61 protein-coding genes (2 of these 61 cut by a window edge) are annotated in these 57671 nt (G+C 39.9%); 44 read left to right on the top strand and 17 right to left on the bottom strand.

Going from position 1 to position 57671, the window contains the following annotated elements; translation table 11 throughout:
- Positions 1-1037, top strand: the 3' portion of a protein-coding gene (locus EHQ62_RS09820; protein ID WP_135642351.1) for a glycoside hydrolase family 57 protein. Its footprint begins 550 nt before the window's first position; only the last 1037 of its 1587 coding nucleotides appear in the window; the start codon falls outside the window, past its left edge; its stop codon occupies positions 1035-1037.
- A gap of 67 nt (positions 1038-1104) precedes the next feature.
- The gene (locus tag EHQ62_RS09815) at positions 1105-1311 is read left to right on the top strand and encodes a hypothetical protein (RefSeq protein WP_135642349.1); all 207 of its coding nucleotides are present in this window, start codon (positions 1105-1107) and stop codon (positions 1309-1311) included.
- 82 nt (positions 1312-1393) lie between these two features.
- On the opposite strand, the gene EHQ62_RS09810 is transcribed toward EHQ62_RS09815, so the two are convergent.
- Complete coding sequence (locus EHQ62_RS09810) at positions 1394-1831, bottom strand: SET domain-containing protein (protein ID WP_015678381.1); 438 nt, start codon at positions 1829-1831, stop codon at positions 1394-1396.
- Positions 1832-1936: 105 nt separating this feature from the next.
- Between EHQ62_RS09810 and EHQ62_RS18560 the strand changes: the two genes are divergently transcribed.
- The 11 genes from EHQ62_RS18560 (at position 1937) to EHQ62_RS09760 (ending at position 12706) form a co-directional block, all read left to right on the top strand.
- The gene (locus EHQ62_RS18560; RefSeq protein ID WP_167482865.1) at positions 1937-2089 is read left to right on the top strand and encodes a hypothetical protein; all 153 of its coding nucleotides are present in this window, start codon (positions 1937-1939) and stop codon (positions 2087-2089) included.
- A 23-nt stretch (positions 2090-2112) separates the two neighbouring features.
- Positions 2113-2580, top strand: a complete 468-nt coding sequence (gene ribH, locus EHQ62_RS09805) for a 6,7-dimethyl-8-ribityllumazine synthase (RefSeq protein WP_135642347.1) — start codon at positions 2113-2115, stop codon at positions 2578-2580.
- A complete protein-coding gene (gene nusB / locus EHQ62_RS09800; RefSeq protein WP_135642345.1) occupies positions 2577-2999 on the top strand; it encodes a transcription antitermination factor NusB in 423 nt (140 codons plus the stop codon). The genes ribH and nusB overlap by 4 nt, the downstream gene beginning before the upstream one ends.
- A gap of 8 nt (positions 3000-3007) precedes the next feature.
- Entirely contained in the window at positions 3008-5110 is a 2103-nt protein-coding gene (locus EHQ62_RS09795; RefSeq protein WP_135642343.1) for a tetratricopeptide repeat protein, read from the top strand.
- A complete protein-coding gene (locus EHQ62_RS09790; RefSeq protein WP_135642341.1) occupies positions 5107-5940 on the top strand; it encodes a class I SAM-dependent methyltransferase in 834 nt (277 codons plus the stop codon). The genes EHQ62_RS09795 and EHQ62_RS09790 overlap by 4 nt, the downstream gene beginning before the upstream one ends.
- 8 nt (positions 5941-5948) lie before the next feature.
- Entirely contained in the window at positions 5949-7553 is a 1605-nt protein-coding gene (locus tag EHQ62_RS09785; protein ID WP_135642339.1) for a DEAD/DEAH box helicase, read from the top strand.
- Positions 7554-7633: 80 nt separating this feature from the next.
- On the top strand, positions 7634-8629 hold the full coding sequence (locus EHQ62_RS09780; RefSeq protein WP_135642397.1) for an N-acetylmuramoyl-L-alanine amidase: 996 nt from the start codon (positions 7634-7636) through the stop codon (positions 8627-8629).
- The gene (locus EHQ62_RS09775; protein WP_135642337.1) at positions 8604-9431 is read left to right on the top strand and encodes an LIC_10740 family protein; all 828 of its coding nucleotides are present in this window, start codon (positions 8604-8606) and stop codon (positions 9429-9431) included. Before EHQ62_RS09780 ends, EHQ62_RS09775 begins: the two co-directional genes overlap by 26 nt.
- A 330-nt stretch (positions 9432-9761) precedes the next feature.
- A complete protein-coding gene (locus EHQ62_RS09770; protein WP_135621170.1) occupies positions 9762-10607 on the top strand; it encodes a flagellin N-terminal helical domain-containing protein in 846 nt (281 codons plus the stop codon).
- Positions 10608-10781: 174 nt separating this feature from the next.
- Positions 10782-11630: a flagellin N-terminal helical domain-containing protein gene (locus tag EHQ62_RS09765; RefSeq protein ID WP_135642335.1), complete on the top strand. Its 849-nt coding sequence runs from the start codon at positions 10782-10784 to the stop codon at positions 11628-11630.
- 200 nt (positions 11631-11830) lie between these two features.
- Positions 11831-12706 carry a hypothetical protein gene (locus tag EHQ62_RS09760; RefSeq protein ID WP_135642333.1) on the top strand — a complete coding sequence of 292 codons (876 nt, stop codon included), beginning with the start codon at positions 11831-11833 and terminating at the stop codon, positions 12704-12706.
- Between the two features lie 137 nt (positions 12707-12843).
- On the opposite strand, the gene EHQ62_RS09755 is transcribed toward EHQ62_RS09760, so the two are convergent.
- Positions 12844-13248: a hypothetical protein gene (locus EHQ62_RS09755; protein ID WP_244241725.1), complete on the bottom strand. Its 405-nt coding sequence runs from the start codon at positions 13246-13248 to the stop codon at positions 12844-12846.
- Between the two features lie 82 nt (positions 13249-13330).
- Here EHQ62_RS09755 and EHQ62_RS09750 point away from each other — a divergent pair, with 82 nt between their 5' ends.
- The 3 genes from EHQ62_RS09750 (at position 13331) to EHQ62_RS09740 (ending at position 15893) form a co-directional block, all read left to right on the top strand.
- The gene (locus tag EHQ62_RS09750; protein ID WP_135642331.1) at positions 13331-14605 is read left to right on the top strand and encodes an adenylate/guanylate cyclase domain-containing protein; all 1275 of its coding nucleotides are present in this window, start codon (positions 13331-13333) and stop codon (positions 14603-14605) included.
- Positions 14606-14781: 176 nt separating this feature from the next.
- Positions 14782-15495 (top strand): alpha/beta fold hydrolase, encoded by a 714-nt coding sequence (locus EHQ62_RS09745; protein WP_244241724.1) that lies wholly within the window; start codon positions 14782-14784, stop codon positions 15493-15495.
- Positions 15492-15893, top strand: a complete 402-nt coding sequence (locus EHQ62_RS09740) for a DoxX family protein (RefSeq protein WP_135642327.1) — start codon at positions 15492-15494, stop codon at positions 15891-15893. Before EHQ62_RS09745 ends, EHQ62_RS09740 begins: the two co-directional genes overlap by 4 nt.
- Here the strand turns inward: EHQ62_RS09740 and EHQ62_RS09735 are convergent.
- Positions 15874-17478: a DedA family protein gene (locus tag EHQ62_RS09735; RefSeq protein ID WP_135642325.1), complete on the bottom strand. Its 1605-nt coding sequence runs from the start codon at positions 17476-17478 to the stop codon at positions 15874-15876. The two genes, EHQ62_RS09740 and EHQ62_RS09735, sit on opposite strands and share 20 nt — an antisense overlap.
- A 93-nt stretch (positions 17479-17571) precedes the next feature.
- Here EHQ62_RS09735 and EHQ62_RS09730 point away from each other — a divergent pair, with 93 nt between their 5' ends.
- Positions 17572-18114 (top strand): NAD(P)H-dependent oxidoreductase, encoded by a 543-nt coding sequence (locus EHQ62_RS09730; RefSeq protein ID WP_135642323.1) that lies wholly within the window; start codon positions 17572-17574, stop codon positions 18112-18114.
- Complete coding sequence (locus EHQ62_RS09725; RefSeq protein WP_135642321.1) at positions 18107-19960, top strand: monovalent cation:proton antiporter-2 (CPA2) family protein; 1854 nt, start codon at positions 18107-18109, stop codon at positions 19958-19960. Before EHQ62_RS09730 ends, EHQ62_RS09725 begins: the two co-directional genes overlap by 8 nt.
- A gap of 288 nt (positions 19961-20248) precedes the next feature.
- Here the strand turns inward: EHQ62_RS09725 and EHQ62_RS09720 are convergent, their stop codons facing one another.
- Positions 20249-20761, bottom strand: coding sequence for a peptidylprolyl isomerase (locus tag EHQ62_RS09720; protein WP_135642319.1), 513 nt, complete (start codon positions 20759-20761; stop codon positions 20249-20251).
- A 108-nt stretch (positions 20762-20869) separates the two neighbouring features.
- Here EHQ62_RS09720 and EHQ62_RS09715 point away from each other — a divergent pair, with 108 nt between their 5' ends.
- The 3 genes from EHQ62_RS09715 to EHQ62_RS09705 are packed head-to-tail and all read left to right on the top strand — an operon-like array spanning position 20870 to position 23121.
- A complete protein-coding gene (locus tag EHQ62_RS09715) occupies positions 20870-21424 on the top strand; it encodes a rhodanese-like domain-containing protein (protein WP_135642317.1) in 555 nt (184 codons plus the stop codon).
- A gap of 51 nt (positions 21425-21475) precedes the next feature.
- Positions 21476-22756 (top strand): GAF domain-containing sensor histidine kinase, encoded by a 1281-nt coding sequence (locus EHQ62_RS09710; protein WP_135642315.1) that lies wholly within the window; start codon positions 21476-21478, stop codon positions 22754-22756.
- Positions 22753-23121 carry a response regulator gene (locus tag EHQ62_RS09705; RefSeq protein ID WP_244241723.1) on the top strand — a complete coding sequence of 123 codons (369 nt, stop codon included), beginning with the start codon at positions 22753-22755 and terminating at the stop codon, positions 23119-23121. Before EHQ62_RS09710 ends, EHQ62_RS09705 begins: the two co-directional genes overlap by 4 nt.
- An 8-nt stretch (positions 23122-23129) precedes the next feature.
- Here EHQ62_RS09705 and EHQ62_RS09700 read toward each other — a convergent pair whose 3' ends face one another.
- Positions 23130-24356, bottom strand: coding sequence for a lipoprotein LipL46 (locus EHQ62_RS09700; RefSeq protein WP_135642311.1), 1227 nt, complete (start codon positions 24354-24356; stop codon positions 23130-23132).
- Positions 24357-24407: 51 nt separating this feature from the next.
- Between EHQ62_RS09700 and EHQ62_RS09695 the strand changes: the two genes are divergently transcribed.
- Genes EHQ62_RS09695 through ychF form a run of 6 tightly spaced genes read left to right on the top strand, consistent with a single transcriptional unit; the run spans position 24408 to position 29466 of the window.
- Positions 24408-25652 carry an exo-beta-N-acetylmuramidase NamZ family protein gene (locus EHQ62_RS09695; protein WP_135642309.1) on the top strand — a complete coding sequence of 415 codons (1245 nt, stop codon included), beginning with the start codon at positions 24408-24410 and terminating at the stop codon, positions 25650-25652.
- A gap of 10 nt (positions 25653-25662) precedes the next feature.
- On the top strand, positions 25663-26259 hold the full coding sequence (locus EHQ62_RS09690) for an LIC_11883 family protein (RefSeq protein WP_135642307.1): 597 nt from the start codon (positions 25663-25665) through the stop codon (positions 26257-26259).
- Positions 26260-26262: 3 nt separating this feature from the next.
- Entirely contained in the window at positions 26263-27138 is an 876-nt protein-coding gene (locus EHQ62_RS09685) for a DUF2797 domain-containing protein (RefSeq protein ID WP_135642305.1), read from the top strand.
- The gene (locus tag EHQ62_RS09680; RefSeq protein ID WP_135642303.1) at positions 27122-27820 is read left to right on the top strand and encodes an RluA family pseudouridine synthase; all 699 of its coding nucleotides are present in this window, start codon (positions 27122-27124) and stop codon (positions 27818-27820) included. Before EHQ62_RS09685 ends, EHQ62_RS09680 begins: the two co-directional genes overlap by 17 nt.
- Positions 27821-27828: 8 nt before the next feature.
- Positions 27829-28320: a hypothetical protein gene (locus tag EHQ62_RS09675; protein ID WP_135642301.1), complete on the top strand. Its 492-nt coding sequence runs from the start codon at positions 27829-27831 to the stop codon at positions 28318-28320.
- Between the two features lie 48 nt (positions 28321-28368).
- Positions 28369-29466: a redox-regulated ATPase YchF gene (gene ychF, locus EHQ62_RS09670; RefSeq protein ID WP_135642299.1), complete on the top strand. Its 1098-nt coding sequence runs from the start codon at positions 28369-28371 to the stop codon at positions 29464-29466.
- A 140-nt stretch (positions 29467-29606) separates the two neighbouring features.
- Here ychF and EHQ62_RS09665 read toward each other — a convergent pair whose 3' ends face one another.
- From EHQ62_RS09665 to EHQ62_RS09640, 6 genes are all read right to left on the bottom strand, one after another.
- Complete coding sequence (locus tag EHQ62_RS09665; RefSeq protein ID WP_135642297.1) at positions 29607-30137, bottom strand: hypothetical protein; 531 nt, start codon at positions 30135-30137, stop codon at positions 29607-29609.
- Positions 30138-30154: 17 nt separating this feature from the next.
- Positions 30155-30724: an RNA polymerase sigma factor gene (locus EHQ62_RS09660; protein ID WP_135642295.1), complete on the bottom strand. Its 570-nt coding sequence runs from the start codon at positions 30722-30724 to the stop codon at positions 30155-30157.
- Positions 30721-31323, bottom strand: a complete 603-nt coding sequence (locus EHQ62_RS18715; RefSeq protein ID WP_244241722.1) for a hypothetical protein — start codon at positions 31321-31323, stop codon at positions 30721-30723. Before EHQ62_RS18715 ends, EHQ62_RS09660 begins: the two co-directional genes overlap by 4 nt.
- A 422-nt stretch (positions 31324-31745) precedes the next feature.
- A complete protein-coding gene (locus EHQ62_RS09650; protein ID WP_135642291.1) occupies positions 31746-33113 on the bottom strand; it encodes a CHAT domain-containing protein in 1368 nt (455 codons plus the stop codon).
- Positions 33114-33120: 7 nt separating this feature from the next.
- The gene (locus EHQ62_RS09645; RefSeq protein WP_135642289.1) at positions 33121-34251 is read right to left on the bottom strand and encodes a cysteine desulfurase family protein; all 1131 of its coding nucleotides are present in this window, start codon (positions 34249-34251) and stop codon (positions 33121-33123) included.
- Complete coding sequence (locus EHQ62_RS09640; RefSeq protein WP_135642287.1) at positions 34229-35485, bottom strand: hypothetical protein; 1257 nt, start codon at positions 35483-35485, stop codon at positions 34229-34231. The genes EHQ62_RS09645 and EHQ62_RS09640 overlap by 23 nt, the downstream gene beginning before the upstream one ends.
- 38 nt (positions 35486-35523) lie before the next feature.
- Here EHQ62_RS09640 and EHQ62_RS09635 point away from each other — a divergent pair, with 38 nt between their 5' ends.
- Genes EHQ62_RS09635 through EHQ62_RS09625 form a run of 3 tightly spaced genes read left to right on the top strand, consistent with a single transcriptional unit; the run spans position 35524 to position 39452 of the window.
- Positions 35524-37521: a tetratricopeptide repeat protein gene (locus tag EHQ62_RS09635; protein ID WP_135642285.1), complete on the top strand. Its 1998-nt coding sequence runs from the start codon at positions 35524-35526 to the stop codon at positions 37519-37521.
- Complete coding sequence (locus EHQ62_RS09630; protein WP_135642283.1) at positions 37518-38306, top strand: hypothetical protein; 789 nt, start codon at positions 37518-37520, stop codon at positions 38304-38306. The genes EHQ62_RS09635 and EHQ62_RS09630 overlap by 4 nt, the downstream gene beginning before the upstream one ends.
- A gap of 3 nt (positions 38307-38309) precedes the next feature.
- On the top strand, positions 38310-39452 hold the full coding sequence (locus EHQ62_RS09625) for a CapA family protein (RefSeq protein ID WP_135642281.1): 1143 nt from the start codon (positions 38310-38312) through the stop codon (positions 39450-39452).
- Here the strand turns inward: EHQ62_RS09625 and EHQ62_RS09620 are convergent.
- Positions 39407-40129, bottom strand: coding sequence for a hypothetical protein (locus EHQ62_RS09620; protein ID WP_135642279.1), 723 nt, complete (start codon positions 40127-40129; stop codon positions 39407-39409). The two genes, EHQ62_RS09625 and EHQ62_RS09620, sit on opposite strands and share 46 nt — an antisense overlap.
- Positions 40130-40281: 152 nt before the next feature.
- On the opposite strand from EHQ62_RS09620, the gene rpsF reads away from it, so the two are divergent.
- From rpsF to EHQ62_RS09550, 14 genes are all read left to right on the top strand, one after another.
- Positions 40282-40557, top strand: coding sequence for a 30S ribosomal protein S6 (gene rpsF, locus EHQ62_RS09615; protein WP_015678074.1), 276 nt, complete (start codon positions 40282-40284; stop codon positions 40555-40557).
- Positions 40550-40987, top strand: a complete 438-nt coding sequence (locus EHQ62_RS09610; protein WP_015678373.1) for a single-stranded DNA-binding protein — start codon at positions 40550-40552, stop codon at positions 40985-40987. The genes rpsF and EHQ62_RS09610 overlap by 8 nt, the downstream gene beginning before the upstream one ends.
- Before the next feature lie 72 nt (positions 40988-41059).
- The gene (rpsR, locus tag EHQ62_RS09605; protein WP_174705011.1) at positions 41060-41344 is read left to right on the top strand and encodes a 30S ribosomal protein S18; all 285 of its coding nucleotides are present in this window, start codon (positions 41060-41062) and stop codon (positions 41342-41344) included.
- 9 nt (positions 41345-41353) lie between these two features.
- Complete coding sequence (rplI, locus tag EHQ62_RS09600) at positions 41354-41800, top strand: 50S ribosomal protein L9 (protein WP_135642277.1); 447 nt, start codon at positions 41354-41356, stop codon at positions 41798-41800.
- Positions 41801-41821: 21 nt separating this feature from the next.
- Positions 41822-43165 (top strand): replicative DNA helicase, encoded by a 1344-nt coding sequence (dnaB, locus tag EHQ62_RS09595; protein WP_135642275.1) that lies wholly within the window; start codon positions 41822-41824, stop codon positions 43163-43165.
- Between the two features lie 11 nt (positions 43166-43176).
- Entirely contained in the window at positions 43177-44982 is a 1806-nt protein-coding gene (gene aspS / locus EHQ62_RS09590) for an aspartate--tRNA ligase (RefSeq protein ID WP_135642273.1), read from the top strand.
- Position 44983: 1 nt separating this feature from the next.
- Positions 44984-45991: a PhoH family protein gene (locus EHQ62_RS09585; protein ID WP_135642271.1), complete on the top strand. Its 1008-nt coding sequence runs from the start codon at positions 44984-44986 to the stop codon at positions 45989-45991.
- Complete coding sequence (locus EHQ62_RS09580) at positions 45988-48354, top strand: HD family phosphohydrolase (RefSeq protein ID WP_135642269.1); 2367 nt, start codon at positions 45988-45990, stop codon at positions 48352-48354. Before EHQ62_RS09585 ends, EHQ62_RS09580 begins: the two co-directional genes overlap by 4 nt.
- Positions 48351-48815: an rRNA maturation RNase YbeY gene (gene ybeY / locus EHQ62_RS09575; RefSeq protein ID WP_135642267.1), complete on the top strand. Its 465-nt coding sequence runs from the start codon at positions 48351-48353 to the stop codon at positions 48813-48815. Before EHQ62_RS09580 ends, ybeY begins: the two co-directional genes overlap by 4 nt.
- A complete protein-coding gene (gene recO / locus EHQ62_RS09570) occupies positions 48816-49565 on the top strand; it encodes a DNA repair protein RecO (protein WP_135642265.1) in 750 nt (249 codons plus the stop codon).
- Positions 49562-49822, top strand: coding sequence for a hypothetical protein (locus EHQ62_RS09565; RefSeq protein ID WP_135642263.1), 261 nt, complete (start codon positions 49562-49564; stop codon positions 49820-49822). The genes recO and EHQ62_RS09565 overlap by 4 nt, the downstream gene beginning before the upstream one ends.
- Positions 49819-51594, top strand: a complete 1776-nt coding sequence (gene argS / locus EHQ62_RS09560) for an arginine--tRNA ligase (protein ID WP_135642261.1) — start codon at positions 49819-49821, stop codon at positions 51592-51594. The genes EHQ62_RS09565 and argS overlap by 4 nt, the downstream gene beginning before the upstream one ends.
- 6 nt (positions 51595-51600) lie before the next feature.
- Positions 51601-52854 carry a nicotinamide-nucleotide amidohydrolase family protein gene (locus tag EHQ62_RS09555; RefSeq protein WP_135642258.1) on the top strand — a complete coding sequence of 418 codons (1254 nt, stop codon included), beginning with the start codon at positions 51601-51603 and terminating at the stop codon, positions 52852-52854.
- 3 nt (positions 52855-52857) lie between these two features.
- Positions 52858-53925: a hypothetical protein gene (locus EHQ62_RS09550; RefSeq protein ID WP_135642256.1), complete on the top strand. Its 1068-nt coding sequence runs from the start codon at positions 52858-52860 to the stop codon at positions 53923-53925.
- Between the two features lie 124 nt (positions 53926-54049).
- On the opposite strand, the gene EHQ62_RS09545 is transcribed toward EHQ62_RS09550, so the two are convergent.
- The 5 genes in view from EHQ62_RS09545 to tpiA are tightly spaced (at most 9 nt apart) and all read right to left on the bottom strand, a layout consistent with a single transcriptional unit that may run on beyond the window.
- Positions 54050-55063 carry a response regulator transcription factor gene (locus tag EHQ62_RS09545; RefSeq protein ID WP_135642254.1) on the bottom strand — a complete coding sequence of 338 codons (1014 nt, stop codon included), beginning with the start codon at positions 55061-55063 and terminating at the stop codon, positions 54050-54052.
- Positions 55060-56214 carry an LIC_12097 family sensor histidine kinase gene (locus EHQ62_RS09540; RefSeq protein WP_135642251.1) on the bottom strand — a complete coding sequence of 385 codons (1155 nt, stop codon included), beginning with the start codon at positions 56212-56214 and terminating at the stop codon, positions 55060-55062. The genes EHQ62_RS09545 and EHQ62_RS09540 overlap by 4 nt, the downstream gene beginning before the upstream one ends.
- A gap of 1 nt (position 56215) precedes the next feature.
- Positions 56216-56884 (bottom strand): LIC_12096 family protein, encoded by a 669-nt coding sequence (locus EHQ62_RS09535; protein WP_135642250.1) that lies wholly within the window; start codon positions 56882-56884, stop codon positions 56216-56218.
- Positions 56844-57176, bottom strand: coding sequence for a preprotein translocase subunit SecG (secG, locus tag EHQ62_RS09530; RefSeq protein ID WP_015678104.1), 333 nt, complete (start codon positions 57174-57176; stop codon positions 56844-56846). Before secG ends, EHQ62_RS09535 begins: the two co-directional genes overlap by 41 nt.
- Before the next feature lie 9 nt (positions 57177-57185).
- Positions 57186-57671, bottom strand: the 3' portion of a protein-coding gene (gene tpiA / locus EHQ62_RS09525) for a triose-phosphate isomerase (protein ID WP_135642248.1). It continues 264 nt past the right edge of the window; 486 of the gene's 750 nt are visible here — the last part of the coding sequence; its start codon lies beyond the right edge, outside the window; the stop codon is at positions 57186-57188.

Raw genomic sequence — 57671 nt, 5'->3', positions numbered from 1 at the left:
GGGACCCAAAAGGGATTTGGCTTTCGGAATGTGGGTATACGGAATCGCTCGAAACAGAACTCGACCGAGAAGGGTTTCGGTATTTCTTTGTGGACACACATGGGATCACACACGCAAGTCCAAGGCCAAAATTTGGAGTGTATGCCCCCGTGGAAGTGGGGAGTGGGGTCTTTGCCTTTGGACGAGACCCTGAAAGTAGCAAACAAGTATGGAGTTCGATCGACGGGTATCCTGGGGACTATCGTTACAGAGAGTACTACCGTGACATCGGGCATGACCTTCCTTGGGAAGAAATCGCACCTTACCTCCATTCCAATGGGATCCGCATCAATACAAGCATCAAGTACTACCGCATCACAGGGAAAACTTCGGAAAAAGATTATTACCACCCTGACTGGGCAATGGAAGCTGTGGGAAACCATGCAGAAGATTTTTTACAAAACCGAATCAAACAAGCGGAACACCTTTATGCTACCAACAAACAACCATCAGTTGTTGTTTCTCCGTATGATGCGGAGTTATACGGCCACTGGTGGTATGAAGGGCCACAGTTCATCGAATTTTTATTCAAAAAAATCCACTTCAACCAAAATACCATCAAACTCTCTCACCCCCTCGAAGCGGCTCGTGCACTCCCAAGGATCCAATCTGTGGAAATGAAGATGTCGAGTTGGGGAGAAAATGGGTATGGGGAAGTATGGCTTGGTGCAAGCAATGATTGGATTTACCCTATCATCCATGACTTAAGCATTCGGATGCACAAACGAGTGCACGAATTTGCCAATGGAACCGAAAACCAAATCCGGATCTTAAAACAAATGGGAAGGGAACTCTTATTATTGCAAAGTAGCGACTGGGCCTTTATCATGAAAACAGGGACCATGGTGGACTATGCCATCCGCCGTACCAATGTGCACACCAATTTGTTTTTGGCATTGGAAGCGATGCTTGACGGGCCTTTGGATTTGGCAGTTCTTGAGGCCGCGGAAGCAGAAAATAATGTTTTCCCTGACATCCGGCCCGAAGATTTTCGTTAGAATCATTCTAAAAGAATTTGCCACGATTGGGCAGGTTTTGGAAACTGGAGGAGATCGGAGGGTGTTTATGACGAATTTTTACCGTTTTCCCTTAGTTCTATCCGCGCTTTTCGTATTGGGCAACATTGTGTTTTGCCAATGGAACCACCGCGATTCCCAAGAAGGAGTGTTCCGTATGGATGATTCCGTCATTCGTTATGTGGAAACCCTGGAAGGGGCAGAAAAAAGCCAGGTCACAAAAAAACCATCTCCTTTTGGACAGGGCATTTTATAAACCAAACCCCAAATGGAATTCTACCCGCAAAATTAAATTGTTTTTTGCGGGTTTTGGTAAGGTGCAAAGGAAGGAAACCGGTTCACTTCGGTTTGAAGTCTACGTTGTCCCAATAGTCCTTTCCATAATCAAAAAAGATCTCTTCGCCTTCTTTAATTGTTTTTAAAACCTTAAAACGAGCAGTTTTCCATCTGACAGAAGTGATGAGTTCTGCATTGGGTTTTGAAGAATGGTTGATATAACGGGTGTAATTTGACTCTTTCCCTTCCCCGTAAATCCACCAATCTTTACAGATCCAAAGCAGGTATTTTGAATCCACATATTTGTTTGATTCTGCTTGTTCATCGGTAATGATTTTACCCATGTAATAACCAACAGTATCACCCTTGTATAATGTTTGTTTGGTGAAAAGTCCCATACCAATATTGGGAACAGAAGATGGTTTAACGATAAAATCCTTCTCAGTATACACTACCGGTTTTCTTTTTTTGGCCTTCTTTACAGATTTCTTTTTCTTCATTTTCTACCTATATGACATAAGAGGAAAACAATTCTCCCTTGTAAAGCCATTGGCATTTAAGATTCACCATGTCCCACTCCGAACTTTAAAGGGATAGGGGGGCCTATGAAACGGGAACCACAAAAACAATCGGAAGAAAAAACCAATGTTGTGAATTTGGCCATTTACCGAGCCAAAAAGGCTTTGGAACGTGATGGTTTTGAAGTCGTGGAAAACCCAGACGGGAAAATTACCCTTGTCATTCGTCTTGCGAAATAAGCCCTCTTTAGGAACTTGGATACATGACAGCACTATTGGAAGGAACACGAATCGGAAACGGACAAAAACATTGTGTCATCGTTTCCAAGTTCAATGAATTCATCACAGAGTCCCTATTGAAAGGGGCCAAAGACGCATACAGGCAACATGGAGTGGCGGACTCTGATGTCACTGTTATCTATGTGCCGGGAGCATTTGAACTCCCACAGACCGTGAAACGTGTTTTACAATCGAAAAAATTCCAATTCTCTGCCATCGTTTGCCTAGGGGCAGTGATCCGTGGGGCCACATCCCATTATGATTTGGTTTCCGGTGAAGCCGCAAAAGTAGGATCTGTTGCCGATGGAACGGTGCCTGTGATTTTTGGTGTGATCACAACAGAATCCATCGAACAAGCAATCGAACGGGCTGGAACCAAAGCGGGAAACAAAGGCTACGAAGCAGCCACCACAGCCATCGAAATGGCAAATCTTTTCAAAGAGATCGGATGAGTTCTAGACACCGTGGGCGTAGCCTTGCCCTGATGTGCCTCTACCAAATCGATTTGGTAGGAACAGACCCAGAGCGGGCCATGAAATTTGATTGGTACGATAAAAAAATCACCCGAGAAGAAAAGGAATATGCTGTCTTTCTTGTGAAAGGAGTGGTTGAAAATCGAAAAGCGATCGATACTCTAATCAAGAAGTATTCGGAGAACTGGGAACTTTCGCGTATTTCCGTGGTCAATCGTTGTATCTTACGTTTGTCGATCCTAAGTTTGCAAAAGGAACCTTTCCTTGCTGCACCCGTTGTCATCAATGAAGCGGTAGAACTGACTAAGGAATTCGAAACGGACGAATCAGCGCAATTCATCAACGGACTTCTCGATGCCTTCTATAAGAAGGAGATCTTACCTAAAGATTCCCACTAAAATAAAAAATGGATCCCATCCAAAAAAACCGCTTTCGCATTGAGGAACAAACCTCCAAGCCAAGTTATTACCAGGAAGATCCATACTTAAGGAACCTGGGAAAAGAAAAAGAAACGACGTATGAATCAGAAACAACGGTTAGACGCCCAGTTTTATCGTTTTTATTTTGGTCGTTCCTTGTCCTCCTCATCCTTGGGTTTTTGACCGCCGCTTACTGGTGGTACTTACAAAAAAAACAAAATCCAGAAGAAATTGCCAGGGTCCTTAAAGACTTACCCACAGACAAAAAAGCATTAAACCTCCTTGTCGATAAACCGTATCTCCCAGATGATTCGGTGAATCCGAAACTTGCGGCATGCCTCAATGCCTATCACAACCGTTATGTGAACCGTGTGGGAACTGTTTGCGAGGAATTTTTAAATTCACCAGGTAGCGACGAAGACAAGTCGATTGCCCTGACTGTGCTTGGGGTGATGTATGATGAAGCAGGCCGTTACATCAATGCCATAGAACGATTGGAAAAAGCAATCCAATATGATTCCAAAAACTATTTTGCATTTTATAATTTGTCTCTTGCTTTCAAACACGCAGGGAAATTTGAAGAAGCAAGGCGTGCCGCACAGCGTGCGAAAGAAATTGCACCAAATGATTACCGGGTGGCCCTCTTACAAGGGAATTTATTCCAAGAGATTGGAGATCCGACAAGTGCCATCGAAGCGTACAAAGAAGGGCAAGCCCTTGCGCCCACTGATGTCACGCTCACCTATAACCTTGCGATCAGCTATTTAAAACAAGGGAACATTGCCGAAGCCATTGCTGAATTCCAAAAGGTAGTCCAAACCGCACCCAATTCCCAAACAGCCGTTTTGTCCTATGGCCACTTAGGAACCATCTTCTACCAAAGAGAAGATTATGATAGAGCGGAATACTATTTCCGCGAAGTGATCCGATTGAAAACGGGGGATGCCAAGTCTTACTATAACTTAGGTTTGGTGTATTTAAAGAAAAAAGTTCCGGAAGAAGCAGCTAAGTACTTCCAAAAGGCCCTCGATTCAAATGCGAATGAACCTGAAGTATACCGTTACATTGCCGATGCCTTTTTGTCCATGGGGCAAACCAATATGGCAATCACCGCCTTAAAAAAAGCACTGCTCTTAAAACCGTCAGATGTGGATTCTCTTTTTGCACTCGCAGAACTCTATTATAAAAAAGGGGAACTTGTAGAAGCAGAAAGCCTATTCCGTCGGATCATCCGCCTAACACCTGGGGATACGTATTCGGAAACCGCTTATGTCAACCTGGGGATCATTTTGGATGAAATGGAACGGTATTCGGAAAGTATCGCCGCTTTCGAAGGGGCTTTGTCCTTAAATCCCAAAAACCAATCTGCTTATTATAATTTGGGCCTTTCCTATTTACATGCAGGGAAACCAACCATGGCAATAGAATCCTTACGTAAATCGCAGGCCCTTGATCCCAATCATGTTCCTTCGAGGCTTGCCATAGCGGATTATTACTTAGAAAACAGGTTTTTTTCTGAAGCCATTTCGGAATATGAAGAGGCGATTGCTTGGAAACCAGAACTCTATGAAGCAAGGCTGAAACTGGCAGATGTTTACATCCAAACGAAAAATTACCCAGCCGCAGAAAAGATGTTAGTGTATGTTTTGGAAAACGCGAAAGACCCAAAAGAAATCAAACTCGCTCACAGAAAACTTGCCTTAAGTTATGCAAGTAGTGGGAATACTGGTTTGTCCAAACGCGCAAAAGAAGAAGCATTTCGTGCCACACACATTGACCCTGAAGATATGGAATCAAGGCTTGTCCTTGCCAAAATTCTCATTGATTCCGGGTCTCTTGTGGACCGCGAAAAAGCGATTGAAGAGTTAACAGTCATCACACGTTCTGATGTTACACCTACCATTTCTTCCAAAGCCCATAACTATTTAGGTGTTTGTTATTTTAAAAATGGGGAATTCAAACGGGCACTTTCTAGTTTCCAAACGGCCATCGACTTAAATCCCAGTTTGTCGGAAGCCTACGAAAACAAACGTGCCGCAAGAGCCCAATACGAAAAATCTTTGGAAACCAAAAAGAGAACCTTTTATTGAGTTTGTTTGAATTCATCCCACATCCTAAATTCCCAGAATTTTACGAAATTTGCCGTCATACCGGAGTTTTGCGATATTTGCCCGCAAAACAAAGGGAGTATGGGGACAGTTACTTCATGGAAGAATACATGTCCCAATACAAAAAGTCTTATTATGAAGATGAAATAAACCTTCGTGCGATGGCAAAACGTCGCCTCGCTAATTTGACCAATTTGGTTCCATTCAGAGAAGGTCATCCCACCATGAAGGAAACGTTTCAAAACCATTCCCTTTTGGAAATTGGATCGGCTGCTGGTTTTTTTTTAGATGAAGCAAGGATTGCCGGATTCAAAACCAAGGGACTCGAACTCTCACCAAAAGAAGTGGAATACGCAAAAACCAAACTTGGACTTGATGTGGAAAGGCGCTCTGTGCTTTCTTTTGGGGAAGGGGATTGGAAAGATTCCTTCTCTGTGATCGCTGCCTTTTTTGTGATCGAACACCTTGCCGATATTGACGGTATTTGGAAACGGTTGAACCACTGGTTACAGCCTGGTGGGTTTTTGTACCTTGCGGTTCCTTCTAGTTTTGGGCCAAGTTTCCAAACAAATCCAAATGAATGGTTTCGCACCCACCCCTCCGACCACTTTTTTGACTACTCTGTCCACTCTCTGAAAAAACTCTTGTCAATCCTTGGCTTTGACGTGAACTATGTTAGACCTATGTCGTATCACTCCTACCGGGATTTAGGCCTACGAGGCAAACTCCCCGAATGGCTGTATCGACTGTATGCAAACCAATTTGCTTATGGTGATACCATCGAACTGATTGCCAGAAAAAGAAAATACTGAAATCCAATATGAAATTTAACGAATTACCTTTCCATGAGTCTCTAAAAAAAGCCCTCGATAAAATCGGTTATACTGAGCTCACTCCCATCCAAGCCAAATCCATTCCCTTCGCCATGGAAGGCAATGACCTCACAGGTCTTGCCCAAACGGGAACGGGGAAAACAATGGCATTTTTACTTCCCACTTTGCATAGACTTCTCTCGGCAGAGGAAGAGGAAGCACTTCCGTATGCACTTGTCCTTGCACCCACAAGAGAACTCACGATCCAAATTGCAGAAGAAGCAAAAAAACTCCTCGAGTTCACAGACTTTGGTGTGGCAACCATCATTGGTGGAACGGATTACAAGTCCCAAGAACAAGCACTTGGCAACAAAGCCTGTATCATTGTGGCAACACCCGGTCGGCTCATTGACTTTGTGAAAAACCACGGTCTCTCTTTGGAAAATATCAAAGTGGTGATCCTCGATGAAGCGGACAGAATGTTCGATATGGGTTTTGTCCAAGACCTCAAGTACATCTTCCACAAATGCAAAAACAGAAAACAATCCCTCCTCTTTAGTGCCACTCTCAGTTATGAAGTGGTGCGACTGGCAAGCCGATATTTGAATGAACCGATTGAGGTGCATATCAATCCAGAAAAAGTCATTACGGAAAGGATTGACCAAACCCTCTTACATTTGGGAAGAGAGGAAAAACTCCCTTACCTCGTCAATTCGTTATTAAACGATCAAATTGAGGGTCTTGGGATCATTTTTACGAACTATAAAATGAACATCCCAAAGATTGTTTCAGTTCTCCGCAAATACGGAATCACCGCAACGGGGCTTTCTTCGGAACTCGACCAAAAAAAACGAATCCGACTGCTTCGTGATTTTAAAGCAGGTAAATACAAATACCTCATCGCAACTGATGTTGCTTCTCGTGGGATCGACATAGAAAACATTGATGTGGTGTATAACTACGACCTTCCGCAAGATGCTGAAAATTACGTACACCGCATTGGTCGTACAGCTCGTGCTGGAAGGAAGGGGCAGTCGATTGGACTTTGTTCTGAAACCGATTATACGGAACTGGAACGCATCGAAAAATACCTCAATTCCAAAATCCCTGTGGGGGAAATCAGAGAAGAGTATTTGGAATTCCCAACCGGTGAATTCACTCCAGTATTTGCCGATGAAGTGATCCCTGGCGAAAAAAAATACCAAGACCGCGAACGAGGTGGTCGGGGTGGAAAACCAAGGCAAGGAGACCGCCAAGGCCGAGGGGAACGCAGTGGTGACCGTAACGAACATAGGTCAGGTGACAGGAACCGTCACAAAGGGAAATCGGGAGGACACCCTCCTGCGAAGATGAGCCATCCCGGAGGTCATTCCCATGGCCCTGCCAATGAAGGCCACAAACACCCAGCCAAGATGACCCACCATGAATTCAAACATGGCCACCCACCAAAAGATGGGAAAGGCAAACACCAAAACAAAAAGAAAGAACAAGGGAAGTCGTACCAAAAGAATGACCCAAGACGGAATCTCTTCGACATCAACGAAGTGAAACAATCTAAAAAACAGAAACAATCGATTTGGAAACGAATCCTTTCAATTTTCAAAAAAGATTAATCCTACTTTTTCTTTTCTGTATCCCTAGTCTCGTTAGAGGAGAAGTCGCCAAACTTCCGATCTACGGGAAAGGGAACTACATTGCCTTTTCCGATCTCAAATCCATTTTACCTGAACTTTCCACCAAACTAAAAAAATACACAGGTGTCGGTGGGATTTATACCCCACAAGGAAACTTACAATTTCGGATAGGGAGCAGTTTTTACACCTTGGATGGGAAAATTTACAAACTCCCCAAAGCCATTTTAAAAAAAGAGGACGAAGTGTACCTTCCATTGGATATGGTTGAGGCAGTTTTACTCAATTTGATTGCTTACGATGTTCGTTACCAATTCAAAGAATCGGAACTCCTTGTGCTCATTCCAAAAGAAACCGTTCCCAAACGAAGTTTGGGAGTGAAGGCCATCGTCATTGACGCAGGGCATGGGGGCAAAGACCCAGGGACTGCCGACCATACAGGTTATTACGAAAAAGAGGTAAGCCTTGGGGTAGCAAGGTATACTTATTTGTACCTCCGAAAGTACTACCCTGAGATCCGAGTGGAGATGGTAAGAAAGGATGACAGGTTTGTGGAATTAGAAGACCGTTCTAAGTTTGCCAACCGCGTCTTAGCTGATACAAGGGATGTGATTTTTATCAGCTTCCATTGCAATGCTTCGCTTTCTGACAAAGCAGCTGGTTTTGAAGTGTACTACCTTTCCCAAAGTCCTAGCACGGAAGCGGCGAGGGAAACTGCCCTTTTAGAAAACCGAACCATTGGAAAACACAAAAACCCAGTGGTCGCAGAAATCCAGTCCCAAATGCTATCCAGTGTGACCCAAAGGCGGTCCAAAAAATTAGCCGATGCAGTGGCTGAGCAATACGAAAAGGCCTTAAGCCCTGAAATTCCTTCCCGAGGAGTGAAAAAGGCAGATTTTTCCGTCTTGCGAGGAAGCCTTATGCCTGCTGTACTTGTGGAAATGGGGTATCTGACAAACCCCGAAGAAAGTAAAAAACTCCGAGATAAAACCTTCCAAAAGAAAATCGCTCGGAGTGTGATCAAAGGAATTCATGAATACGCATCTGCAAAAGATTAAAGAATTAATCAAAACCTATTGGCAATTTTTAAAAACGATATCCCTTCGGTTTTATAAAATTGGAACAGGGGAAACCAAACTCACTCGTGATTTTATTTTTTTATTTGGTTCATGGTTTAGTTTGCTTCTCTTTTTTAGTTTTTTCATTTTAGCAGAACAAAATCCATTCCGCTTACTGGTTCCCTTTCAGTTGTATTCCTATCCTTCTCTTGATCATAGAGAACCCATTGTGATTTATATTTCAAATGGAGAAGGGGAACAAATTCCCATCCATCGGAAGGTTTTAAAAAGGGAAGAAAACGGTGCCCTTGTGTACCAAATTGTAGGTGAAGTGGGTGCACCACCTTACTTTGATTCAGTGGAAGCGTTGGGAAAGGACGGGAAACTTTTTTCTCCGAAAAAACTTTTGGACATTCGTTTTGCATTGGTACAGTCCTGGTTCATAGACAAAAATCAAAAACTCGTGCTTGATTGGAATGTAAGTAAATTAGAATCCATTATGGAAAAATACAGACTTCCCCGCACCAAACAAGAAGGGGAAACCCTTGATTCGGAAGAAGAGAATCCAAATGCCCCTGTGGATACCATCACGTACTATACTGGGGGAACAGATACGGGCCCTAAGGAATCGGAAGAGGTTTTAAACAAACGTCGCATCCAGGCAATGGATCAAACCTTACGGGCGTTAAATGCAAGCATTTTTGAAAATTTTAAAGACATCAAAACCATTGAACATAAATTTTCCGGGAACCTAAATCCTGTGTACCAATGGAATTCCCTCTCCCCACTCACTACCCGCTAATTTAGGGGATTCCCCGCGATTTTTCTCCATTTTTCAAATTTTGCTTATGGAAAATGGAGAAATACCGATGTTCGTATTGGGAAAAATAGAATTTTTTTTAAAAAAAATAAAACGCTAAAGTCGATAAAAAACCCTAAAATTTGGTAAAAAATACCAAATTCTTACAAATAATACCCAATTTCTTCGAATTAATTTCCTATCTCCAATCACCGACATACTAAGGGAATAAATAGAGATTTTAGGCACCAATGGGGCCTGAAAGCCAGACACAAAAAAAAGCGAGGGAAGGGATTCTCTCGTTTGCCAGATCAAGTTTCAAGGAGGAAACCCATGATCATAAACCACAATTTAGCCGCGATCAACTCACATCGCGTACTCAAGTTCCAAAACGAGGAAGTCTCCAAAAATATGGAAAAACTCTCCTCAGGTATGCGCATCAACCGAGCAGGTGATGATGCATCTGGCCTTGCCGTTTCGGAAAAAATGAGAACGCAAGTGAATGGTCTTAGACAAGCAGAAAGAAATACCGAAGACGGTATGAGCCTTATCCAAACAACGGAAGGGTTTTTGCAAGAATCGAATGATATCATTCAAAGAATTCGAACTCTTGCAATCCAATCGTCTAACGGTATTTATACTGAAGAAGACAGACAAATGATCCAAGTCGAAGTATCACAACTTATCGATGAAGTGGACAGAATTGCTTCCCAAGCTGAATTCAATAAAATGAATTTGCTTCAAGGAGATTTTGCACGTGGATCAAGAGCAACCTCTATGTGGTTTCACTTGGGACCAAACATGCACCAAAGAGAAAGAGTGTTCATTGCAACAATGACTGCACGTGCACTTAATCTTAAAGGTCAAAGTGGAGAACTCTTGTCTTTATCAACTGCTGACAAGTCAAATGATGCGATCGGAACTTTGGATGCTGCGTTAACGCGTATTAGCAAACAAAGAGCAAACTTAGGTGCTTACTTTAACCGTCTTGAGCATACTGCAAAAGGGCTCATGAACGCTTATGAGAATACCCAAGCTTCCGAGTCTAGGATCCGTGATGCGGATATGGCAGAAGAAACTGTGGCTTTCACAAAGAACCAGATTTTAGTTCAATCTGGAACTGCTATGTTAGCTCAGGCGAATGTTCGTCCACAAGGAGTTCTTTCTCTCCTTCGTTAACAAAAGTTAATGAGGTGAGTGGTTAGTGTAACTGAAGAGTTGTAATTAGATAATCAGCCGGCTTTCCCCTGCCAGGTGGCAAAATGAAAGCTCATCCTTGACACCGGACAGGGATTGTCCGGCTAAGAACGAAATACATACCGTTCTTGGTAATACACAAAGGAGTGTAGGCCAATGATTATCAATCACAACATGAGTGCGATCCAATCACATCGTGCTCTCAAGTTTACACAATGGGATGTAGATAAGACCATGAGGAATCTCTCCACTGGGCAAAGGATTAACCTTGCCGGTGATGATGCTTCTGGTCTGGCTGTTTCGGAAAAACTACGAACACAAATTCGTGGTTTACGTCAGGCGGAAAGGAATACGGAAGATGGACTCAGTTTCATCCAGACTGCAGAGGGTTACCTTGACCAGTCGGCTGAAATCATCCAACGAATCCGGACCTTAGCGATCCAGACATCGAACGGAATCTACACACCTGAGGACAGGCAACTCGTGCAGGTAGAAGTATCTGCGCTGGTGGATGAGATCGATCGAATTGCTTCACAAGCAGAGTTCAATAAAATGAAACTGTTTGAAGGAGACTTCGCTCGAAAGTCAACGAAAGCATCGATGTGGTTTCACATGGGAGCAAACGCAAAGCAAAGAGAGCGTTTCTACATTGGAACGATGACTTCGAAAGCTTTGAAGATGTCAGAAGGGGCAATTAAAATTGCACTTTCCACACCTGGAAAAGCAGACGAAGCGATTGCCAAAGCGGACTTCGCCTTGAACAAGATCATGAAGCAGAGAGCAGATATGGGAGCTTATCAAAATAGGCTCGAAAGTACTGCAAAAGGCCTCATGGGTGCATACGAAAATATGCAAGCATCCGAATCAAGGATTAGGGACGCAGATATGGCTGAGGAAATGGTAGCGCTCACGACGAAACAAATTCTCGTGCAAAGCGGTACGGCAATGCTAGCGCAAGCCAGCCTCAGACCAAATTCTGTATTACGACTTTTGAATAACACTTAAGTCGTAAAAGGCAAGAGTTGCCTTAAGACGGTTGCCTCTTCTCGAAGGAAACTTTGGGGAGAGGCTTTTTTATTTATTGCAAAGTATTTGAATCCAGTAGTTTAGATAGATCGAATATTTTTATATAAATATGGAAATTGGGTTGGTTCACCTAACGAGAAATGTTTGACAGATTAACGCCCGAAAGACGAAGATAGTCTATGTTAAAAATTGTATTTTCTATTTTTGTTTTTCTGTTTTTTGCCAATTGCACCAATTTTTTTTCGCCTTTTGGAATTAGAGGGGAAGAAGCAAAAAAACAACTCCAAGAACATCGTAATAATTTAGGTTTTGTAAGTTTTCTAGGGATATTGTCTGGATCGATTTCATCAACTTCATACAGTTCCAATTCCAATTACACATGCCAAAGAGAATCTTCAGCCATCACAGCTTTTTCAACTCCTACCACTGGTGCAAATTTCAATTTGCCTTCCGCTACAGAGTATGTGGATTTAACTGTTATATCAGGTGGGACTCAATATTTCCGATCCAACCAAACAAGTGCTTCCCTTAGGTTCACTGGTAAAATCTTAAAAACACAGAATACTTCTTCTAACGCCATATGTTATTATACCGCAAGTGCAGGTGCATGTGGAACCACTGATTTATCTGGTTTGGGGATCAGTTCTACGATTGGATCGTTTATGACAGTCGATTCTGGTCAATGTTTGGCAATTCGTTGTACGGAAACTGCATACATTCGTTTGAAGCAATACAGCACAGAAACCGCAAGTATGGCAACTCTTGATTCAGTTTCCGGACTGATCAATGGCCCCTATATTTTTGAAGCCATCACTCGGATAGGAGACAGAGCTTATTATACGATGGAGTCTTTTGACAGATGCAAAAAAGAAATTACCAATTTTGCCTTAATCGAAATCCAATACGCCAGTTTTTTCTCAAGCCAATTGGTCGAAGTTGGGAATTGCAACAAACCCAATTCTGCATTACAGGGATTGAGTTTCAATCCAGCACTTACATCCTCTTTACAAGCCGATGCCTGTGATTTAGAGCCTGTGAATGCAGTTGGTTTTTAAGGATACATTTTGTGTATCCTCTCGATTGAGGAGAATGGATTCAGTTTGTTTTCGATGATTTGACCCAATTCACCCACTCATCTCTCCATGGATCACGACGTTTCGGGAATGCGATTCTTTTTAGTCACTCATTATCCTTATTTATAATGATAATAATGGTTTGGATCATCCCATTTTGCTTGTTCTTCTTGGTCCAATCGTTTGGTCAATGTTTCGATTTCTTTTGCTTCGTTTTGAAGTCCCATTAATTTTAAGATTTCTTTTTTGAGTTCTAAGGCCGGAAGATAGTCTTTCATCACCTCCAGTGCTTTGCTTGTGTGAACCAATGCTTCCTGCAATCGGTTGGATTTCAAAAATATTTCGGCCATGGATAGCCAAACCCTCTGGGTGAAGGAGGGATCAACCATTGATAGGTATTCGCTGTATAAAGATAAGGCAGTTTCATCCAAACCATTCGCCTTTGCATTGTTTGCCTTATCTAATACCTCTAAGGCTTTTTTTCCATCCACTTTCATGTCCCTCATTCTAATCGATGCCTCCAAAATGTCAATTCCTGAGGGCATTTGAAAACCTGGAAAAATACTTGAATCCTCCATGATTTGGGAAGGATAATCTTCGGTTATAATGAAATGGATTTATTTCTTTTTAGGTGATCCCAAAAAACATTCTCTTGAACATCGATTGTTCAATACTGTCTCACTTGTCAATGGCCTCCTCAATCTACTTGGCGTTTTTGGGGTATTTTATTTAGAAAACTATCTCATACTCGTCAGTTTGAATGTTGGATCTGGAATCCTTATGCTTGCCATGTACTATCTTAGCCGTGTGAAAAGTATTTATTTTATTTTGTACTGGCCTTTCAATTTAACCATTTTGTTTTATTTAGCATCTATGTGGTTTTTTAATGGAGGTTCCATTGGTGGGAATCATTATTACCTGATTCCTTCCCTTGTCATCGCACTCATCCTCATCAGAAATCATAATATTTTTTTGGTTTATTCAATTTACATAACCGTGTCGGCTTTGTTGTACATTGTGGAATACTACCACAGGGAATGGGTCACAGGTTATGCGACCGAGATGGATCGTTATTTGGACGCTGGTGGAAATTATTTATTTGTGCAAATCCTTACAGGAATTTTGATTTTTATCTTAAGTCGAAATTTAAATATTGAAAGGAAAAAATCGGAAGCATTGCTGCTTAATATTTTACCAGAACCCATAGCTGATGAGTTAAAAAAAGAAGCACGGGTGATCCCAAAGCGGTACGAAACCGCCTCAGTTCTGTTTTGTGATATGGTTGGGTTCACCAAAATTGCAGAAAAAATGAATGCGGAAGACTTAGTGCACGAGTTAGACCAAATCTTTCGTGCTTTTGATTCCATTTGCAAAGAATACCGAATGGAAAAAATCAAAACCATAGGGGATGCTTATATGGCGGTTGGTGGCATTCCGAATGAAAACGAATCAAATGCCATTGATTCTGTGTTATGTGGCCTAGGCTTTCAGGCTTATATGGCAGAACAAAAAGAAATCCATTCGATCCAAGGAAGAGAATTTTGGGAAATTCGTTTGGGTATCCATATCGGACCACTTGTTGCGGGGGTTGTTGGAACAGATAAGTTTGCTTATGACGTTTGGGGGGATACGGTGAACACTGCCAGCCGTTTGGAGAGTAGTGGCGTTGTTGGTGAAGTGAACATTTCTCGGGATGTATATGAGGAAGTGAAAAAGGTTTTTGAATGTGAGCCAAGAGGATTTGTTTCCATCAAAAATAAAGCCGATATTGAAATGTTTTTAGTAAAAGGATTTTTGCCTGAGTACATGCATGCAGTGGATCCAAAAAAACCAAATGAATTGTTCCAAAGAATGTACAAAACAGGTGCTTTGTTTTATTAGGATGCCCTGTGTTGATCTTGTTTCGGAAACTCAGTTTGAATCGAAATAAAACTTGGTATTTGATTTTTTTACTCTTCTGTTTTCTTTTTTCCACCACCTTCTTTTCGATAGTATGTTTTCCCAATGGAAAAAAAGAAAGCATTCAATCACATCTCGTTCCAACAAAGTTTGGAAACATGTATAGCTTAAGCAATCGATGCACGAAAAAATCAAAACTTTTGGTATTCATCCATGGATCACCGGGAGAAGGTTCGGACTTTACATTGTATCTCGAAGATGAGTCTTTACAAAAGAGGAATTGTATCGTTTCACCAGACCGATTAGGATTTGGAAAGTCCTTCCAAAAACCATTCCAAGCGAACCTAAAATTGCAATCAGCCAGTTTGGCTGAAATGATCCAAACATTTATCAAAAGGAACGATTTGGATTTCCAAGAGATCACGATCCTTGGACATTCGTATGGTGGTCCTGTCGCTTTTGGAGTTGGACTTATATTGCAAGGGCAATCCAAAGCCAATCTAAAAGTGGTTTTACTTTCTGCGCCCATGGATCCGAAATGGGAAAGACTCAAATTTTATAACCACTTGGCGAATCATTCCTTTGTACAATGGATGTTGCCAGATTCTTGGATTCGGAGTAATGAAGAAATGTTTCCTTTACAATCGGAATTAGAGGTTCTAAGGGATGATGTAAAGGTGGCAAATATCCCTGTGATCATCATCCATGGGGAATCTGATGGCATTGTCCCCATCGAACATAAAAATTATTTACCTGATCTTTCCTACCAGGGAAAATTGAAAACGTATACCATAAACGATGGAAGCCATTTTATCCCTTGGACTAGGTTTAAAGAAATTAAAACAATCATCTTAAATGAGGAAAGTTTATGAAATCAATTTTATTCCACCCTGCATTGTTCCACCTAATTCGAATTTTGGTGATCCTCATCATTGGGCAAACATTGTATTTTAAATATACAGGCTCAGAAGAGTCAGTGTACATTTTTACCACACTTGCGATGGAACCTTGGGGTAGAATTGGACTTGCCATTATGGAAACGATTTGTGTGATTTTGTTGCTGATTCCCCAGTTGGTTTGGCTTGGGGCATTGTTAGCATTTAATTTAATGTTAGGTGCCATTCTTTCCCATTTTGTTTTTTTGGGAATTGTTGTGATGGGAGATGGAGGACTTTTGTTTAGTTTGGCAGTCCTTGTTTTTGTGCTTTCTTTGTACCTTACATATTCAGAACGAAAGAAAATTCCCTATATCAAAGATTTTTTTCGGTAAGAGTAAATGTCCTTCTGTACTTTTTATGGTCACTGAGTAATTGGAACAAGGTACGATAGGGTGTTAAATTCTGTCCGTTTCGAAAATTGGCAACACCGATTTCATAAATGAGTTTCCATTGTTTGTATAAAATGGAATAACTTTGCAAAATAGAAAATTTGGGATCATAAAGGTTTGTGGATTCACTTGTGACTCCGTTTAATTCGATGATTTTGAAATTGTTTCCATTTAGAAAATCTTTTTGATTGGAAAAACGAATGTCAAACCTTCCAAAATAAAAACCTTTTGTGGCATCTCCAATTTTTACAATTTTTCGTTCCAGGTTTTTGGTCCGATAGAATTCACCATCCTGGAAGAGGCAACCTTGGATATGGTTCCCAATGGATCCAATGGAAACGGTTTCCCCATTGGGAATGATTCTTTGTAATTGGAAATGGTTGTGTTTTTTATGAGTTTCAAATTGGAAACGATAACGAGGGTGGTTTCGGAGTAAGGTTTCGATGGTTGCAATCCCATCTCCTGTGAGTTTTGGAAACACTTTCTCGGTAATGGAAAATAACTGTCCACTTTTCTCTTGGGGCCGGCGAAAGTAAAATACTCCTACTTCAAAAGGGCCCTTCACATACTCTTGTAACAACCAATCCATCGGATAGGATTGGAATAAATTTGATAATTCGTTTTGGTTTTGGATTTTATGAACCAATAGGCCTCGTTCCCCTATGTCTGGTTTTGCGATGATCGGGAAGCGCAATTGGTTTTGTTTCATCCAAATTTGAACTTTTTTATCTTTTGATCCTTCTTGTTTCTTTAGGAGCAAATATTTGGCAACAAATGGTTTTGGAATTAAAGCTAAGATTTCGGATTTGGATTCACCAGCGATCCCTGAGGCGAATATGCCTGGGTTTGTCGTTGTTAGGTAACGAATGCCACGGTGTCTTAAACTTAAGTAGATGAGATAAGGAACAAGGGGAAGGTAAAATAGGACACTCGGCCAAAATTCTAATTTTGAGTATTTCAAAAGGAAAAGTTGTAACTTTTTTCGTTTCTCTGGAAAAATAAGAATCAAAATGGATTGGTAACAAAAATAAAAACTAAGTCCAACTAGTATTGCCCACAAAACAAATGATTGGTGGGTAAAATATTTTGAAACCCATTTGCCATAAAGGAAAACGAAGGAAACAAAAGCGGAAGTCCAGAGGGATACTGCCAAAAAACTGATACTTGTAAAAATGAGAAAAGGCATACGGAAATACCCACTGAGTAGGTACAATGGCAAACGTGTCCCTGGTAGGAACCTTGAGACAAATATGGACCAAACAAAATGATCTTGCCATTTTTTGAAAATAGAATGGTTTGTTAACGAATTCTCATACCTTTGGATTGGATTCCATTTTTGGAAAATAGATTTGAAGTAATACCCGACTCCATACAATCCTAAGTCACCTATGAAAATACCAATCCCTGTGAAAAGAATTGCAAAGAGTAAGGAGAGTTTGTTTTCATTGGCGAGAATTCCTGCACTGATGCAAGTCAAGTCTTCAGAAACAAAACTAGAAAAAAACAAAATCAGAAACAAATTTCCCACAAAAGTCGAATTTGGAATTTTTTTAGAAACGGTCAATAGAAATCGGGAATTTAAGGTTTGCTTCCTTGGAAATGCCTTATTCCTTTAACCTTTATGGCAAAGATTTTAATTTTGTTGGCCCATCCTTATTTGGAGCGTTCCAAAGCGAATCAAATGTTATTGGATTCGATTCCTCAATCGGATCAGATCACATTACGAGATTTATACGAACTATACCCACATTTTACGATCAACGTCAAAGAAGAACAAACCTATTTACTCAGTCATGATATCATTTTATTCCAACACCCGTTTTACTGGTACAGTTGCCCACCTCTTTTAAAACAATGGATCGATTCCGTTTTGGAAGATGGTTGGGCTTATGGTAAAAATGGAAATTTTTTAAAGGGAAAAAAATGGATCCAAGCGATCACTACTGGTGGTTCAAAATCTGCTTATTCTAAAGAAGGATTCCACGGTCATTTGATTGAGGATTTCCTTTTGCCTTTCCAAAGGACGGCAGAACTCTGCAAAATGGAATACCAAAAACCATTTTTAGTGCAAGGGACTTTTCACCTAAAAGAAGATGAATTCCAAAAAGAATCCATTCGGTATAAAAATTTTATTTTAGAAACTTTAGAGGCCAACAATGGGTGAAGTCAATTTTTTCATTCAAGCAATGATCTATTTAACAAGTGCCATCATTATGGTTCCGATTGCCAATCGTTTTGGACTTGGGACAGTTCTCGGTTATTTGGTTGCAGGCATTGTCATTGGGCCATTTGTGTTTGGGTTTGTGGGCACGGAAGGAAAAGACTTATTACACTTTGCCGAGTTCGGTGTTGTGATGATGTTGTTTGCCATTGGTTTGGAGTTAGAATTAAATTTACTTTGGCGATTGAAATTTTGGTTACTCGGCCTAGGTGGTTTGCAACTCGTATTCACAACGGTCTTTGTTTTTGTCCTCGGAGTGTATTTCCAATATTCATGGAAATCTTCTTTGGCTTTGGGACTAATTTTGTCTTTATCCTCTACCGCCATTGTTTTACAGACCTTAAAAGAAAAAGGATTGATGAAATCAGTTTCTGGTCAGGCTTCCTTTTCCATTTTGTTATTCCAAGATATGGCAGTCATTCCGATTCTAGCCATCTTCCCAATGTTAAGTGGTCAGTCGACAGAGGTTTCGGAACACAGCCATTCTTTGGTGGATCATTTACCAGCTTACCAAAAAACACTTGTTGTCCTCTTTGTTGTATTGGGTATAATTTTGGTTGGTCGGTATTTACTCAGTCCACTCTTTCGGTTGATTGCAAAATCGGGTAGTCGAGAGATCTTTACAGGAGCTAGTTTATTACTTGTGATTGCGATTTCGGTCCTTATGGGTGCAGTCGGTGTATCAGCGGCCCTTGGAACCTTCCTTGCAGGTGTAGTGCTCGCAAGTAGTGAATTTCGACATGAATTAGAAAGTAATATTGAACCCTTTAAAGGTTTACTTCTTGGTTTATTTTTTTTAAGTGTTGGTGCTTCGATGGACCTACCAGTCGTAATGGAACACCCCATGACCATTTTGGGAATTGTATCTGGAATCATTTTCGCCAAAGCATTTGTATTATTAATCCTTGGTTTTTTATTTAAACTTCCTTTAGACCAAAATTTATACATGTCTCTTGCTTTATCACAGGTAGGTGAATTTTCTTTTGTATTGTTTGGTTATTCAGAAGGTCTTGGGATTTTTAATAAAGAAACAACAGTGATCCTTGTTGCTTGTGTTGCCTTGAGCATGGCATGTACTCCAATTTTATTATTGTTATACGAAAAAACATTTTTTGAGTTCTTACAATCTAAGGCACCGAAAAAAGAATCAAGTAACTCAATTGAAAAGGAAGAAAATCCAATCATTATTTGTGGGTTTGGGCGATTTGGAAATATGGTCGGTCGTTTTTTAAAATCCCATGGAGTGGGTATCACAATTTTGGACTATGATGCAGACCGGGTCGAAATGCTTGGTCGTTTTGGATTTAAAGTTTTTTTTGGTGATGCCACAAGACTTGAACTTTTGGAAAATGCTGGTTTAGAACATGCTAAAGTTCTAATTGCTGCACTGGACCATCCTGAAAAACAACAGGAACTCATTCGGAATGTGAAACACCATTACCCAAACATTCAAATTGTGGCAAGAGCTGGCGATAGAGAAGAAGCGTATGATTTAAAAGAAATGGGTTTAGATTACATCTACAGGGAAACAAGAGAAACAGCTGTCAAACTCGGTGCGGATGTCTTAAAACTACTCGGCACACGTTCCTATGCAGCAGAACGTGCTAAAAATATTTTTTTGGCTCATGACGATGAAACCTTCCAGGAACTATTTGCCCTACGTAAAGATCGTGTCCAGTACATCAGTTTGGCAAAACAAAGGAATACTGAATTAGAGCGATTGATGTTTGTTGATTTAGGAAAAGAAGAAGAACTAGGGAAAGATAGCTGGAGTGAGATGGAAAGGTAAACTCTCTTTAGGTGAATTTCATGGTGAAAAAGGGAAATGGGAAAGAGGGAAAGGAAGGAAGAGGTAAAACGTTAACGAAAACAAACGATTAAACGTTTAGAATAAAAAAAATTCCCGAAAGGTCGTTTTTGCCTTTTCGGGAATAGATTTTTTTGGACGGTTTGACTTTTGTTGGTTTCAAGGAGAAAATGGTCCTCGAAGCCAATTTGATTTGGGAGATTGGTTTCGGTTTTTTAGCCTCTTTCATAGCCTTTAGACTAGGATTCTTTGGCCAAAAAAGAGCAAGTTTTATTTTTTAGAATCTAAGACCGCGTTCCATTCTTCCAAGTATGGTTTTGCAACGGCAAATACACCTGTCACATCGCCTTCAATTGTGATCGATTCCATCACATCACCTTGTCTGATGGCATCCACCACTTCTTGGTCAGAAGCATCCACCACGGAACCAAATACCGAATGTTTTCCATCGAGCCATGGGGTAGGGACATGGGTGATAAAAAATTGACTTCCATTGGTCCCTGGCCCTGCATTTGCCATCGAAAGCACCCCAGGTTTGTTGTGTTTCAAACTAGAATCAAATTCATCTCGGAATTTATAACCAGGTCCGCCGGTTCCCGTTCCTAGGGGGCAACCACCTTGGATCATAAAATCAGCAATGACCCGGTGGAATTTCAAACCATCGTAAAATTTCCTTTGGGCTAAGTTGACAAAATTGGCAACAGTGTTTGGAGTTTTGTCAGGAGTGAGATCGATTCGGATTTCTCCTTTATTTGTTTTGATAACAGCGCGTAATGTACTCATTCCTTTCACTCAATTCCTGATAAATCCCCTGGCAAGCTGAAAAAAGATTTGAGTTCCTGCCATTTTCCTTGGTATACTTGGGTTTGTTTTTCTGATAAGGGGATCACCATGAAACGAGTTATCGTACTAGTTCTCATTCTGTTTGTATTTTCTTTGGTGGCAAAACCAAACCAAAAACAAGCTAAAAAACCAAAACTGGAACCCATTCCCAACCGACTCATTGATTACGGACAATTTAAAAAAATTGTCAACCGTTCCGAATCAGAACGGGAAACCCACCGTTTAACAGAAGATCAGTTTTTACAAATGATGGCGGAAGATGGGGTAGTGGTTTTGGATGCACGTAGCGAAAATAGATACCGTTTGTTGCATATCAAAGGTGCAGTGAACCTTCCCTTTACGGAATTCACAAAAGATAGTTTAGCGTCTGTGATCCCTGAACCAAAATCAAAGATATTGATTTATTGTAATAATAATTTTGAAGGAAACGAACAAGCATTTGCTGCTAAAAGTCCTGCGGCATCCCTAAACCTATCGACCTATAATTCGCTGAAAGCCTATGGGTATCACAATATCTATGAACTTGGGCCACTCCTTGATGTAAACCAAACTAAATTGCCACTGGTGAGTGAACCAAAAGAAACCGAACAGACTTCCAAATAAAAGATGTATCCTCAAACAATGGATTTTCTTTTTGTGATTTGACTATAATATATGTTACAGGGTGAATTATTATCTGACATCATTGAAGCCGTTTCCAATACCTATGGAAATGAATTTTTAAATCGTCTCACTGAGAAACTGAGTTCCGTCATTGGTGCAGATAGTGTTTTTATCGCACTTTTTGATAAAAGTAAGTATGAATCCAAAACTGTATCTTTATGTTTACATGGTAAAATTGTGAACAATATCGAATATTCATTGGAGGGTACGCCTTGTGCCAATGTACTCGAGACAACTATTTGTTATTATCCAAACCAAGTTCAGAAATTATTTCCAAATGATCATTTATTGGCAGAAATGAATATAGAAGGTTACATTGGAACTCCTTTGTACAATTCTAAAAAAGAAAACATTGGTTTAATAGTAGGTTTGTATGAAAAAGAAATCACGGAAAAAGATCAAATTTTAACTTTATTTCAAATATTTTCAGGAAGGATCGCTGCGGAATTGGAGCGATTGGATTATGAGCGTAGGCTGGAAACTTATAACCAGGAACTGGAAATCCAAGTCCAAGAAAGAACTTCTAAATTAGAAAAAACCTTACGTGAGTTAAGTGAAAGGCAAAACCAATTGATTGAATCGGAAAAACTGGCAAGTCTTGGATTGTTATCTGCTGGAATTGCACATGAAATTAACAACCCTCTCAATTTTATCACAGGAGGGTATTATGGATTACTTGAGGTTTCCGAGTCTTCCGACGTGCTCCAAGGAAAAATGAAATTGTATTTAGAGGCCATACGAGAAGGTGTCGAACGGACCACAAAAATTGTAAAAGGACTAAACCAATACACAAGGAGTGGTGATTCACAGGATGAAACCATTTCCGTTCAGGAGATGGTGGAAAACTGTTTGGTCATCCTCTCCCATTCCCTACGAGATAAAATCCATGTAAAAACAACCTTTGCCAATGGTGACCTATCGATTCGTGGGAATTCTGGAAAACTCCACCAAGTCGTTCTCAATCTTGTAAACAATGCCATCCAATCCATGGAAAAAAGTGGTGGGAGTTTGAGTATCACCACTTCGACAGCAGATGGACTTGTATCCATCAAGATTCAGGATACAGGTACAGGGATCCAAAAGGAACATTTGCCCCAAATCGAGTTACCTTTTTTTACGACAAAGGAACCAGGAAAGGGAGTGGGCCTTGGGCTTTCCATTGCGTCGAAAATACTAAAGGAACATTCCGGATCCTTAGATGTCCAATCAGAGTGGGGCGTTGGGACAACCGTCACAATCCATTTACCAAAATGGAAGGAGGAATCCTTGTGAAAAAACCGAAATTACTTTATGTCGATGATGAAATCATGAATTTACATCTCTTTCGGGATTTGTTCCGAAATGATTTTGATGTGCTTGTCGCAAAATCAGGAGAAGAAGCCTTAGAAGAAATTTTGGAAACAGATGAGATCCAATATGTCATCAGTGATATGCGAATGCCGGGTATGAATGGTCTTGAACTCATCTCCAAAGCAAAAACTGAGAAACCTAATATCGTATACTGTTTGTTAACCGGTTATGACCTAACCAATGAAATGGAAGAAGCAATCAATCAAAAACAAGTGGCGCGATATTTTGCAAAACCACTTGACCCGACAGAGATTCGGATGTTTTTCTCTGCGGGCCCGTCTTTGTAAATTCCGAACTATTTATTTTTAAATTCGATTTCCACAACTCCTCGTTTTGAGCTATTGATATTTAATGTTTTGCTACTTAAGAAACGAAAACTCGAATCTTTTTTATACATCAATTCTTCAGCAAACATAGATTCTTTTCCTGGGTAAGTCAGTTCCCATTCCGATCCGTTCAATTCTGTTTTGCGATCATTCACTTGTTTGACGGATGTATATTCCATCAAATCGTTTTTGAAATTGATGGCGTCTTCCAAAGCTAATCCTTTGAATTTTAAAATGACTGTGTTTTGTTCTGTGAGTTTGAACCATTCATCTTTGATTTGTTTTCCCACTTTGACAGACACTAAGTTCGCCCAATCTTTGACAGCTTGTTCTCTGGATACTTCTTGGGTGATGTCGGCACCACGTCCTTCCAAACTACCTGATCCAAAAATTTTTCCATCACCCCATAACTGGATGATGCGGTAAGGCCCAGTTGCCGCAGAACTTAAAAAATCAGTTTTTTTCCCACCAGGTAAGACCACAGGTTTTTGGTCTGTTGTGTTCACCTTTGCCACAATCAAAACTTCTGCACCTGAATCTTGTGCGAGTGTGAGAAGTGGGCTTCCTTCTTCCACAGAAGTGAGGTCTAGTTTGGCAAGGCTCGGATTTTTTTTGAGTAGTGCAGTCAGTTGGGAACTATCCACAACCTTATTCCCTTTGGCACGCAGTTTTTCAATGAGTTCCGCTTCTGCTATGTTAGTCGCCGACCCAATGGGATACGATTTTCCATTCACAACGGTTTGCACAAGGACGGCAATTCGGGGATTTCCTACATCATCTAAGAGAGCATCGACGGCAGTCGAAAGTTTTGTGGCTTCCACTTCACAGCGAACATTCAACCGGATCATGTCTTGTGTGTCGAGTTTCCATTGTTCTTCACTGATGATGTCGTATTTTTTTACGAAACTATCGGTTTTGCCATAGAGTTTGGACCCGAGTGATTGTCCATCAGAGACTCCCGATTTTTCTGTGATTTGTTCTCCAACCAATTTGCGGATGGCATTGAGTTTTGCATCTTTGAGTGCTTTATTACGGGCAAGGGCCAAGTCCCCTTGGTAAATCGGGGCCTCTCCCATGGCTGTGACCACATTGTCAGGGAGTGATGGGTTTTTTTGCGCGGAATTGGAACCAGCACACGCCAAAATAGAGAGGATTAAAATCCCGGTAAAGGGAGCAATTCGAAGTCGGTGAAACATGAAGGACATTTCTCCTTGAAGATTTGCTATATTATAGAAACATATACTTACATGACCAATTACTTTTTTCGGTTTTCTCTCTGCTTTCTTGTCCTTGCTTGCCAAGGGAACACGGTTCCGCAATTTCGTGTCCACCCTTCTGATTCCAAACTTCGTTTGTCTCAGGACATTTTTTACGAAAAAATCCTTCCTTCGATGGCTGGAAAAAAACTGATGCTTGCAACCAATCCATCGGGGATCGGAACGAATCCAAAAAAAATCATCTCCTCTTTGGAGAAACATAAAATCACATTAGAACATCTGATTGGACTCGAACATGGTTTCTTAGGTTTAGAAGAAGAATTCAGCCAAACTCCTGTCACGATGGATCCTACATTCAATCGTCCTTTGTATCATATCTACCGAATCAAAGATAGTGAACTAAAGGAACTCGTAAGAGAAGTTGATTATGTATTGTTTGATGTACAAGATGTAGGAATGCGTTGTTATACGTATTTAAGTGTTCTGAAACGTTTAATGGATGCTTTAAAGAATACAAAAACAAAACTCATTGTCCTTGATCACATCCATGTCGCGATGCACCTTCCTCCGATGGGAGAAAAGATGAATCCAAGGCATCTGAATTTTGCAGGAGAATTTCCCTCCCTTCTCATCACAGGAATGACAACGGGAGAAGCCGCCATATTTTACAATAAGGAATACCTAAAGGAATCTGTGGATTTGAATGTAGTCCCAGTAGAAGGATACAAAAGGGGAATGTACTTTGAAGATACGGGAATCCCTTGGACCACCCCATCACCAAACCTACCCATGGTGGACTCCGCAAGGAATTATTTGTCACTTGTTTTACTTGAGGGTGTGAATGTATCTGTGGGCAGAGGGACACAAGCTCCCTTTGTTTACTTTGGTGCTCCTTGGATGACAAATCCTGAGGAACTTGCAGGGAAACTCAGTGCCATTGGTAACAAATCCTATTACTTTTCTACCGTTTACTTCAAACCAACCTTTGGGCCACACAAAGGTAAAATTTGTTCTGGCCTTCGAATGAATTTGGTTCGTCCCGACTATGACCCAATGTTATTAGCCTATGAACTCATCCGCCAAATGAAAGAAACTTACCCTAATGATTTTAAATGGAGTAAAGGGTCTACAAACTATTGGGTTGACCAGTTATGGGGCAATGACCACTTCCGCACTTCTATCAATGAAGGAAAAAACTATTCTGAATTTCACAATTCCTATTTGAGTGAGGAAGAAAATGAAAAGAAACGGATCAAACCGTACTTATTGTACTAAAGGACAGAAAATGAAGTTTTTATTTTTATCTTTTTGTTCCATTCTGATCTTCATTGGAAGTCTTTTTGCTTCTGACTCAAAACTCAAATTGATTCCCAAACAAAAAACTGCCAAGGTATTAAAGTCTGTGGCTTATGCGACCATTCGTAGCACTGTGATGGGAAATTATTCCCGGATAGAAGAAAAAGAAACTACCTACCAAACCTGTTCGGATGCATTTCCAAGTATGCCAGGTGATTTCCCTTGCAATTTTTTAGATTTCACTGGGACAACGGACCAAGTGAATGTCCAATCGGAAATCAGTGATGGAGAGTTTGCGGAAGGGCGTGATCCCGAAGACATGAACCCAAGTGGAAAAATTCGGATCAAAGTTTCCAAAGAAAAATCTAGGAATCTAAATGGAAACGTGATACAGCTTGGGGAAGGGGATTCAAAACTTTCTTTGTTTTACCACCCAAAAGGCCAGATATCTCATTACCTCTACCAAAATACCATCGTGATTTTTGTATGGAAGCCATCCCTTGAGAATCCACAACTGACTCATTTGTACTTTGTGAAAGTGAATGCTGATTACTTTCCAGAAGAAGTGAAGGAATATACTTTTTAATCTATGCCAAATTTCCAAGGGTATGTGAGGAAGATGTCCCATAGAGGAACGGCCCCTGTTTCTTATCTATGGGATTTTGCCACCTATACGGAAGACAAAAAACAAAAAGAGATCATTGTCACAGAACACGAATCAGATGTTTCTCTAGAAACCTTCATTGGAAAAAAAATTACCCTAACCACAAATGATGAAATTCGTTGCATGCATTGTGGTAAAAAAACCAAAAAATCGTTTAACCAAGGGTATTGTTTTACCTGTTTTTCCAGTTTGCCTGAAAATGATCTGTGCATTTTGCGGCCTGAAACTTGCCACCACCACAAAGGTACTTGCCGTGATGCAAATTGGGGGAATACAAATTGTTTTAAAAAACATGTCGTTTACTTTGCCAATTCCAGTGGACTCAAAGTCGGAATCACAAAAGAAAACCCAATTTCCAATCGTTGGGTGGACCAAGGGGCGAGGTTTGGAATTCCACTTTTGGAAGTGGATTCGAGAAGGGATGCAGGGATTTTGGAACATTTTTTAAGCCAATTTTTACCGGACAAAACGTCCTGGCAAAAAATGGTTTCGGGGGAACCCGCTACCATAGATTTAAAAAAAGAAGCAGAAAAATTTTTAAACCATTTGGAGAAAAATGAATTTGTTTCACCAATTGGCACCAAGCAAAAGTTAGTTTGGAAGAGGATCCCTTCGCCAGAGATTCAAGAAATCCAATACCCAATTTTGTCTTATCCTTCCAAGGTAAAATCATTAAAACTCACAAAGGACACTCCTATCTCTGACACTCTTGTTGGGATCAAAGGGCAATATTTATTGTTTGAAAATGGAGTGATCAATATTCGAAGTTTGGGTGGTCTCTACATTGAGTTCTCTGCCTAAACCCATCCAACTAAAAGGGAACTTCACCACTCGGATCTATTTTGAGAATGATGATTTTTTGTTAGCCGACAAACCAGAAGGGATTCCTGTCCATGAAACGAAGGACCCAAATCGTTTAGACTTTACCCGACTGCTCGCAAACCATTTGCATCTCCCAGAACTTCGGACAATCAATAGACTGGATTTAGGAACCAGTGGCCTTGTCCTTTTGGGGAAAAATAAAACCAAAAATTTGGATTTGGACAATTTATTAAAGGAAGCTGAAAAAAAATATATTTTCATTTGTGAAGGGATTCCTCTTTGGAAAGAACAAAGGATGGAATGTTTTATTAAGGATGGAAATAAACAGGTAAACATTGTGCGAAGTGGTGGTAATAAAGCGATAACCGAATTTAACATTCTCGTATCTGATAAAAAAAATAACATTTCCTTCGGACTTGCAAAAATTCTCACTGGTAGAAGGCATCAAATACGTGTTATGCTTTCGAATTTGGGTTTTCCCATTTTAGGTGACCAAGTGTATGGGAAAAAAGAAAGTAGGGAAAGGCGGATGTACCTACATGCATTTCGATTTTCCTTTACTGACTTTAGTGGCCAAAAACATATGGTAGAAACAGAAGTTCCGGCTGATTGGATGAATCGAATGCCTTCCATAACGGATGCCAAAATCCAATCAAATTGAAACTCGGTATGAAAACTGAAGTGTATTCCCAATTTTTAAAAGAACAAAAAGTTTATAAAAAACTAACAACCATTTCGAAATTGATTTCGATTAGTTTTTTAGTGATTTATTTATACTTACTCTTTAGCTCTCGTTATACGGCAAGTCCCTTAATTGTTGTGATCAATTATCTGGCAATTTTCACAGGATTTTCTGGCCTGATTCGTTTTAAGTATTTTGAAATCCCAACCCTTTTGCTCAATGTCTTGGAAGAGGGAGATAGGTCCCCATTTTACAGTTTGAAACGTGAAGAAAAACAATTTGTATGGAGTAAGTCTGGTAGCGAAGAGGAACTTCCCCCCGATCCAAATCCCGAGTGGATCATCCAAACCTTACAACTAAAGGATCGTTTTCCTTGGAAACGGATTGGAAAACTCTACTTGGGATTTTACATTTTTGTCATTTTGGTTTCGGTATCCTTTCTTTTATCTGTGTATTTAGAAACCGGATTTCAAAACTAAGACAACAATTTTCCTTGTCCTCGCACTTCCTTTGAAAAACCTATCCCTATGGCTTTGAATTGTGGCATTGTAGGTCTCCCAAACGTCGGTAAGTCGACTATTTTTAACGCTCTCACAAAAGCAGGTGCACAAGCTGCAAATTACCCGTTTTGCACCATTGAACCCAATACGGGAGTTGTCGAAGTCCCTGACGAAAGGTTACAACGCCTATCTGAAATTTACAAACCGAAACGAACCGTCCCTACGATGATCGAGTTTGTCGACATTGCAGGCCTTGTGAAAGGGGCAAGCCAAGGGGAAGGTTTAGGAAACCAATTTTTATCTCATATCCGAGAAGTGGATGCCATTTGCCACGTTGTCCGCGCGTTCCAAGATGAAAATATAACACATGTTCATGGAAAGGTAGATCCGATTGAGGATATCACGGTAATCAATTATGAATTGATTCTTGCTGATTTGGATAGTTTGGAAAAACAACAACAAAGAGTTTCCAAAACTGCTAAAACAGGGAACAAAGAAGCCGCAGAAATTTTGTCTGTGATGGATAAAATTTTGGAAGCCTTAAAAAAAGGAAACAGAGCGTCCACTGTTGCATTAACTGAAGAAGAAGTTAAAATTGCAAAAAAATTCAATTTAATTACCATTAAGCCCGTGTTATATGTTGCAAATATTCTGGATTCAGATGTGAAATCTACAGAGAACCCGCTTGTAAAATCGATCACCGATTTTGCTGAAAAAGAATCTGCACCTGTTGTCGTTTTATGTGGTCGATTTGAAGAAGAAATTTCGGGACTTGAAAAAGAAGACCAATTGGCATTTTTAGAAGAGATTGGGGAAAAAGAATCAGGGCTTTCTCGGATGATCCGAGCCTCTTACCAACTCCTAGGTCTCATTACATTTTTCACTGCTGGTGTGGAAGAAGTGAGAGCTTGGACCACAAAACTTGGGAGTTCTGGTCCCGTGGCAGCGAGTGTCATCCATTCTGATTTTGAAAAAGGATACATCCGAGCGGAAGTCATGCGGTATGAAGACCTCGACCGCACTGGTGACCAAGCCAAAGTCAAAGAAGAAGGGAAACTACGAGTCGAAGGTAAGGAGTACATCGTCCAAGACGGAGATGTCATTTATTTCCGAGTGAACGCATAAAAAAAACCCGACTCTTCGTCGGGATGATTCTCAAGTGAACTAGTTTGGAAAAAGATAGTAGGATCCTACAGGTAGGGGCCCTCTTCTCATTCAATCAATGCCGAATCCCACTCCTTTTATTGCAAAAAGTTCCAAAAAAATTACGATTGTAACATAAAATGATAACGCCCGATTTCTTGGCCAGATTCAAAAATGGCAAGTTCTGGACTTGAATCGAGTGTGATGGGTGAGTCAAACATGGACTGACTTCCTAATTTAGGTAGGGTTTCCACGGGTGTCCCATCTAAAAACAGTTTTGCGGAGAGTTTGTCTGCATTGGATGCCTCGACAGACAAAAAGACTTGGTTTTTATCAGCATTGGGTTGGAAAACAAAATCCAAATCCCTTCCCGCCACTTGCCTGTGCACTCGGAATGCCCCTCCATTCCCTTGGCCCCGGAGTGCAAGTTGTGCGGTATGTAAGGTGGTATTTTCCCAGTCGCTCATCAAAACCTTTAAGCTATCGTTTAGGAATTGGAGGTAAATGCGGATTTTCGAATCAGGACCTGGAACAACGGATTCTAAGATCCTTTGGAGAGTTACCTGGTCCACTTCTTCCCCTTGGGACATGAGGTAGAGGGCTTCTTTGAGTTTGAGTCGGTTCATAAATGGATTTGGATCTTTTGTCTCCATACATTAATTTCCCCCCGTTACGGCTTTATTTCCTTTGTTTGTAATTTTTTTATCTTTTCTTTGGCCCGATTGGCCCTTGCTAGTACTGTCCCTATGGGAACTTCTAGTATTTTAGCAATTTCTTTGAATTTATAACCTTTCAGACGAAGGATGAGGATTTCTTTATGTGGTTCATCCAAAGCCTCAATGAGATCGTAAAACTCCTTTTTTTCTTCCCATTCAAAATACACATCTTCCTGCGTTTGCCTTTCATCCAAGATATCGATGCTCAGGTCGAGGGACAAACCTTCTCGGTATTCTGTCCTACGGATGCTACGAGTGTGGGACATACTGATGTTTTTTGCGATTTCATTTAAATAGATGATAAAAGCGGGTAAACTTTCCCCTTTGAACTTTCGTAACAATTGGTAATCGTTCTCTGTGAGTTTGAGGTAAACGAGTTGGGATGTGTCTACCACTTCTTCTTTAGGCACATAGTGTGCGCAGGTTCCAATGATGAGCCTGTGGAATTTTTGGATGAGGGACTGCCAAGCTTCTCTTTTTCCAAGTAGGCAATTATCGATCAAAGTCCTTATCTCATCACTCATAGTTCTTTTTGTGATCTGACGGAATTTTTGCAAGAGATCATTACATTTTCTAATCTTTTTTGGAAATGATGGGATTGGAATAAAGATTGGTGAATATACTGAAGTCTTGATTGGTTGGAACCCAAAGAAGCAATTTGGTTTTCATACCCAAACCTTCCGTAATCATGAAAAAATCCAAAAAAACCGAATATTCGAATTTTCGTTTGGTCAGATGGAATATTTTCTAAACAAATTTGTAATTCGTTCAGTTGGGAGAGTTGTGAGTTGGAAACATTGGGATCAAGTTTCCATACCTTAAGGACTTGCAAAAAATAGGATTTGGATTTTTCATTTTCTAATTTTAAGGTTTTGAGATTCCATGGATTTTGATTAGAATAGTAAAACAATTGGTAGGTGGACTTTTGATGGGATTTGATATCTTGTAATAAACGAAGTAATAAGGTTTTTCGTTTGGATTCTGGCATTTCCGAATACAAAATTCGGTTAAACGTTAAGGAATATTCCCTTTCTTTTCCTAAAAACAAAACTTCATGTGGTTTGTAGAAGTTGGAAAAGACGTACACAGTTTTTTCCCATTCCTTTAAGAGTTCGCCAACCAAAGAAACAATTTCGTCATTTATGATTTCATTCGGAAGGATTTCTAGTTTTGGAAATAGGATTAGGTCAAAAATTCTTTTTTTCGTTTCCTTTTCAATGAGGAGGTGTTCCTCTTTTTTTCCTTCTTGGCATCGTCTGAGAAATAATAGGGAATCATAAAAAGAAATTTGTTTTAAAATTTCCGAGAGGTCACGGATTTCATTTGATTTACAAAGATTTTGGTAATAGAGGAATTCGTCTTCTTCTCTTGTTTCTACTTCCCGAAGGATTGGGTAGGTTTCTTTTTGGAAAGCAATGGATTGTATACTAGGTTCTTTTTGGAAGTCGTTCCAAATGGTTTCAAAGGAAGATTGTTTTCCAAACCACTGGGAAAAGGTCGGCCGGCTGAGGAGAACAAAGCAGACAATGAATACAAAATTCTGTTTCAGAAACCACTCCTTGTTTTAAACTCATAAAACATTTTTTCTTCAGAAGATTCTTCTGAAAAAATGGATTCTAAGATTTCCCGTTTCTGTGATTCGTCAAGTAATGCATGTTTGGTTTCTAAAAACAAAATGGCTTGTTTTTTAAATTCTAAATGAGATAAACTTTTGATTTTTAAAAGTAGGGGGTCGGTTTTGGAAAAAGTTTCCTTTGGCAATACCTTCGTTTCATTTTTTTGGGTCACTTCCTCCAATTTTGATTGGGGTAAATCCCCTCCACTCGTTTGGATTTCCGATTGTTCTTTGGTTGCATTCGAAAGGACTAAAAAAAACAAAACGGCCAAAATTCCAGAAACAAGGCTAAGGATTCGTTTTGAACTCTGGACTTTGGACGATGTGGAAAATTGAACTAAACTAATCGCCGTGATGATTTCCCTTCCAGATCCCTTAAAAAGTTGGTTTCTGATTTTGTTTAAACTTTTTTCTGCATTTTTGGATTCTAAAAAATATTTCCAAAAGGAAATTCCAATTTCCTTGGCTAGGGTAGTTTCTACTGGGTACAAAAATCCAATCACCGTTTTCGCACCAGCTTTTAAAAAACTAGTGGTAAGCCCCGATTGGCTTTTGGAATCAAACGACGAATAACAGCTATTAAAGAAAACCAATTCCAAATGGGAAAAAGATCTGGATGAGATTTCATTCATGGATAAAAATTGATTTTCCACCATGGGGATTCCATTTTTTTCCGTATGTCCTGCGTAATGAAGGTATTTGACTGAATTCATTTCTTCGATAAATCGAATTTTTGTTAGGTGGTCTTGTTTTAAAATTCGTAAGGGAAATTTTTTTTCCAAAATAGGGTATAGGGTCGCACATTCTTCTTTGACCGTATCTAACAAAATTGATTTCACTGGATTACAAATGATCAGTGCAATGTTTGATTTTTTTGATATTTCTTTTTCTTTGTGTTCGATCCGAATCCCCCTTTTGAATTTTTCATTTTGGAATAAATAACCTTGGTGTGTTTTCAAAATCTCCCAAGGGATAGGAGAAAATTCAGGATCAACTAAAATTTGAATGTTTCCTACAAACCCAGGTGTCCTCCAAACTGGAGTGGTTTTAGCAAATACAATTTGTTCTAAGTTATCTGATTTTTTGCTTAATTTATCGAAAAACTCTGTCCGTTTCGGATTTTGGGAAAGGACTCGTTCCACAAAGAGGGACCAATCTTTTTGGAATTCTAATAATAATTCTCCCGAAAAGGATGTGGTCCTTTCGACACTTCCAAACTGGTTTTGTTTTTCTTCCCAAAAACATTCGCCGTCTGAAATCCCTTGGTTCGAATACTTTGATAAAATTCGGATTTTCATTTTGGTTTCACTGGAATTTTTGGATCAATTCTTTGATTTCTGAAATAAGAATTTCAAGATCTTCTAATGTAGTAAAACTTCCCGTGGAAATTCTGATCGCACGTAAGGCTTCTTCTTCTGAATACCCCATTTGGAGTAAGGATTTGGAAGCTTCCCTGGCCCTTGATTTGCAGGAACTACCAGTGGATACGATGATTCCTTTTTCTTCTAGACCTAATAAAAAGAAGTCAACGGTTTGGATGGGTAATAGGAAAAAACTTGTATTCGGAAGCCTTTTTTCGTTTTTTGCGATGATTTCACATCCAAAGGATTCTAGTTCACTTTCGAGTTGGGATTGGAAATTTTTTAACCGTTCGATTTTTGTGATGAGCCCTTCCAATTGGACTTCTGTTACTTTTTGTAAACAGGAGATGGCAAATGTATTTTCTGTGCCGGCTCTATGTTCGTTTTCCTGGTTTCCACCACCAAACAACCGAAAATGAGGGTTACTTTCTGGTAAATACGTGACACAAGCACCCATACCAGCCCCAATTTTATGGCCTGAAAAACTATACCCATCAAAAAGGGAAAAGGGAACTTCAATTTTACAGAAGGCTTGCATTAGGTCACTGTAAAACATCTGTCCATACAGTTTGGTGAGTTTTTGGATCTCTTCTGCTGGTTGGATGACTCCCGTTTCATTGCCTGCATACAAACAGACAACAGGCCTTGGCTCTATTTTTAACAAAGATTCTAAATGATTTAGGTTCACAGTCCCACCACGGTTGGGTTTTATAAGTTCTGGATGGAATCCGAACATTTCTAAAGCAGAATACATACTCGAATGTTCAAATGGAGAAACGATCACCGAACTTAGATTAGGGTATTTTACTCGCAAACTTTGGATGAGTAAGTGATTTGCCTCCGTACCCGTGGAAGAAAATACAAACTGTTTTTCTTGTCCTCCCGTGATCTTTGCCAGAAACTTTCGGGTTTGTTCTATTTTTCCCTGGTTTTGCAGTGAGTAACGAGTGATTCCTGATGGATTATAATAATTTTGTAAGTATTCCTCCAAACAAGATTCTAAAATCTCTGGGTAGGGAGGATGGGTTGCATTGTAGTCAAAATACCTTATATCATTCGTTAAATGGGATTTCATCTGCTTCTTCGTAACGTCCGAGCTTACGTAGAACGGATCGGTTTAGATTATGGTATGCTTTTAAAATTTGATCTTTTTTGCCACCGACACTTCGTTCATCAACGTTGCGAAGTTTTGATTTTAATGAATCTAAGATCACTAAACTTTTATTGTTTTCTTTTAGTTTGTGAAGGCTTTCTGCTTGTCTCAGTTTTGCTTCAAATTCATGGACGAGCAGGGCAGGAAGGTTAATGTCTTCAAGTTCAGATGCAATTTGGATATTGGAAGATTCTTTAAATTCTATTGTTGCTTTTTGGTAATATGAGTTTTCTTCTTTTCCTAATTGGAAATACAATTCTGCTCTTCTGAATTTAAACTTTAAGTATTCTCTTTCATCGGATCCAACAAAATACAAAATCCTTTCATAGATATCATCCATTTCCCTTGGAGAAAATTGTTTCATACCAGTGAGTAGGATTTGCCGAAGCAAAGACTCTAAATAATCATTGGCCGAGACTTCACTGAAATCACTTCGTTTGATGCTCGATAGTACTACACTTCGTTTTTGTACAGCGCTCAGTCCACTCGGAACTTTTTCTAAGTCAGTTAACTTTTGTAAGACATAGGATTCTGTTTCCAACATATGGGTTTTGTATGCGAGTAAGATTTCACTTGGCCTACAACTTGCCCAAGCGACTGATTCAATTTTTTTGGGAGCAAGGAGTTCAGGGCCAGAAAATCGTAAGGCACGTTTGTAATAATCAAGTGCGGTAAGAACAGCTTCGATGTGTGAGTTCCAATAGTCTTTGGGATTTGGGCCAAGCAGTAATTCTCCTTGGGGTGCCATCCTTTGGAAGAGGGGAGAGCCCCACTCACTCGCTTTTTCCCTCCAAGTCAGTTCTAAAAAATGTTCTTCCACATGTTCTTTGCTTCGGAAATACAAACAGGACTTTTCCATAAGCGCAAGGTCCAAGGGGAGTACGGTCCCTTTTGTGTTTTCTTCCGCACTAAAAAATTGAGAGATGTTTTGGAAGACATTAGAACCTCCCTCCTTTCGGCTTTCGAGGACTGCATCCCCTTTGGCTATGAGTTGGTGTGCGATCCTCGGATTGGGGTAACCAAAAAACGAATTGTAGGTGAGGGTAAGTTTGGCAAGGATGGTGTCCCTGTTTCTCAGAATCCATGGGAAAGTGATTGCCCATACGAGGAGAACAGCCAGAATGTATTTTAAATTTTCTCGGAAGATTTGGTTCAAGGATTGTCCCTGTACCCGATCTTTGCCGGAATCTACTGATGTTTCAAGCAATTAAAACTTTAAACCACCCATTCCTCTTTGTTTTCTTTTGTTTTCTTACTGTTTTGCAGGCCTTTGCAGATCCAATCCCAAAGAAAGATTGTTCCCTTCTCGAACCTGGGGTTCCAAGTGAGTTTTTCCTCTCTCGGGCCATAAATGAGCAAATCACCGCCTACAAAGCCAATAATGCCAAAAAATCGGAAGTGGCAAAAGTTTCATTCGAAAGCTCAATTTCCTACCTCGACAAATACCACCTCTGCCAAAAAGAAAAAGGGATTAGGCCAAGTTCCCTTTCAGCAGAACTACAAGCGCAAAATTATTTAGAGTTAGGTGATACCACAAAGGCTTGGGAATGGTCAGAACTTGCAAAAAATGAATCACCAGAGCTCACCAAAGAAATTGTGATTCTGCAAATGCGAGTGCGCCTTCGGGAACAAAACTTAGTGAAAGCCACAGAAGTTTTAGAAAAGGATTTGGTCCTTTTTCCGAATGACCCAGATTTTTTATACTTACTCGGGAATTTGTACTTCGAAAGGAAGATGTGGAACCAGTCTCTTTTGTATTACACGGCACTTTCTTTTGTCATTGAAAGAAGGGACACCTCTTCCAAATACAAATACATCACAGCCAAAGCTTTAGGTGATCTGAATTATAAACTGGATTACCCAAAAATCTCCATCAAACATTTTAACGAATACAATTCTGTATATAAAAACGATATGGAAGTTTTATTTCGATTGGCACAAATTTATTTTGTGTTAGGTGATTTTAAACAGTCCAAATTCTATTTGGAACAAATTCGTGAAAAAAATTTAAGGGACATCGATGCCTCCCATATGCTCGCAGAAATTTATTTTTTGAATGCACGTGATGTTGCCCCCCAATTTTTCCAAACCTTACGTGGAGAAAAGAAAATTCCAAAAGAAGGTCTCATCACACTCTTAAACCAACTGGTAAATGGATCTACAATTGGTTTGGAAGAGAAACTAAAAAACTTTATCAATGCAAATCCAGCGAGGTTAACACCGAGAGTTGCACTTTTGGAATTGGCCGAAAAAAATAATTCTCCGAGTTACCATGAATTCAATGCTGAAACCGCACAGTATGCTTATGAGTACCGTCAGTATGTACTCGCACTTTCGATACTCAAACGTGGATACCAAAAATTAACGGAAACAGAAGGGCAAACCGAACTGAAAGTTGCCTACTTGGAAAAAATTTCAGCCTGCCAAGAAATGTTAGGGCAGTGGAACCATTCCATCCTTTCAATGAAAGAAGCACTTGCCCTTTCCACAAATTTAGATAAAAATTTGAAATTACGATTTCGTTTGGCTTACCTTTACCTGCAAGGGAATTTAAAAAAGGAAGAAACTTCTGTTGGCATTTTGTCAAACACCTTACAAGAAAATCCAAATCCTACTCATTTTTACCTGCGAGGGTTGTCATACTTTCAATTGGGTAAATACGAAGAAAGTGTGAAGGATTATTCACAAGCCATCCAAATGGATCCAAACAATGCAAATTTTTATTTTTACCGTGCCAGTGCGTATGACAAATTAAAACAATTTGAAGAAACAGAATCGGATTTAAAAAAAACCATCTCTTTAAATCCCAATGCTTCCAATGCCATGAATTATTTGGGTTATCTATACGCAGAAAAAGACAAACATCCGGAAGAAGCAAATACACTTTTAAACAAGGCAATTTCTTTAGAACCAGACAACCCGGCCTACCAAGATAGTTTGGGTTGGGTGTACTACCGAAAAAAAGAATTCAATTTGGCTTTGTTACACTTAAATTTTGCAGCCTCTCTCGCATTGGAGAGAGGATTTGAAGACCCTGTGATTTATGAACATTTAGGGGATGTGTATTTGGCAAAAAAAGACCCTGTAAATGCAGTACAATTTTATAAACTTTCACTCGCAAAGGACAAACAATCCACTAACAAAGAGTTGGTGTCCAAAATCAAACGAGTGGAAAAGGAAATTTCACAATGATGATTCGGTTATTTGTTTTTATTTTGATTTTACAATTTGTCGCATGCCAATCCACAGAAGTGGAAGATCCGAATTTTATTGGAAAGGCAGACGGTAAGTATTTACCAGCAAAGGATACCTCATCAAAAACATTTTTGAAAGAAGTATTGGATAAAAATCCAAACTTTCCTAGTTTTAAATCAGATTTTTCCATGCAAATCCAGACCTTTGTTCCCAAAAAAGACAATGTGTATTTGGATGGGAAGGTGTTTGTTTCAAAGGACACAAAACAAGTCAAAATCCAATTGATGGACCAATTCTTTGGTATGATTTTTACGGAACTTGTTGCAAATGGGGAACAAATCCAAATCAAACCCACAAGCACAAAAGAAATCCAGACCCTACCGATGGGTGACATTCTCATCCAAGATCCGAATTCTGGAAAAAAATATACAATCCCTTTCCCTGTGATTTATTCTTACCTTACTGGAAACTATATAAGCGAAATCCAAAACCAAAAAGCAAGGTTTAATACAGATGATTCTCGTGTGTATGTCACAAAACCAGATGGTGAATATGAATATTTTTTTAAAGAAGGGAGTTTGGACAGGTTAGAATTAACGAGTGGGAAACGAGGACTGAAGGCCATCGCCATTGTGAAAACTTCGGCAAACCAAGTCCACCCTCCAAAAGAAATCACAACCAAAGTGGTAAGCCTTGACACAGAAAAGGAAAATGTCCTCATCCAAATCAAACTGAAAAAATCACAAATCACAGAAGTATCCCCCCAAGTATTTCGATTTTAAGAGATGAAACTTCGTTTTTTCTTTTTGGTTTTTCTTTTTCCGATCCTTGTATTTGCTTTGGATCAACCGGAAACCCAAGAAGAACCTCTTGGATTGCCAAAATCATTTTTGTACCAGTTTCAAACTGAAACTGGTGAATCCATTCAATACCCTAGCTCCACTAAACTCTGGTTTGGCGGTGATGTGATGTTCAATTGGGGAGTTCGGGATGCCATGCGTTCAGACGATGTATTTTTTCCCTTTCGGAGTTTTTTTTATTTCCTCGACCAATTTGATTTTCGTTTTATCAATTTAGAAACTCCCGTATTACATAAAACCCCTACAGCAGACCAAAGGAAATCCTATGTATTTTATGGAGAACGCCGGGATTTAACAGTGCTTCGATCACTCGGAATTGATGGGGTTTTTCTTGGGAATAACCACACGATGGACTTTGGGGAAAATGGACTATTGGAAACCTTAAGCCTGTTAGATGAGTTTCAAATTTTCCATACAGGTGCTGGAAAAAACACTGACCTTGCCCTGCAACCCATCATCGTGAAAAAGGGAAATACGGAATTTCGATTGTTTTCGTTTTCCGATACGGGAGAGACCAGGCTTTTTTCGGGAACAAATTCGCCTGGGGCCGCTTATTTCCGAGTCGCCACGGCAGAAAAACTGATTAAAAAAACAAAACCAAACCAAGTGAATGTACTTTCCGTACATTGGGGAGTGGAATACAATCCAACTCCAATGGATACAGAACGAAATGCGGCAAAATACTTAATTAACGCAGGTTATAAGGTGATCATAGGGCACCACCCACATGTACCACAGGGGATTGAGGTGTTTCCCAAAGGGATCGTTGTCTATTCCCTTGGGAATTTTTTCTTTGGTTCGAAAAACCAATACTTAAAACACAATGTATCTGTGGTCACACATTTTGATGGCGACAAACTGTTGTTTGTGGAGGTGATCCCTGTGTTTGGAAAACACCAAAGCCTACCAGGGGATCATTATTTTTTCCCACTTGGCCCAAAAGAAGCAGAGAGTTTTTTAAAAGAATATGCCATCCTTTGTAAACAACTCGGAACGGATCTTGTGATTTCTGGGGGAAGGGGTTATGTTTTTTTTGATAAGGAACTAAAAGCCAAACTAAAGCCGTAATGGAACCAACTGCAAACAAGTCCCACTAGAAAAAACGGGAAACTGAGTTCGAGTAAATTGGTGCGGATGATAGAAAACATCTGTAAAAAAAATCCAGTGAAAAAAAGAATCGCTGCCGTTCTTAGGATCCAACCTTTTTCGTATAACCAAAAGTATACGGAAACAATGGCTACATACGAAAACAAACAAAACCATTTGAGTTGGGATGTGGGTTTTAAGTATTCCAATGAAGGTGTCATCTCTTCTGCTGTTTTGGCATCGAGGATATTGAGGATGAGAATGTTTTCGATGAGATCGGCAAATCCTGCAATCACCAGGAGTAAGATCATTCCCATAAAGATTTTTAGAAAAATCGGCCGAACCTTCCTTCCTGCATAATGGCCTGTGTAGGTTAAAAACGCTAAATAACAAAAGATAAATCCAAAATCAAAGTAATGCACCCTTCGGTATTCGGTGGAGAGATGGAAAAAATCGATGGTATCGGGAATTCCAATCAGGTCTTGGACATGTTTTGGAGTTTCTGCCATCTCAAGGCCGAGCAGGCTGGATTCAAACCCAGAGTGGTTGTCGAGAGCGGGTTCTTTGGGAGTGATATGGTTTAAAAAACCAGCATACAGCGCTAAAAATAGACCAAGACCCAGGCCCCAAACTTCTGGAAAATTTGATTTTTCACCCATAAAAATGTTAGAAATTCCATAGAATTAGATAGGTTTCAGGGCTCCAAGAAGAAATTCCATTGACCCTAGGCCCCAATGGCAAAACCCTAGTGGAAACTAACAAATTCTTCTACCTACAAGTGTTTCTATGTAGGTATACCCATAGGAGAAATATGAGAAACTACGAAATCACGAATATTCTTCGTGAAGGGAATGTAGAAGAGACGAAGTCTGCCGTTAAGGAACTTCTCTCCAAATACAACTTCACGATCCAAGGCGAAGAGGATTGGGGTTCTAAAAGACTCTGGCATCCCGTTGGACAAGACGAACAAGGCCATTTTACACTGATTAAGTGTTCTGGATCTCCTTCCGAAGTTGCAAAGATTGAACATGAGTTCAAACTCAATGCAAACATCCTAAAAACCCTCGTAATTAGGGCAAATGGCTAACGATCTAAACAAAGTACTACTCATCGGTCGTATGACTCGTGATCCGGAATTTAAATCGGTGAACGGAAGTTCTGTTGTCAATTTTTCAATTGCGAATAACAGAGTTTATGTGACGAACGGAGAAAAAAAAGAGGAAACTCATTATTTCGACTGCGTTGCATGGGGCCGACTTGCTGACATTTTAAAACAATATGCAGGCAAGGGTAAACAAGTAGCAATCGAAGGTAGACTCCAACAACAGTCATGGGAAACCCCGGAAGGCAAAAAAGCCTCCAAAATCCGCGTATATGTCGAGACCGCACAACTGTTAGGTGGTCAAGGGCAAGGTGGTGGATCGGGTGACCGTTCTGACAGTTCCAATTCTTATGATTCCGGCGTAAGTAGTGGTTATGATGATTATCCAGCCGGTGATGACGACATTCCTTTTTGATAGGTGATGACAATGAGTGAAACGACAAATATTGATGATACAAGAATAGATTCCCGTGACAGTATGGACGGGATGGATGACGACGAAAAAGGTGGATTCCGTGGTAAAGACGGAGAAGGTAAATTCGGTCGTAAAAACGCAAAATACAAAAAGAAAGTATGTAAGTTCTGTGCTGACAAAGCCTTACTTGCAGGACTTGATTACAAACGAGTGGATATCTTAGAAAGATTTGTAACCAACCGTGGTAAAATCATTCCAAGAAGGATCACAGGAACTTGTGGCAAACACCAAAGAGCTCTTGCTCGTGAAATCAGAAAATCCAGATCCATCGGCTTATTGCCGTTTAAAGTTCTGTAGGAGTTACGGATGAAAGTTGTATTACAAAAAGACGTATTAAATCTTGGTGATGCTGGGGATGTAAAAGAAGTTGCTGATGGTTATGCACGTAACTTCCTCATTCCAAGAAGACTTGCTGTACGTGCAAACGATGGTAACACCAAAGCTGCAATCCACCAAAAAAGACTTGCTGATCTCAAACGTGAAAAACGTGTAAAAGTGATGAAGGATCTTTCTTCTTCGATTGATGGTAAAACATACGAAGTGAAAGTGAAAGTGGGTGAAAACGACAAACTTTTTGGTTCTGTAACAGCGAATGATATTGCTCTCGCAATTAAAAACACTGGAGTAGAACTCGACAAACGTAAACTAGACTTAGGTGAGCCAATTAAATCAGTTGGTGAATTTAAAATCAAAGTTCGTTTGGCTGAAGGTGTTGTACCTCAAATCGTAGTTAAAGTCGTCGGCCAAGCATAGTCTTACACTAACGCTTTTTCGATGAATTCTAACCCCCTTCAGGAGATAGAGTCTGAGAAGAACTTAATCGGTTACCTACTCATGAGAGGGGTAGCCGGGCAGGAAGACTTAGGTCTAAGCCCAGATGACTTTTATATGGATACCCATAGAAGGGTGTTTGAGGCAGTCACAGACCTAATCAATGAAGGGACAAACATTGACCTAGTAACGGTCACAAACCAAATGCGGGAAAAACGTCTTTTTAAAGATGAATCCCGCGACTTGGAATACATCACATCTCTTTATAAAGATACCGTCCCCTTTCAACCGTTAGACTATTATGTTCGTCGTGTGAAACGTGTTTCCGACAGACGAAAGTATGTCGAAGCTCTCACACAAGCCATTGACAAAGTCAAAATTGAACCTGGGGAAAACGATTCTGTTTTTAGTCTTGTGGAACAGTCTCTTATGGATATCTCTCGCCAGGAGAGGTCCAAGGGTTTACGAAAAGTCAAAGATGATGCCAATGCCCTGATTGATTACATCAAAAATGTGGTGGCGGCAAGCCAAAATGGAACCGGTGGGATCAATGGTTTAAAAACCCATTTTACGGGCCTTGATATGGCAACCACAGGTCTTAAGTCTCACGAACTAATGATCCTTGCAGCGCGTCCAGGTAATGGTAAAACTACTTTTGCGTTAAACATTGCTGCCAATGCTGCTTTGAAAGAGCGTAAAACGGTCGTTATCTTTTCACTTGAAATGAGTCGGATTGAACTCCTTCTCAAACTCATCAGTGCTGATGCAAGGATTGATTCGTATGCGTTAAAAGCGGGAACTCTCACATCCGCGCAGATGACCCAACTGAAAGACAGTATTGGCAATATCACATCAGCAAGCCTTTACATCGATGATTCGGGGTATTTGACCATCCAAGAGTTTTCGGCACGACTCCGCCAACTTCGTACCACAGAAGAAGTAGGGCTTGTGATTGTGGATTATTTACAGCTTATGAGTGACCCAAAAGCAGCTATGGGTGGAAGGCAACAAGAGGTTGCCAATATTTCCAGAGGACTCAAACAAATGGCACGGGAAGTGGGTTGTCCCATCATCGCCTTATCACAGATGAACCGTTCCATTGAAAACCGCTCCAAAGACCAAAGGCCTCAGCTTTCCGACTTACGGGAGTCAGGTGCCATTGAGCAGGATGCGGACATTGTATGTTTTATTTATCGGGAAGAAATGGTGAAACCTCCCGAAGAGCTAGACCCGAACAAACGGGGAATGGCTGAGATCATCATCGCCAAAAACAGAGCGGGAGCAACGGCAGATTTTCCATTGATGTTCAATCCGAAGATCAGCCGTTTCGATAACGTTCCATTATAAGAGGTTTTCAATTGAATCACTGGGTTACATCAGAATACAAAAATAGAATTAGCGCCACAAATGTCTCCGATGAGTCTGTTGGAAAAACATTATTCCTTTCCGGTTGGGCCTTCCGTTACCGTGACCAAGGGGGAGTGATTTTTATCGACCTTCGGGATCGTTCTGGGATTTTACAAATCGTTGCCAGAAAAGAAATCCTTGGTGATGATTTTTCCAAAGTCGAAAAAATTCGATCCGAATTTGTGATTGCAGTGAAGGGAAAACTAGCCCTAAGAGATGCAGACTCTGTCAATCCAAAGATGGAAACCGGCAAATACGAGTTAATCGCTGAATCAGTCGAAATCTTAAACACGTCCAAAACCCCACCGTTTACTTTAGATGAATTTGATCCCTCTGGAGAAGAAATCCGTTTGAAGTATCGTTACCTCGATATGCGTAGGGAAGAACTTAGAGACCGTTTGGTTTTACGTCACAAACTAACATTTGCATTGCGAGAGTACTTGGATCGTAAATCCTTTTTAGAAATTGAAACTCCTATTTTAAATAAATCCACACCAGAAGGTGCAAGGGACTTTCTAGTTCCATCTCGTTTGAATGCAGGTGAGTTTTATGCACTCCCCCAGTCCCCTCAGCTTTTCAAACAGATCCTTATGATTGGGGGAATGGAACGTTACTTCCAAATTGTAAAGTGTTTTCGAGATGAAGATTTACGTGCAGACCGCCAACCTGAATTCACACAACTTGATATGGAGTTTTCGTTTGTCACGGAAGAAGACATCCGCCGTGAAATTGAAGCTATGTGGGCATATGCCTTAAAGAAAGTATTCCAATTGGAAGTGAAGGCACCCTTTATGACGATGCCATACCATGTAGCGATGGAAGAGTATGGTTCCGACAAACCAGACATCCGTTTTGGGATGAAACTTGTGAATGTTTCAGAACATGTGAAGTCATGTGACTTCCAAGTGTTCACTGGTGCCATTGCCAGTGGTGGTGTGGTGAAAGCGATTTGTGTCCCCGGTGGTTCTGTGATTTCACGAAAAGAAATCGAAGACCTCACGGCTTGGCTTTCCCGTGACTTCCGTGCCAAAGGCCTTGCCTATATGAAACACGGAGCAAACGGTCTTGAATCTACGATTACAAAACGTTTCTCTCCAGAAGCATTGGAGGCCATTGCAAAAGCAGTAGGTTCCAAGGAAGGGGATATGGTATTCTTCGGAGCAGATACGTCTAAGATTGTAAATGCTTCTCTTGGTGCGCTTCGTTTGAAATTATCAGAAAAATATGATCCACCTAAGGTCCCTTATAGTTTCCATTGGGTGGTTGACTTTCCTATGTTTGAGTTGGACGAAACAACCAAGTCCTGGACCTTCCTGCACCATCCTTTCACTTCACCGAAAGAGGAAGACTTTCAAAAACTAAGGGATTGGAAGGACGGGAAAGAAGTTGACCTTTCTTCCATTGGTGCAAAGGCATATGACCTCGTTCTGAATGGAACTGAGATTGGTGGTGGATCGATCAGGATCCATAACCCAGAAATCCAAAGCCTTGTTTTGGAAGCCATTGGGATCGGGGAAGAGGATGCTAAGTCCAAGTTTGGATTTTTACTCGATGCACTTTCCTTTGGTGCCCCTCCTCATGGTGGGATTGCGTTTGGTGTGGACCGGATTATGATGTTACTTACGGGTGGAACTTCTATCCGTGATGTGATTGCCTTCCCCAAAACACAAAAAGGTACTTGTATGATGAGTGAAGCGCCAGGTCCTGTGGAAGGAAAACAATTAGAAGAACTCAAACTTAGGGTAGTTACAATTTAGTATGGATGAAAGTTTTACATTCCAGGAAGAATCCCTCTACCAAACGGTATGTGGGATTGGTGACAGCAAACTCCCGTTATGGGAAAGCCGACTGAATGTAAAACTGATCCCACGTGGAAAATCTCTTATCATCCAAGGGAGTAGTGACCATGTACAAGTGGCACTCGATACCTTCCAGAAAGTAGAAGAAAATTTCAAACGAAGACCAGACAAATCGGAGTATTCTTTTTTTGATATCGATTACTTGGTGAACAAAGTGAAAGACTCCAGTGGTGGGTGGCCAACGCCAGGATCCCCAGATTTCCAAAAGGAAGGAGAAACTTGGACTCCCAAAGACAAAATTTTTGTCACCTTCAAGGGCAAACCCATTTTCCCTCGTACGAAAAACCAAGAAAGTTTTGTGGATAGCCTTCATAAAAACTACATCACGATTGCCATGGGTCCTGCCGGCACAGGGAAAACATTTTTATCCATCGCCACTGCTTGCCGCATGATGCAAACAGGAGAAGTGGACAGGCTCATCCTCACAAGGCCTGCCGTAGAAGCAGGGGAGAACTTAGGTTTTTTACCTGGCGACTTAACACAAAAAGTAAACCCTTACCTTCGCCCCATCTATGATGCGTTACACGAATGTATTGGTTTCGAAAAAACAAGTGAATACCTACAAGTGGGAAAAATTGAAATTGCTCCTATTGCCTTTATGCGAGGCCGCACCCTTTCCCATTCCTTTATCATCTTGGATGAAGCACAAAACTGCACACTCCCCCAACTCAAAATGTTCCTCACACGGTTTGGGAAAAATTCCAAAATGGCAATTTCAGGGGATGCAACCCAAATCGATCTTGCCCATGGTCGCTCAGGCCTTGAAAAAACAGTTTACACACTTCGAAATTTGAATGGAATAGAGACAATTTTTTTCGGAAGGGAAGACATAACCCGTCACCCGATCGTCGAATCAATTGTCCGACGTTTCGAAGAAAACGAAAGTTTATTTAACAAAAAACCATGAAAGCAATCTTTGATTCTTCAATGACAAGTGTGACTGACTTTTTAACAAAAGTTAGACCGGTCTCTGTTGTACGGAATATCCAAATCATTTTGGTATTTCTCACCTTACTTTTTGTTACATACGTACTTTCGATTCCTTTTTTTGGGCAATCTAAAGTGGATACAGACCCTGACGGACTTTTTTCGGAAGGAAAAATTGCACCGGAAACCATCCAATCGGTAAAAGAATTTTCCTATGAAGATAGTGAGAAAACCAATTTAGAAAAACAAAAAGCAAAATCAAATGTTCCCTATGCCTTTGATAAAGACTTTGGGGTGTTAGCTTCTGGGATTGATACCAATTTATCGGAAGACTTAGAGATATTACGCATTTTGGTCCAAGAAGGAAAATCAAATCCCACAACGGTGAAGGACCGGATCCCGAGGTGGCGCAATCGTACAAACGAAGAAATCCAAGCGATATTGGATTATCCTAAAAAAGAAAAATTAAAAAATTTCATCCAACAATACACAAATCTTATTTTTTCCAAGTATTGCATAGTAAAGGAAGACTTACCTTTTGCCAAAGAATTGGACAAAGCTGGTGCAAAAATTCGTAATATCGGAACCCAAGACCACACTACGATCATCGATGGGAATTTAGTCATCCCTAGGTCTCAAATTTATAAAGACGGGCCAGTGACTGCCGTATTATCTAAGTTAGCTTCTGAAAAATTGCCAAATGTATCTGATTCATTACTCAAAGCAGTTTCTCGGATAGGTTTGTATTATGTATATTCCTATCCCGCTTGTAATTACAACCCTGAAGAAACTGAAAACTCTAGAGTAAAAGCTGCAATTGCAGTTTCAGTGCAAAAAAGTAGGATCCAAGCGAATGAAATCATCGTGAGAGCAGGGGATGTCATCACACCTGAGGTAAAGTTGAAATTGGATATGATGAATTTGTATGCCACAAGGGCAAACCTCGCATCCATTGTTTCCATTTTCCTCACTCAATGTGTCCTCATTGTCATTGTAGGTTTTTATTTGATCCGTTACCGGCCAAACCGATTGAATGACCTATCCAGTAACCTCATTATCTTTTTTACATTATGGATCGTAATCGCATCGATCTATTTATTGTCTAAAGTGTTTTATGCAACTGACAGTGATTTGTCGGGAGTTTACTATTTTGGAATGTTTGTCCCTGTGGGTATGCTCTGTTTGTTACTTGGTTTTGTGTATGATGAGCAACTTTCCATAGCCATTGGATTCTTTTTATCCTTTGCCGTCTTTTTTGCCTCACGTTACAACCCGACATCGTTTATGTTGGCTTTCACGGTTGCGGTCATGAGTTCCATCTATGGGCGCAGGTTACTGAAACGAATTGATTTCCTTAAGGCTGGTTTTCTCTTAACCTTCGTACAAATCTTAATCACAACGGCTGGGTATCTGTTTGATGGCAGGGAGTTTTTTGTATCGAGTGGTGCTGGTTTTTTTAAAGATTTTACCAATTCCAATTTATTTCGGATTATCATAATGTGTTTTGTGAATGGGTTTGCGAGTGCCACTGCCGTTCAGTTCCTCCTCCCACTCTACGAATACATCTTTAATATCCCAACACGATTCAAATTGATTGAGCTTGCCGATACGGGCCATCCATTATTACAACAACTCCTAACAAAGGCACCATCCACCTATACCCATACCTTTATGGTAGCAGCACTCTCTGAAAGGGCAGCACAGAATCTAAACTTGGACCGGCTTCTTGTGCGTGTGGGTGTGTATTTCCATGACATAGGCAAAATACCGAATGCGGGATTTTTCGTAGAAAACCAACATTTAATTCCAAAACCGGAACACATCGATAAAAATAACCCAGCCCTTGCTGCCAAAACGGTCATTGATCATGTGTTAGATGGAATTGAAATGGCCAAAAAAGCCAGGTTACCGAGAGAAATCATCAGTTTTATCCCGGAGCACCACGGAACCTCCACAATGGCATTCTTTTACCACAAAGCTTTACAAGAAATTTCAAGTTCTGCACGTAAAAATATAAACAAAAAAGATTTCCAATACCCTGGGCCTAAACCTCAAAGTAAAGAAACAGCAATTGTGATGATTGCCGATTCATTGGAAGCCGCCTCTCGTTCGTTAGATGAAGTTTCCCCAGAGAGTTTAGATGATTTGATCCGTAAAATCATCAATTCCAAACTTGCAGAAAACCAATTGGATGAAAGTGGATTAACCATCGGTGATTTAGAAATCATCAAATCCAGTTTTAAAGAAGTTTTACTTTCAAGCCTACACCAAAGACCCAAGTACCCAAAACCCGAAGATACCAAGGCCTTAGAATCGGCGAATTCAAAAAAGTCAAAACAATGAATCCTTCCCTTTCGGTTTCCACTCATTGGAATGATGAAACGAACCAAACGGAAATCATTCCAGACTTGGTATTAAAAAATAGTGAAAAAATTTTACAATTCCTAAGCCCTGGTTTCTTAAAAGCATTAGAGTTATCGATTTTACTTGTAGATGATGCAGGAATGAAAACAATCAATGCGGAAAGGCGAGGGAAAGATAAAACGACAGATGTTTTGTCTTTTCCTTTGTACTGCGAATTTCCCGAGGTACCGGTTCAAATTTTAGGGGAAGTTGTGATTTCTGTGGACACTTGCAGGAAACAAGCGATGGAAATTGGGCATAGTCTTATCGATGAGTTTTATCGTTTGTTAGTGCATGGGATTTTACATCTTTTTGGATACGATCACGAAACGAATGAAGAAGATGCGAAGCTCATGCGAAAGATGGAAGATGAATGTTTGGATTTGGTTTTTTTAAGATAAATGGCCATTCGAAAAGAAACTGGGATCATTATCCAAAGTAAGGACATAGGTGATAGTGATAGGCTCATCAGTTTAGCGGGTGAATCCCATATGCGAATGAATTTTATCAGCAAAGGGATTCGTAAATCCAAACGGAGAGCGATCATTTCAACGGAACTTGGTTGTCTGGTGGAAGTGGATTTTTATGACCAAGCAGAGAAGGATTGGAAGTCCACAAAGGAAATCCACTTAATCAAACGATACGATGAATTAAAGTCTGATTACATAGGAACTCTTTTTGTTTTGTACATCACAGAGCTCACCTCCCATTTATACCCTGAGGGAGAGAGCCATCCATTTTTATACCAGTTACTTTCTGGCAGTTTGGAGGCGTCCAATGCCAATGGATTTCGTAAGGAAATCCTTCCCTTTTTCAAACTCCGTGCCCTCACCCATATGGGACATTTTCCCACTGAGTTTTACTGCCATACCTGCGGAGAAGAGGTTTTAACAAAACCTAAGGCGTATTTTTCTGTCGACTCACGTGAATTTTTATGTTCCGATTGCCATCCCATTTCCAAAGATCATTTGCCTGTTTTAAAACTTTTTCATACAATGTTATCTAAGAAATTTTCAAATGTTTTATCCATCTTCCCAAAAGTTACGGAATACACCGAAGGGGATCTCATCCTCAATCAGTTTTTGCGATCACTACTCGGAAGGGAATTGAAGTCGTATTTTGAATTTTACAAAACCATTGGGGATTTATGAACTTTATCACGAAAACCATTTTACTTGTGATGACCTTTTCGGTGTTCCTTGCTCTTTTCCAATTGCTCCTAAAATCGGAAAACCTCAAACCAAATTCGTTGCCTAAAATCTCCAAAGACCAAAAAGAAATTTTCCAAGCAACCATCCGTGAGACGAAGGAACCGATCCCCAATTTTGTAACACGTTTCAAAATCAAAAGTTTTGAACTATGGGAAAATGCAGACCAATTAAAAATGGAACTTAAAATAGAAAAATGAAAGCCAACCAATTATTAAAAAATCTTGTCCTTACAGAACTAACGAAAGCAGTCAAATCATACCTGTTAAAAATAAATGTAGACCTTCCTCTTTCTGATTTCAAAATCCGAATCGAATACTCAAGGGATGAAAAATTTGGCGATTATTCTTCTCCCTTTGCTCTGGAGAATAAAAATCTTTTAAAATTAAATCCAAAAGAGATTGCGGAAGGTATACTTTCGGAGATCAAAAATGAAGATCTCTTTGAGTTTGTAACTTTTTCTCCTCCAGGATTTATCAATTTTCGAATTCGTGCTTCCTATCTACTCCAGTATACTAACGCAGTGATGTTTCCTAGTGTTAGTTTTGCACATTCGGAAAATACTGAGAACATATTACTTGAGTTTGTTTCTGCAAATCCAACTGGACCCATGAATATTGTTTCGGCTCGTTCTGCGGCATACGGGGATGCTCTTGGGAATTTACTCACAAGCCTTGGCCATACCGTCAAACGAGAGTTTTATGTAAATGATTATGGCAACCAAGTGTATTTACTTGGAGTTGCGGTATTACTTCGAATCTTTGAAGAAAAAGGAGAAACCATCACATTCCAAGAAGAGGAGAGTGAGGATTCTGTAACTTCACTGATAGAAAAAAGAATTTTGCCGAAAGAAAGTTACCGTGGTGAATACATTAAAGATATTGCCAAAGAATTACTAAAGGACAATTCCAAATCAAAGCAAGTAGAAGATTGGATTCTAAAGAAAAACTGGGAAGAATTGGTACCATATTTGTCAAAGTATGCTGTGGATTACAATCTAAGCCGACAAAAAGAAGACCTAAAACTTTTTGGAGTGCAGTTTGACTTGTTTTATAGTGAAAGGAGTTTACACGAAGCTGGTGAAGTTGAAAAAGTTCCTTCTATTTTAAAATCGGAAGATGTGACTACCATAGATGGGAAACTTCATTTTTTATCCACTCAGTATGGTGATGACAAAGACAGAGTGATCCGTAGGGAAGATGGAAGGCCAACGTACCTAATGGCAGACATTGCTTATCACTATGACAAATACAAACGTGGTTTTAACAAACTCATCGATATCTGGGGACCCGATCATTACGGATACATTGCTCGTTTGAAAGGAGCTGTGGAATCTTTTGGAAAACCAAGGGATAGTTTTTTGGTTCTCATTGCCCAACAAGTGAATTTGATCGAAAACAAAGAAAAAGTAAAAATGAGTAAACGTTTGGGAATTTTCCAGACAATGCGAGATTTATTAACTTATCTTGGGAAAAATGGAAAAGATGTTGGACGTTACTTTTTCCTTATGAGAAGTTCTGATGCACCACTCGATTTTGATTTGGACTTAGCGAAGGATGAATCAGATAAAAATCCTGTATTTTATATCCAATATGCGCATGCAAGGGTTTGTTCCATCTTTCGTGAATTACAAATTCCTATGGAGGGATGGGTGGGGCCAAGCAATTTAAATGCCAACCATTTCCAATCCGATGAACGCCTTCGTTTGTTATTTTGGGTCTCTCGTTTCCAAGAAGAAGTATATGATACAGCTTCTAATTTAGAGCCACACCGCCTAACCAATTACTTACAATCACTTAGTAAAGCTTTTACAAAATTCTATTCTGATAAAAACAATCGTATTAAAGAAAAACAAGGGGAAGAAAGGGAACACTTATTACTTCTCATTTATTTAACAAAATGTTCGATCGCTTCTGGATTAGAACTACTGGGAATCACTTTTCCAGAGAAGATGTCAAAAGAAGGAGAGTAATCCTAAATGACTCCTCACATTGTTATATTGTCAACGGGATCGGAGCTTACAGCAGGTAGGAGTGTTGACACAAATTCTGGTTGGATCGCAAATCAATTATTTGAGCTTGGTTGGAAGGTAAAAAAATTCATCACATTACCGGATGATCCAAGTCTCATCCTTTCTGAATTAAAAGCCTTACAAACTCTTGCCAAGGAAAAACAAGTTCTTGCCATTATGACAGGTGGGCTTGGGCCCACTGAAGATGATTATACTTTAGAAACGGTTTTGCAATTCACTGGGAAAACCTCTTATTCTGTTGAAAAGGCAAAACTCCGTTTAACAAAAATTTATGAATCACGTGGAAAAGAATACAAAGACATCCTTCCGAGTGTTTTTCGCCAAACCCATGTTCCAGAAGGTTCAAAAACCTTAGATAACTCAGTTGGCATTGCTGTTGGATTTATTGAATCATTGGGAGAGAATTCCTATTTGGTTTGTATGCCAGGAGTTCCCTCCGAGATGACAGAGATGTTCAGACGCCGTTTGGTCCCTGAGTTAAAAAAACTTTACCCTCGTGAGAACTTAGTCCATAAAACCAAATGGTTGTGGAATATCGGTGAGTCGTTATTCCAAAATGAATTCATTGAACCAAATCGGGAGGAATTTTTTAAAGAGGCAGAGTGGGGTGTTACGGCAAACAGAGGTTATATCAAATGTATTTTCCAATCTACGAATGAAGGATTATTGGAAAAAATAATAAACCGCCTTGAAACACAATATCCAAAAATCATATCCGATGATGTATTTCAATTTGTTCACGAACAATTATTAAAAGAAGGCCTTACTGTTTCGGTTGCTGAAAGTTGTACGGGTGGACTTCTTGGAAAAAAACTAACGGAACAAGCAGGTTCTAGTGTTTACTTTATGGGTGGTTTTCTCACTTACTCAAATCAATTAAAAACAAATTTGCTTGGAGTTCCAAAGGATTCCATTGAGACATATGGTGCAGTGAGTGACGAAGTTGCAAAGGCCATGGTGGAAGGCCTCTACGAAAAAACAAAAACTGACTTTGGTATTTCCATAACAGGGATTGCTGGCCCAGAAGGGGGTAGTGAGGGCAAACCAGTTGGAACCGTTTGTTTTGGTCTAAAAGAACCAAATGGAAAGGTCTCAGTACATCGTTACATCTTTCCTGGGAATCGAGAAGCAATCCGGGAAAATGCGAGTAACACTGCTTTGTTTTTATTATACCAATCTTTAAAATTTAGGACAACATAAACTATGTTTCAAAACATTCTGTATTCACTTGGTTTTTTTCTTTTATTTTATTTGAGTTGGGATGTGGAATTCAATTTTGTTCCGAACATCCGAGAAACATGGATTTGGAATTTAGAGGGTAAGTTTGGAACAACATCTCCAAAAGTGGGAGAAGATCCTATAAAAACCATCAATGGTTACAAATTCAATAAACAGTTTTATTCGTTTAAAACAAATTCTCTCCAAGTATTCGATGCCAAGTATTTGGTCGATTTTCCAATACTTGGGAACGGTTACCTTTTGTATGAAAAAATTGGTGACGAAGTTAATTTTTATTCCGACAGCAGTGAATTGTATTGGAAAAAACCCATTAATTCTTACCCTAGGAGTGGTTATTTTGCATCACCTGTTTTGTATTTATCGGGAGACAATAACACTGTATTTTTACTAGATGAAAGTGGGAACCAGGTCGGAAAACAAGAGTTAAATGGTAGGTTTTTAACTGACTACCAATTTGATACGAAAAACAAGGGAGTTGTGGTGCTCTTCTCTGGAGGAGAGATTTACCGATTGGATGAAAAGGGGAATGTCATCTTTGGTTTTGATTTATCAAAAGACAAACCAAACTCATTTTTTAAATCCGTTTCTCTTTCTCCCGATGGGAAACTCACAACCGTTCATTTTTCAAGAGAAAATAAAGACTGGATCCTCCTACTCGATGGATCGGGTAAATCAATAGAGGAATTCGCTTTAGCCAAGTTTTTCCCCCACCAATTGTACATAGCCACTGGAAACGAGGGGCAAATTTTAATTCAAACACCAAATTCATTGGAATATTATGAATCAGGGAAATTGGTTTGGGAAAAAAATAAGGCAAAACAAGGTGGAGTTTACCAATCCATATTCGCCACAGATAGTTTTTTTGTGGCCCTTATGGATTCGGAACTTCTATTTTTGAATGGAAAGGGAGACCTGATCCGAAAGAAACGAATCTCTCCTTCAGAACTTCCCATTCGGTTTTTTCCAGGTAAGTTAGAGTCTGTGTTCTATATGGAAACAAAAACCGATTTGGTCCAATTTCAGAAATTGTGAAGTTGGTGTAGGTATTTTGTAATCCCAATGCTATTAGGATATCAAGACAATTTGGTAGGATTTTTAAAACGAACCAACTGCATCCAGAGTAGTGAATGGCTCCAAACGAAAATGAAAGATACAATTAGTTTGAATTTGGTTTGGAATCAACTTCATAGATGGATAAGGATTTGAATCCGGTCCTTCCTTCCCTATTGATCATCGCTATGGTTTCTGTGCAAACTCCAGGTTTGATATTAAAGATCAATTGGTCCGAAATTTCACGGCAAATGTAGAGCCCTCGGCCATGGCTATCTTCTAATCCTTTTGGGAACCCGGTTGTTTCATCAATGCTGATATGGCGATCCAATCGGTGTAATATTTCCTCTTTCTTGAGTGAGCCAAACTGGTCTCTTACAACAATAAAAATTGTGCTCTCAGTAGACCCATACCCAATGAGAAAATAATCCTCTGGCATGAGTTGGATATTATCCAATGGGACTACCATATCATGGCTTGGAATTTCAAATTGGTATTTGTATTCCCCTTCGTTTGTGCGGGGTGCCCGGATCATGGCATTGGAGGTTAGTTCCTCTAACACTTGTTGGATGGCTTTTGGTGCACCTAATTGGATCAGGTTTTTTGAAATTTTTCCACATAAAATAGATCTGTCTTGGTCAGATTTGATCTGTTTGTATACAATCCCATTACTTGGAGCTTCTTCGAATTCACTGTTGATGTTTGTATCAAATACCTGGAATTCCTTTGTGAAATACTTTTCAATACCGAATATATCATTGGACAATAATTTTTCCACCATCACTTCGATGAGATGGATGTCCAAAAAACTATACTTAGGAATGATGTTCCAAATTTGAAGGTCCTTTGCAAATTTTATATATTCATTGATATTGTATGCAGTCATAAGCGCATACAATACGTGAGGGAATTCTTTTTGGATGAATTTTACGAGATCGATCCCAGATTTTCCTGGTAATCGAATGTCTGTGATGGTTAGGTCAATTTTTTCATTCGTGAGATACCAAACGGCTTCTTCAAAATGTTCCGCTCCAAAAACATTGTATTTGGAACTTAACAAATCCATAATGGCTTCGCGGATGGAATGAATGTCTTCGACAATCAGTATGGATTGTTTCATGTGTTTGGCTCCGTGATATCGTTTGTGAGCGGAAAGGAAATCGTGAACCTGGTTTTTTGTTCTACTGATTTTACCGAAATATTTCCATCATGTTCTTTTACAATGGAATGGCATATGGACAAACCAAGACCTGTTCCAGTTCCTGATTTGTTACTCGTAAAAAAGGGATCAAATATCTTTTGGATGATGGCATCAGGGATTCCACCCGCATTGTCTTCTATGATGATATGAAGCCAATTCTTTGTTTTGCGGATTTCAATATTGATTTCGCCCGGCCTATAGTCGAAGGCCTGTAACGAGTTACGAAATAAATTCATAAAGAGACGTTCCATTTTCCCTGGATGGAAAGGGAATTGGTATTCGTGGTCACAAGTGATCCGCCAATTGATGTTTTTACTTAAGTGGGGATACAAACGAATCACTGTGTCCTTCGCGCGATTGATAGTTTCGACGATATCACCAAGTGTGACTTTTACTTTATCCGTTTTGGCAAAAGAGATGATATCGGAAACAATGATGGCCGCACGAGAGATATCATTTCTTATCATGTCCAGGCGTTTTTCAATTTGTTCTGGAGGTTGGTTTTGCCAGTTAGCTTTTAAATTTTGTAGTGTTAGGCTAATTCCCGTTAGTGGGTTATTTAATTCATGGGCTATGCCTGAAATTAAAATTCCAAGTGAGGCAAGGTTACGCATCCGAAAGGATTCTTCTTCTTTTTCTCTTTGTTTGGTTACATCTGAAATTTTTTCTACCATCCAAAACAAATCTTCTTGTTTTGGATAAGGGTAAAATTCTAAGAGTAGGGTTTGTTTTTTATCTTCAGAACGAAAAAATATTTCCCGAGTGATCGGTGTGGAATTAGTTTGGTTTTTTTCCTTTGATTTTACATTGATTTTTGGACAATACGGACAAACGTCTGTTCGTTGGTACAATACTTCGTAACACTTTCTATCAAGCAGTTCATCGTATTTATTGTTTTTTGCGAATAGGATGGTTGCTAAATTTGCCCTTTGGATATTAAAATCGGAATCAATGAGAACAAGGGGGTCTTGTACAACATCATAAATGGCTTCTAACTCCCTTGCTTTTTCGGCTACTTTTTCGATATTGTCTATCGAATGGGAATCACCTTGGTTTACCAAATCAGACAATTTAATACCCTAATGATTGGTTCAATTGTTTGAACATCTTCTTTTGGTTACTGTTTCCATTTGTTTTCTGAAGGGCAGAGATGGATGTCAGTTGGCTATGAAAGTCTAATAAAAATTTGATATAAAAATCTTTTTTGAAATCATTCCTTTCTTGTTTTACGGAATCATTCCTAAGGGATGAAAGTGGGAAACTATCTGTCCCATCAATCCCTGAAAATTGGATTACCATATCATTAACAGAATCATCGAGTGGGGTAGTATCTGTGATTTTGGTTTTTGTTTTTTGTTCAATCTCAGTATCTTCTGTTGTGATTAAAATTTCCACCTTAGACAATACGGATCCATTAAATTCTAGTAAAATTGATTTTTCTTCAGAATGTTTGATTCGGTTTTTGTTTTGTGGGTCTGGATCCACTTTGAATTTCCGAATCCGTAACCCCGTTCGGTTTGGATACGCACCAATGAACTGGATGGTCGTATTTGCAGGTAAGGAAGAAACTTGCTCGTAAGACAAAAGTTCCCTAGCCTTTGCGATATCTCGGTAAAGGCTAAGGATTTCCTTGTCTAATCGATTTTCTTTTTCGGTAATGTTAGTCTCTGAATAGAGACTAACACTGAATAAAAGAAGACTAAGGAGCGCTAGGTGCCGGTACTTCGGGAGTGGTTCCATCAGTTTCTACCGGAGCTTCCAAACTTGGTTCCAAATCTGGAACTAATACTTCATCTTTCTTAGCAAAAACAAAGGAGAGAGCAAGTGATAATACAATGAATAGTATCGCTGCGACTCGAGTTGTTTTTGTCATTACATCTGCTGTTGATGCACCAAACACGGATTGGCTAGCGGTAGATCCGCCGAGCATACCTGCACTACCACCTTTCCCCGTTTGGATCATCACAAGAAGGATGAGAAAAAGAGAGAGTAGAACAAATAGAGTGAGAATGGTTCCTGCAAAAAATCCCATAAAGTTTCCTTATTTTAAAAGTCCTAAAAATGAATCTAATTTTTGACTGGCTCCACCAACAAGGCCACCGTCAATGTTCGGTTTGGCGAGAAGTTCTTTGATATTGTCCGGTTTCACCGAACCACCATACAAAATTTGAATGTTTTCTGCCACGGCTTCTGCCCCCACAAAAAGTGAACCAATGGTTTTCCGAATGAAAGCATGGGCTTCTTCTGCTTCCACGGGTGTTGCCACTTTTCCTGTGCCAATGGCCCATACTGGTTCGTAAGCAATCACAAGATTTTGAAAGAGGTCACTTGTGATATCCTTTAGACCTTTTTTGATTTGGTCTTCGAGGACAGAGAACGTTTGGCCTTTTTCCCGTTCTGCCCAGGTTTCTCCTACACAATACACAACACGAAGCCCTGTTTTTAAGAAGTAAGAGATTTTGGCATTGTCAAACTCGGAAGTTTCACCGAGGAATTGGCGCCTTTCCGAATGGCCAACGAGCACCGT

It is taken from the genome of Leptospira jelokensis (genome assembly GCF_004769635.1).
GTDB lineage: Bacteria > Spirochaetota > Leptospiria > Leptospirales > Leptospiraceae > Leptospira_A > Leptospira_A jelokensis.
This window is presented reverse-complemented; position numbering and strand designations above follow the sequence as displayed.

Excerpts from the sequence above, each read along its gene's own strand:
- ychF (WP_135642299.1), top strand. The coding sequence starts at position 28,369 with ATGGCTTTGAATTGTGGCATTGTAGGTCTCCCAAACGTCGGTAAGTCG.
- EHQ62_RS09585 (WP_135642271.1), top strand. The coding sequence starts at position 44,984 with ATGGATGAAAGTTTTACATTCCAGGAAGAATCCCTCTACCAAACGGTA.
- EHQ62_RS09785 (WP_135642339.1), top strand. The coding sequence starts at position 5,949 with ATGAAATTTAACGAATTACCTTTCCATGAGTCTCTAAAAAAAGCCCTC.
- EHQ62_RS09660 (WP_135642295.1), bottom strand. The coding sequence starts at position 30,724 with ATGAGTGATGAGATAAGGACTTTGATCGATAATTGCCTACTTGGAAAA.
- EHQ62_RS09550 (WP_135642256.1), top strand. The coding sequence starts at position 52,858 with ATGTTTCAAAACATTCTGTATTCACTTGGTTTTTTTCTTTTATTTTAT.
- EHQ62_RS09770 (WP_135621170.1), top strand. The coding sequence starts at position 9,762 with ATGATCATAAACCACAATTTAGCCGCGATCAACTCACATCGCGTACTC.
- nusB (WP_135642345.1), top strand. The coding sequence starts at position 2,577 with ATGAGTTCTAGACACCGTGGGCGTAGCCTTGCCCTGATGTGCCTCTAC.
- EHQ62_RS09565 (WP_135642263.1), top strand. The coding sequence starts at position 49,562 with ATGAACTTTATCACGAAAACCATTTTACTTGTGATGACCTTTTCGGTG.
- rpsR (WP_174705011.1), top strand. The coding sequence starts at position 41,060 with ATGGATGACGACGAAAAAGGTGGATTCCGTGGTAAAGACGGAGAAGGT.
- rpsF (WP_015678074.1), top strand. The coding sequence starts at position 40,282 with ATGAGAAACTACGAAATCACGAATATTCTTCGTGAAGGGAATGTAGAA.
- EHQ62_RS09620 (WP_135642279.1), bottom strand. The coding sequence starts at position 40,129 with ATGGGTGAAAAATCAAATTTTCCAGAAGTTTGGGGCCTGGGTCTTGGT.
- argS (WP_135642261.1), top strand. The coding sequence starts at position 49,819 with ATGAAAGCCAACCAATTATTAAAAAATCTTGTCCTTACAGAACTAACG.
- EHQ62_RS09710 (WP_135642315.1), top strand. The coding sequence starts at position 21,476 with ATGTTACAGGGTGAATTATTATCTGACATCATTGAAGCCGTTTCCAAT.
- EHQ62_RS09740 (WP_135642327.1), top strand. The coding sequence starts at position 15,492 with ATGAAATCAATTTTATTCCACCCTGCATTGTTCCACCTAATTCGAATT.
- EHQ62_RS09775 (WP_135642337.1), top strand. The coding sequence starts at position 8,604 with ATGAATACGCATCTGCAAAAGATTAAAGAATTAATCAAAACCTATTGG.
- ribH (WP_135642347.1), top strand. The coding sequence starts at position 2,113 with ATGACAGCACTATTGGAAGGAACACGAATCGGAAACGGACAAAAACAT.
- EHQ62_RS09690 (WP_135642307.1), top strand. The coding sequence starts at position 25,663 with ATGAAGTTTTTATTTTTATCTTTTTGTTCCATTCTGATCTTCATTGGA.
- EHQ62_RS09635 (WP_135642285.1), top strand. The coding sequence starts at position 35,524 with ATGTTTCAAGCAATTAAAACTTTAAACCACCCATTCCTCTTTGTTTTC.
- EHQ62_RS09725 (WP_135642321.1), top strand. The coding sequence starts at position 18,107 with ATGGGTGAAGTCAATTTTTTCATTCAAGCAATGATCTATTTAACAAGT.
- EHQ62_RS09685 (WP_135642305.1), top strand. The coding sequence starts at position 26,263 with ATGCCAAATTTCCAAGGGTATGTGAGGAAGATGTCCCATAGAGGAACG.
- rplI (WP_135642277.1), top strand. The coding sequence starts at position 41,354 with ATGAAAGTTGTATTACAAAAAGACGTATTAAATCTTGGTGATGCTGGG.
- EHQ62_RS09720 (WP_135642319.1), bottom strand. The coding sequence starts at position 20,761 with ATGAGTACATTACGCGCTGTTATCAAAACAAATAAAGGAGAAATCCGA.
- EHQ62_RS09795 (WP_135642343.1), top strand. The coding sequence starts at position 3,008 with ATGGATCCCATCCAAAAAAACCGCTTTCGCATTGAGGAACAAACCTCC.
- EHQ62_RS09675 (WP_135642301.1), top strand. The coding sequence starts at position 27,829 with ATGAAAACTGAAGTGTATTCCCAATTTTTAAAAGAACAAAAAGTTTAT.
- dnaB (WP_135642275.1), top strand. The coding sequence starts at position 41,822 with ATGAATTCTAACCCCCTTCAGGAGATAGAGTCTGAGAAGAACTTAATC.
- EHQ62_RS09580 (WP_135642269.1), top strand. The coding sequence starts at position 45,988 with ATGAAAGCAATCTTTGATTCTTCAATGACAAGTGTGACTGACTTTTTA.
- EHQ62_RS09545 (WP_135642254.1), bottom strand. The coding sequence starts at position 55,063 with ATGAAACAATCCATACTGATTGTCGAAGACATTCATTCCATCCGCGAA.
- recO (WP_135642265.1), top strand. The coding sequence starts at position 48,816 with ATGGCCATTCGAAAAGAAACTGGGATCATTATCCAAAGTAAGGACATA.
- EHQ62_RS09730 (WP_135642323.1), top strand. The coding sequence starts at position 17,572 with ATGGCAAAGATTTTAATTTTGTTGGCCCATCCTTATTTGGAGCGTTCC.
- EHQ62_RS18560 (WP_167482865.1), top strand. The coding sequence starts at position 1,937 with ATGAAACGGGAACCACAAAAACAATCGGAAGAAAAAACCAATGTTGTG.
- EHQ62_RS09650 (WP_135642291.1), bottom strand. The coding sequence starts at position 33,113 with ATGAAAATCCGAATTTTATCAAAGTATTCGAACCAAGGGATTTCAGAC.
- EHQ62_RS09765 (WP_135642335.1), top strand. The coding sequence starts at position 10,782 with ATGATTATCAATCACAACATGAGTGCGATCCAATCACATCGTGCTCTC.
- EHQ62_RS09810 (WP_015678381.1), bottom strand. The coding sequence starts at position 1,831 with ATGAAGAAAAAGAAATCTGTAAAGAAGGCCAAAAAAAGAAAACCGGTA.
- EHQ62_RS09535 (WP_135642250.1), bottom strand. The coding sequence starts at position 56,884 with ATGGAACCACTCCCGAAGTACCGGCACCTAGCGCTCCTTAGTCTTCTT.
- secG (WP_015678104.1), bottom strand. The coding sequence starts at position 57,176 with ATGGGATTTTTTGCAGGAACCATTCTCACTCTATTTGTTCTACTCTCT.
- EHQ62_RS09625 (WP_135642281.1), top strand. The coding sequence starts at position 38,310 with ATGAAACTTCGTTTTTTCTTTTTGGTTTTTCTTTTTCCGATCCTTGTA.
- EHQ62_RS09700 (WP_135642311.1), bottom strand. The coding sequence starts at position 24,356 with ATGTTTCACCGACTTCGAATTGCTCCCTTTACCGGGATTTTAATCCTC.
- EHQ62_RS09745 (WP_244241724.1), top strand. The coding sequence starts at position 14,782 with ATGTATAGCTTAAGCAATCGATGCACGAAAAAATCAAAACTTTTGGTA.
- EHQ62_RS09695 (WP_135642309.1), top strand. The coding sequence starts at position 24,408 with ATGACCAATTACTTTTTTCGGTTTTCTCTCTGCTTTCTTGTCCTTGCT.
- EHQ62_RS09750 (WP_135642331.1), top strand. The coding sequence starts at position 13,331 with ATGAAATGGATTTATTTCTTTTTAGGTGATCCCAAAAAACATTCTCTT.
- EHQ62_RS09645 (WP_135642289.1), bottom strand. The coding sequence starts at position 34,251 with ATGAAATCCCATTTAACGAATGATATAAGGTATTTTGACTACAATGCA.
- EHQ62_RS09555 (WP_135642258.1), top strand. The coding sequence starts at position 51,601 with ATGACTCCTCACATTGTTATATTGTCAACGGGATCGGAGCTTACAGCA.
- EHQ62_RS09630 (WP_135642283.1), top strand. The coding sequence starts at position 37,518 with ATGATGATTCGGTTATTTGTTTTTATTTTGATTTTACAATTTGTCGCA.
- EHQ62_RS09815 (WP_135642349.1), top strand. The coding sequence starts at position 1,105 with ATGACGAATTTTTACCGTTTTCCCTTAGTTCTATCCGCGCTTTTCGTA.
- EHQ62_RS09760 (WP_135642333.1), top strand. The coding sequence starts at position 11,831 with ATGTTAAAAATTGTATTTTCTATTTTTGTTTTTCTGTTTTTTGCCAAT.
- ybeY (WP_135642267.1), top strand. The coding sequence starts at position 48,351 with ATGAATCCTTCCCTTTCGGTTTCCACTCATTGGAATGATGAAACGAAC.
- EHQ62_RS09665 (WP_135642297.1), bottom strand. The coding sequence starts at position 30,137 with ATGGAGACAAAAGATCCAAATCCATTTATGAACCGACTCAAACTCAAA.
- EHQ62_RS09715 (WP_135642317.1), top strand. The coding sequence starts at position 20,870 with ATGAAACGAGTTATCGTACTAGTTCTCATTCTGTTTGTATTTTCTTTG.
- EHQ62_RS09610 (WP_015678373.1), top strand. The coding sequence starts at position 40,550 with ATGGCTAACGATCTAAACAAAGTACTACTCATCGGTCGTATGACTCGT.